The organism is Variovorax sp. P1_H2, assembly GCF_056405295.1.
Genome location: NZ_JBFUCJ010000015.1, coordinates 1 through 57,671, shown reverse-complemented (window position 1 = coordinate 57,671; position 57,671 = coordinate 1). Strand labels below are relative to the sequence as shown.

Below are 57,671 nucleotides of genomic sequence, written 5' to 3'. Positions count from 1 at the left end.
TGAAGCGCTGCTTGCGCATTACCTTTCCCCGTCTCAAGAGCCCGGAATTCCCGAAGTCCTGACGCCGCGGGAAAAGGAAATCATCCAGCTGATCGCGGAAGGCCACAGCAGTCGGACCGCCGGGGAGATGCTGCACATCAGCGCCAAGACGGTGGAGGCGCACCGGTCCGCCGCCATGAGCAAGTTGCGAATCACTTCCACCGCCTCGCTGGTGCGCTATGCGATCCGCAACAAGTTAATCGAGCCCTGAATTCCCTGAAACCACATCGCGCCGGTCCGGTGCTGCACCACCACTTGCCGTTGTCGGGACGAAAGGGCCAGAACTATTGACGCCGCGAGAGAGTACCTACCTTGCTGAGACAGGAGGGGTGACGAGCACTGGGAAAGGGTCTATTTCCGGGCGGAAATCTACCTATCCGATCCCAATGGCGTTGACGCTGAAAAACCTTCACGCGAGACTCGCCGCATCGTTCAGAGAGAAATCAATAAGACAGTGATGACCTCGCGAGACACCGGCTACAAGAACCGGGTCCCCGGGCGCACCGAACAAGGGAGTTCGCACATGAAGTTTTCGATCGACCGTGGCGTATTGGCTCATATCGCTCTCGGTGCGACGCTTGGCTTGACGCTTCCAACGGGTGCTGCCGCGCAAGCCAGCCCATCGGCCCTCACGCCTGAAGAGACCTTTGCCCTCGCCAAGGATGCCTGCCTCTATGCCTACCCGCTTGTCAGCATGGATGTCACGATGCGTCAGGCCCTCAATGTGCCGGATGCGGCGCCGGTCACCCTGCGGGCGCCGGTGAACCAGTTCGCCCACGCGCGGGCCTATCCAAAGGCCGAGGAAAAGGATGTCGTCCGATAAACTTCGACACGCTCTACTCCATGGCGTGGCTGGATCTCGCGCGCGAGCCGGTCATGCTCACGGTGCCGGATACGCAGGATCGCTACTACCTGCTGCCGATGCTCGATATGTGGTCGGACGTCTTCGCCGTCGTCGGCAGTCGCACCACCGGGAACAAGGCCGGCACCTATGCGCTCGTCGCTCCGGGATGGACCGGCAAGCTGCCGACAGGGGCAGTGAAGATCGTGGCGCCCACCCCGAGCATGTGGATCATCGGCCGCACCAAGACAAACGGGCCCGCGGACTATGCGAACGTCCACAAGATCCAGGATGGCTACAAGCCCGTGAATGGGTGGAACATGCAGATCGACAACATGGGCACCTACGGCACGTCCTACTTGAAGCGAACCTTGATTGCGACTGGCGGCCTCGGCGCCAACCCGCGGCTACGATCTGGACCGTCTCGCCAGCGTGGACCTGGCCCTCTCGTACTGGATGGGTCCGGCCATCGCCCATACGCTGGTGTCGTTCGGCTTCGACGACGGACGCGGCGGCACCGACTACCTGGCCTTCTCGCTCGAGATCCGCAAGGAGCGGCACGAGCAGTTTTCGGCCATCGCAGGTTTCTTCAAGCGCTTCGAGCTCGGACTCGTGGCCGCCGATGAGCGCGACATCATGCGCGTGCGCACCAACGTGCGCGGGGAGGATGTGTACCTGTACCGCCTCGCGATGACACCGCAGGCCCGGCGCGCGCTATTCCTCGCCTACCTCGACAGCGCCGGGCAACTGTCGGTGCACCCGCGCTTCTACGACACCCTGACGGCCAACTGCACGACCCTCGTGTTCGAGATGGCGCAGCGCATCGTGGGAGGACTGCCACTGGACTGGCGCCTGCTGGCTTCGGGCTACCTGCCCGAATACCTGCAGCACATCGGGGGATTCGCCGCCGACGGCGATCTTGCGGTGCTGCGTGCCGCCGGCCGCATCACCGCGCGGGCCGAGGCGTCCGACGCCGATCCGCAGTTCTCGCGGGCCATCCGGCGCGGCATTCCAGGAATCAAAGGAGCGACTCAGTGAATGCATGGTCCCTGATAGGAGTTCGGCCCGGTGCGCTGACCAGGGCGCACCGGGGCCGCCGCTTCGCGGCCTTCGCGATGCTGTTGGCCTCGGCCTGCCTGCTTTGCGGCTGCGCCGTCGTGAGCGTTTCTTCGGTGTCGCCATCGGGCTACCTGGCCGAGCGCCGCAGCGACGCGCTCACCACCGGTCGCCTCAGCCTCTCCGCCCGGGAGGTGCTGCGCATCGTGGGCATCACCGACTGCCGCGACGAACCTGAAGCCTGCCGGAAGCTGCTTGCGCAGGCGCCGGGCATCACCGAAGAGCAGCGTCTCTCGACCCTGTCGGAACTCTGGCTGGAGGCCGCGCTGGCGGCCGGCAGCGCGTCCGCACAGCAGCAGTTGCTCCCGGCGGCCGCGCCGGATGCGGAACTGGACGCCTGGATCGAGACCGCGCGCCACGCCTGGGCCTACCTTTTCTTCACCGACCGCCGACCGGGCGACCGCGCCTTCGAGGAACGCCAGACACAGGTGCGCGACTACTACAACTATGCGGTCCAGCAGGCGATGGATCGCCTGTTCCGCAACTACGCGAGCGGACGCACCGGCACGCGCACCTGGTGGAACGACGTGATCGGCTGGCGGCTGTCCCTCAGGTTCGAGACCTCGGAGCCCGGGCGCGAGACGCGCCAGCCCGAGGAACTCGTGGCGGCCACCTCGTTGCGTTTCACGGGCCTGCGCAACACCTACCAGCGTGACGGCTTTGGCGCCGCCCTGGTGGCCGTTCTGCCTGAGCCTGACGCCCCCGCGAAGCCGGCGCCCTTCGTGGAGAACCGGTATCCCGCRATCACCGCGCTGATTCGCTTCGAGGGGAAGAGCCTGCAGGAGGTGATGAACACGCGCAAGGTCGAATTGGCGTTGTACGACCCGTACGAGAGAGCGCAGGCCTCGCTTGCCGGCCAGACCGTGCCGTTGACCGCGAACTTCACCGCCGGCTACGGGCTGTGGCTCGCCCGCTCCGGATTCTCGACCCAGGCCCTGAGCAGCCTGTTCGGACTGAGCGACGGCATCGTGCGCCCACGCATCCAGCTGATGCAGCCCTACGACCCGAAGCGCCACATCGTGGTGATGCTCCACGGGCTGGCGAGCAGCCCCGAGGCCTGGGTCAACGTGGCCAACGAGGTGATGGGCGACGACACGCTGCGGCGCAACTACCAGATCTGGCAGGTGTACTACCCGACCAATGCGCCGCTGGCGCTGAACCTGCACAACATCCGGCAGGCCATCGATGCAACGCTGGCGTACTACGACCCGCAAGGGACGGCCCTGGCTTCGAAGGACATCGTACTGGTCGGCCACAGCATGGGCGGCGTGCTGGCGCGATTGCTGGTGTCCGACTCGGGCGACAAGATGTGGGAGACACTTCCGCCCGATGTCCGCAGTCGCCGTGCATACGACAAGGCATTTCGCAGAGAGATGGACGACTACCTGGAGTTCCACCCGCAGCCGAAGGTCAGCCGCGCGATCTTTATCGCGGCGCCCCACCGAGGGACGTCCTTTGCCGAGAACCGGCTGGCACGCTACGCCGCCAACCTCGTGACGCTGCCGGTGGCCATGCTGGACGAGGTCGCAGACCTGACCCGCATGGCCGCCCGGCTGCGGCCGCCCGAGAGTGGAAAGCCGCCGCTGCGCATCCCCAACAGCATCGACAACCTCAGTGATCGCAATCCCTTCGTTCGGCTGTCTTCCACGCTGCCCGTCGATCCGGCGGTGCAGTACCACTCGATCATCGGACGCGAGAGTGCCGAGGGCGGTCTGCTCGACTCCACCGATGGCGTGGTGCCCTACACCAGCTCGCACCTCGTCGGCGCACAGTCGGAGCGGGTCATCGTTTCCTGGCACAGCGTGCAGGAGAACCCGCAGGCCATTCTCGAGATACGCCGGATCCTGCACGAGCACCTGGACAAATTCTCCACCGGGACGAGGCCATGGCATGATGGCCCCTCGTCGATGACGTTCACATCGTCGAATTCACCATGAATGCACGAGCGCAGGCCACGCAGCCACCTCGGCGATAGGGATCGCGTTAGGCATGTGCAGGTTGATGTTGCTTCGGATCTGACTCGGCTTGTCAAAGCCATCGACCGGTTGAATCCGCAGCCCAAAGCGGGCCTACATCGGACACAGAAGCTGCCCGGAACCGGCCGTTGGATCCGCAGCAGCTTTGCACCGCGCAACTTTGAAAAGGCGAGACGTGCAACTCTGAACACGGCGCTCGTAAGCCGTTTACATGAACGTCCCCCGTTTGTGACCTGCCCCCTCCTGCCGTGCCATTCATAACGAGGAAGTCCGGGGTTGCAAGAGCTTTACCCCGAAGGCCGTGTTCAGCGCGTGGATGTCCAGGTGGGCTTCTGCCAACAGCTTCTTGAGCTTGTTGTTCTCCGCCTCGAGTTCACGCAGTCGCCTGGCATCGGGCACATCCATCCCGCCGTACCTGGCGCGCCATTTGTAGAAGGTCGCATCGCTGAAGCCGCCTTTGCGGCACAGATCCTTGATCGGCAAGCCGGACTCGGCCTGCTTGATGAAACCGATGATCTGCTCCTCGGTGTATCTGCTCTTTCTCATGTCCGTCATTCTCCAAGTTGACGGACTTCGCTGCCACTACGCTGGTACGGCTGGGAGGGGGCAGGTCACCTGGCGCCGAACCCTACGTGACCTTCCAGCATCCAGGGCTGAAGTTCATGTACCTGCTTTCGGAGAGCGTGCTGTACCGCTACGGGAGCAAGTCGATCTGGATGGGCGTGGGCGACACGTTGCTGTTCGACGCATCGGCGCTGCATGGGATCGAGAACATGGGCGAGGAGGCCGTGTCGTACCTGTCGGTGGTGTTCACGTTTCGCAGGTAGAAGTGCGCACGGACGCGGCCCGGCCGTCCTCCTACGCCATAATCTTCTGGGGCGTCACTGAACGCCTGTGCATGGGTCACCGCTACCTGACAGGTTGGTGGTCCCTGTCCGGTCCTGGAGAAATCTCTGATGAATAGATCTCTGGTTGCTCTCGCCGCCTCGGCCTCCTTGGCGGGCGGCGGTGTCGCTTCTGCCCAATCGTCCGTGACATTGTTCGGCATCCTCGACGCTTCGGTCAGCGCTTACAGGAACCAGGCGCAGACCCCGTTGGGCAACACGGTCAGCACGAGCCAGACCATGCTGACCAATTCCGCCTACAACTCCAGCCGCCTGGGCTTTCGGGGCACCGAAGATCTCGGCGGCGGCCTGGCTGCCGGCTTCTGGCTCGAAGCGGGCATCAACAACGACGACGGCAGCGGAAGCGCAAGCGGGGGTGGGCTGCAATTCAATCGTCGATCGACTGTCAGCCTTTCCGACGACAGCTTCGGCGAAGTGCGCATCGGTCGAGACCACACCCCGACCTATTGGAACGACATCCTCTTCGATCCGTTCGGTGCCAACGGGGTGGGCGCGAATCTGATCGGTACCGCCAGTGGCCTGGGGTCGCCGGGTAGCTACAAGAGCGGCTTCACCGCGAACGACAACTACTCTCGTGCCAGCAACTCCATCGGGTATTTCCTGCCTCTGAATTTGGGTGGCCTTTACGGTCAGTTCATGTATGCGTTCAACGAGGCCGTCAGCTACGATCCGGGCGGCCTGACGCCCCCGGGCGCCGCTGCGATCGTTGTCGACCCGCCGCTTGCCGTTGCCGGCAACAACGCCCGTGCGGGCCGCTATATCGGCGGCCGCGTCGGCTACAACAACGGTCCGTTGGATGTCGCGGTGGCCTATGGCGAAAGCACCATCGCGTCGAACTACTATCAGGGCACGACGACGACCGTCAACATCTGGAATCTCGGCGCTTCGTACGACTTCGGCGTGGCAAAGCTGTTTGGCGAGTACTCGAACAACAAGCAGGCGACCGCCTATGCGACCAACACGCTCAACCCTTTCGGATTGACCATGCCGGGCTTCAACGGCGCCCTGATCGGATTGACGGTGGCGGCCGGTCCCGGCCTGATCCGCGCTTCCTACTCCGAGGTCAGGTACAACAACGTGAACAACCTCAACTTCACCAATCCGAATCCGAATCCGAAGGCTGACAAGTTCGCCATTGGCTACGTGTACAACCTGGCCAAGCGCACCGCCCTCTATGCGACCGTCRCCTACTTGAATGACAAGTACGGCGCAGGCTTGACGGTGGGCGGCCCGAGCTTCTATTCCGGCGCGATCCCTACGGGCGGTGGCCTCTTTGCCGTGCCCGCGCCGAACAAGTCGGTCGGCTACGATGTCGGTCTGCGCCACTCGTTCTGAAGATCAGCATCCAGTCGAATCCGGCGCGGGCCATGTCCTGCCTGACCTGCGGACTCGGCATCGTGACCGGTCGCGCTCAGTGCAAGGAGTCAACATGCTTGTTCGCATTCGTTCCGTTGGAGTCATCTTCGCGTCCTGCGCCATCGCCAGTGCTTGCACCAGTTCGCCGCCTCCAGCGACGATCGGCGGCTACAAGCCTCCGGCGATCTTCGCTGGCTTTCTGTCGCCCCAAGTGTCTCGCACCAGCTGCATCGATTCGGTCGCGCGCGAATTCAAGGTGCCAAAGGAAAATGTGACACCGACCAGCGACGCTCAGTCCATGCAGGATGGTGTCTACGTCGTCACCCTCAGCATCGGAACCGGTCAGCCGGCCATCAACTGCACTGTCAACGAGAACGGCGTTGTCTCTGGCGTCGTGCGAGCGCGCTGATCGCGGCCTGTCGCAGGCGCTGCTATCGGATCCAGCAGCCTTCGTCGGCGGCGCACGGGGCCCACACCAAAAGCGCTCGGGAGCATCTCTTTAGGCTGTCGCGAGAACGGCGAGGTGGCGGGGCATGGTTCAAGGGGCGCGGGGCGCTGCTTCCTTGGCCGCGGCTGGATCGGCGACGACTGTCGCGCCAACGTCCTTCAGCAGCCGCTGAAACTCGGGCGAAGCCAGGATGATCTTCCCTGCCGCGGCGCGCAGCCGATCCACCGCCTCGTCCGGCAGGACGAACGACGTCGGCTGCTGGTTCAGGTAATCGAATTCCGCCTTGTCCTTCAGCGCGGGAAACGACACATCGATGGCATAGATCTCCGCGTCCGGGACCCGCACCTCGGTGCAGATGGGGGAGCCTTTATCCGCCGAACAGCCGGCGAGCTTTCGGACCCGCCGCGCGGTTTCCCAGCGCGCCGAAATATCTTTCAAGAGCTCGACCGCCTCGTAGGAATAATGATCGATCGGAACACCGCTGGCTTTCAGCAGGACCTGCACACTGCCGGGCGGCCGCGCCGATTCATCCCAGTTGGTGGGGGGCGACGACAGCGAATTGACAACCAGGACGATGATCCTGCGCGCATGGTCGAGCGGAGTGGGAAGGCCCTTGTCGTGCAAGGCTTCGAGGAATTCCAGCGCGTCGAGCACGCCGCGCATCCCCAGGTTGTCGGACACGCCGCCGTCCACGAGATGGATATACGGCCGATGCACGCTGTCGGTGTACGGTTCGGTTTCCTTCAACTCGCGAATCGCACGCATTGCGGGCCGAGGCGGATTCGYGGACTGGGTAAAYGCCTTGGCCCAGGCCGGCATCTGGTGGTTGCAGGTTCCGCCGTAGTTGTTGATGGTCACCGGGGAGAGCACCACGGGGACAGCAGACGATGCCGCGGCGGCGCGGGACAGTGGCACGGCATCGAGATCCGAGCACAGCACGTTCCATACGGCCTGATTGAAGGGCATCCGCGTGCCGGTCGAGATGTCGGTGGCCGACACGATGATGAACGGGCCGTCGCCGCGGTCGAGATCGCCGAAGGTCGCCCCGTTGAACAGGATCTCGTCGTAGTACGCGGCCGCCAATTCCGAACGGCCCCACMCCGTCGACCACAGGTTTCCCCAGTTGATCGGATTGAGCGCGCGCGCGACGAGTTCGCCCTGCACGTTGCGCTTGAGAAAGCGTTGTTCGTAGTCGGTGAACAGCCTGTCGCCGTAGAGCCCATAGGCCAACGCCGTGAAGCTGCCGCCCGACACGCCGGTAATGACATCGACGGCGTCGATCAGGCGAGCCTTGCGGCCGTCCGGTGCGCTGACTTCGGTGCGCCGGAGGAATTCCAGTACACCATACGAGAACGCGGCTGCGCGCGTGCCGCCGCCCGAGAAGGCAAGAACGACCAGGTTTTCCTGGCTCTTGAAGTGCTTCTGGCGCGTTTGAAACGTATACCCCGCATTCGCATCGGACTGCGTGATCGGCGGGTTGATCGGGCGGCTGGCGCAGCCCGCGAGGGCCACGGCCGCCACGGATGCCACGAAGCAGGCCGTCAGCAAATCAGCGCGCATGGTGATTCCTTTTGCAACTCAGGCTCGAGACTACGCCCATCAAGGCGAACGCAGCGCTCGATCACGTTTTTGTCATTGTGTTGCCCTGGGCACMGGCATCTTCGCCAAGGGGAGGTGCAATGCCTGCTGCGGCAAAAGACATGACGATGCCAGCCATGCCGAGCTTGCGCAACACGGCAACGCGCAGCGCGGTTTGTGCCTGCACCCCGAGGTCGATGGTCTTCACCCAGGCGAGCAGCTTGAAGTCGAGCGATTTGTCGTTGAAGCCCTGGAACAGGGCCACGGGCGCCGGATCGGTCAATATGTCCGGCACTTCTCTCGCCGCCTCCACCAGCAAGCGCATCACCTGCTCCGGCTCGGAACCGTAGGGAACGCCGACATCGATGTCGTATCGCCGGCGTCGATCGGAGCGAGTCCAGTTGATCACCTCCTTCGAGGCCAGGTCGGAATTCGGCACGATGACCTCGGCCCCATGCGTGGTTCGCACGCTGGAAGATCGGATGCCTATGCGCTTGATCTCGCCAAGCACAGAGCCGATCTCGACCAGGTCGCCGACACTGACGGGCCGCTCGACGATCAGAATCAGGCCGGACACGAAATTGTTGACGACGTTCTGCAGCCCGAAGCCGATGCCCACGCCGAGCGCCCCCGCAAGCAGCGTGACCTTCGCCATGTCGGTGCCGAGCGCCGCCAGCGTGAGTATCACGCCGGCGACGAGGATGAACCAGCGTGTGAACGTGGCGATCGCATAACCGGTACCCGGCCTTAGTTGCAGCCTGGGAAAGATCTCTCGATCGAGCACGAACTCGATCACCACGCTCAGGACGACCGTCGCCAGGGCAACGGCGAGCGCCTCCGCACCTGCCCTTGCGGAGATGGTCACGACGCCCACTTTCAACGTCGAACCCATCAGTGAATCGATGGCAGAGAGCATGACGGGCATCAGGTTGAGGATCGCTATCGTGACCAGTGCGACACCGCCGACGGTCAGCGAAGTCAGAACCAGTCGCACCGCCCGCAGCAGCGCCGGATCTGCATTGCGCGCGCTTCGCAGCCAGCGCAGCGGCGGCGTGGCGAGAAGTGCGAGCACTGCGCCATACAGGGTCAGGGCGGTTGTTCCAAACACCAGGCTGCATCCGAGGATGCTCCCGGTGCCCGAGCGCAAGGATCGGGCCGGCCCGGAAAAGCCGAAGATGACATGCCACGCAGTCACCGCCGAAACGGCGATGACGATCAGCGCGATGACGCRCAGGCTCTCCGGACTCCAACTCGGCAATGCCTGCTGCAGCCGACCGCGCCGCCAGTCCAGAGCCACCGGCACGCCGACGCTGAGGGCCTGCAGCAAGAGCACCACACGATCGGCGATCACGCTCGACTCGATCGAACTGCGCAAGGCGAGCAACACCGTCGCGAATGCCACCCCATACAGCGACAACGGAATCGCTGCGGCGAAAGTGCGCCTTGCGATCATCGCGGCAGGAATCGGAACGATCACGAGCAGCGCCTCGTAGAAGACGATCGGGGGGTCGGGCGCCAGCCACCAGATCGACATCAGCGCGATCAGCAGGGAGGCGGCCACGGGCTGGCCATGAGCGCGTTGCGCGGGCGCGGCGTCCGGCGGCGCTTTCCTGGTGAAGAGCCAGCAAGTGAACGCGAAGATGCCCAGGAACCACCCGGCAAGACGTGCACCGTTTCGGACCAGATACGCACGCAGCAGACGTTCCCCAGCGCGCAACTCCGAAGCGACCAGATGGAATTGGGCGGGCGCGCCACCGAGTTGCCAAAGCGAGGATTCCTCCAGCTCCATCCTCAGAAGGCGGACACGGTCCAGCTGTGCATTGACGAGTGCGCCGGCGTCATGGATGCGCAGTTGCAGGGTCAAGGCGCGGGCGAGATCCAGCAAGGCGCCGTCTCGCACCTTGCGCAGGTGGTCAGCGGTTGTTCGTAGCTTCGCCTCGATCTCGTGCGCTCGCTCGATGACGGGCTCGGGCACGCGCCGTTCGCGCAGGAACACAATACGCTCGCTCCACTCGCGGGCCAGCGTTTCGAGTTCGGAGCCGTCGCTCTCGAGTCGTCTGACGATGGCTGTGAGTTCGTCGACGACGGCCGAAGCATCGCTCTTCAGCTCCCGCAGGCGGTGCTCAAGCCCCCGCAATTCGATGAGTTCGCCGTGGGTGATCTTGTCCGGCGCGAGGCGGTCGATTTCGGCCTCGAGCGCCGCCGCTCGTCGGGCCAGCTCGCGCCACGGCTCGGACTGCTCGACCCGGGCGAGCGCCGCCCGCTGCAGCCTTTCGCTTTCGCCGATCTGAGTGAAGGTGTCGGCGATCGTCAGCGCCGCCGGCGGAGTCGAGGGCACCTCCGCGGCGACGACGGATTCAGGCGTGGCGGCAAACCAGGCCGCGAGCAGCAACGTGAGCGCGAGCATCGGAGTCCGCGTGTGGGCCAAGATCAAGGCCCGCTCGCCCATCATCTCCATCAGATCACGAAAGCTCAGCTTGTAGCGCAGGTAACAGCGAACGCATCGAACGAGGATCTCTCGCTCGAAATGCCGGCCCTCGAACAGATCGTCCATGCTTCAAGCCTTCTTCGCCATAGCCCTGCCTTCAGGAATTCGCCTCTTTTTACGTCCTGGATACGTGAATCGCGTTCGCGGGTCTGCAAAAGCGGCGACCTACCACTGGTACGCAACGCCGAATATGGGGCCGCTCATGGTAATGGTTTGAATGGGGATGCCGGACTTGAACTGGTAGTCCAGGTAGCGATAGGTGGCGAACACCGAACCCCAGTCGAACCTGTAGCCCACGCGAACGGTCCCTGAGCAATCGGGAAGTGGCGACCATGTCTAGGGCTTCTCGAGCATCACCGCGAATCTCCGCTGTATTGCTCATCGCAAGCCGACCCCGCGGCCACCGGCGCCCGCACCGTGGAAGCCGGCGCCCACGCCGCCGCCCCGGCCGATCCAGTCGATGAACAGTGCGGTGGCGCCACCGGTGGTGGGCACCTTGCCCTCAATAAGCTTGTAGCGGTACACGAGGTCCTTGCCTTCGATCACCGGCTGACTGATCTCGACCACGGTCAGCGTGTTGTCGCGCTGCCCCGGCTCGTACACCGACAGCGTGGCGTTGGGCGGGTCCTTGCTGAAGTTGTTCGGGCCCGCGGCGGCGGTCCATTCCTCCAGATACGCGGGCATCGTCACATGCCCGGCGACGCGCACCGGCCGGTCTGAAAAGTAGATCGTCTGCGGCGACACGTTGACCAGCCGCAGCGTCTTGTCGTCGGCCTTCAGGCTCTCCGCGCTTTGCACGAACATCAGCTGGGCCTTGTCGTCCGCGGCGCCCGCGGCACTTGGCATGGCGGTCAGCGGGATCGCCGCAGCGGTCAGCGCGGCGGTAGTCAGGAACTTGCGTCTTGGAGTCATAGGTCATCCTCGCGGTTGTGAATAGGAAGGTTCGAGCGTCCAGTTCAAAGTCTGTTGCATGTCGAGCATCCGGCTCCCGAAGAGCAGGTCCGTCCTGTTCTCGGAGGTCGACGCCAAGTTGTAGAGGCCGGCCAGCGTCCAGACCGTCGACTTCACATCGAGACCGAGATTGGCAGGCGCGTCGACCGGCTGGTGGTCCACGGTGAATCGACGAATGCCGTCCTTCGACCCCCCGAGATCGGCATAGACGAGGTCGCTCCACACGCCCCATTTGCCATTGCGGGCCTCGATCTGGCCCATGAAGGTCATCTTCAGTGCGCCGACAACGTCCTGCGCGCTGACGTCGATGCTGGGTCCGCCGTTGCCGGACGGGAAGGACGTTTTGCCGCCGATGGCCGGCAACCAGCCGTAGATGGACGCCTCCCATTCCCATTTGTCGTTCGCAGCCTGGGCCCGTGCCGCAGAGGGCGCGAGCCCAGCGGCGAGTCCCAGAACGAAAATGAAGCTGCCAGCACCTGTGGTGATCCAATGTCGCATGTTTGATTCTCGGTTTCAGATCTTCGAAGGACTTCCGATCTCGATCTACTTGGGGAACATGAACTGGACTTGCGCACGAATCTGCCAGTTCGGTCCGTTGTCGGGTTTCACGACGTTGTAGTAGGCCGAGAGCTGGGCGTTTACCGGCAGTTTTCCCAAATGGAATATCTTGCCGATACCGCCGCCCACCGGTACGGTCCACCGCTGGCTGCTATCGGCCTTCCAGTTGACCGTCAGGATCGGCGCGCTCGTGATGTAGAAGCCGCCAGGGAAGTTGTAATTGATGAAGGGCTGGAGCAGGCCGTTGTTGTATGAGCCGCCCTGTCCGCTGCTGCCGAGCGACCAGACGTTGTTGACCAAGGCGCCATACACCCAGGGACTGCCATGGTCGAGGTGCAGGACGACGAAGGTCGGCCCCAGCCCCCAGTTCTTGTTGCCAAGCTCCGAATTGCTGTTGGTTGGCAACTGCGTGATGAGGCCTGCACCCCAGATCCATTTTCCCGGATTGGCCGGTGACAAGAAGGCATTGAACTGGATGTCACCCACGCCATTGACGCGATCGCCCAATGGACCCAGCGCCGGCATCGAGATCACCGGCAGGATCGTGCGCGTGATGACGTTCCAGTCGCTGTTCACCGAAATCGGGATCACCGGCTGGATGTTGAGGACGTTCTGTGTCCCCTTCTCCGGCCCGTAGTTCAGATTGGTGTTGTTCTGGAACGGCACGCTGATCAGGTTGCCGACCGGGTTCTGTGCCAGCTTGGCCAGTTCCTCCGCGCTCAACTCCGCGTGGGCGGGTACCGCGAGCGGAATCGCAGCGACCAAGATGGCCGTGGAGGCCAGCCCTCGAGTTGCAAATCGGATATTCACGGGTCGACCCTTTTCTCGTCAGACTTGATCGAAACCGGCACGCTCGCTCGCCGCCCTTCAACCGCGCCATGAAGGCGCTGCAGCTGCTTCACGCGCGGACACGCGAAGCTTCGCGAGATCACCCCGCTACGGCTTGTAGTTGCTGTAGGGCCCGCCCACCCGGTCATACGTGTTGCCGAAGTCATCTTGCGTGATGTGCGCGATGCCGTCCTTGTCCGGCGTGAGGATCAGATCCTGATCGAGCATCGGCGCTCGGAACTTCCAGCCCGGGGGAAGTTTCAGGCGGCTGCCGAGGGTCCCAAGCTCGTCGAACTTCTGATCGGGATGGGTGATGAGGCTGAAGGACTTCATGGCCCATGAGTTGCCATCCGGGTCATCGAGGATGAACACCTGCTTGCCTTTGTCGAAGCCGAGCTTGGTGTGGCGCCCGACGGTGATGTTCTTGTAGTCGGCCGCACCAGGTTCCGTGCTGATGCCCTTCATATCCAACCAATTCACCCACCGTGCTTTCATGCCGCCAAAGTCCAGCTCCTTGCCCATCTCGACCTCGATCCAGTCCAGCGCCCAGAGGCGGGGGCCGTTCTTGTACGAGGCAAGCACACCGTATTGCTCCTTCACCGACTTGACATCGATCTTGTCCAGCAATTCGGCGGGACAGGAATCCCCCGTCGTCGCGCCGCCGTTGAGACCCCAGGTGTTGTAGACGTTCGCCTTGAGGTCCTTGGTGATCGCGTTCCCGCCGATGAGGAACATCTCGGTGTAGCGGTGACCACGGACCTCCTTGAAGGTGAACGGCTTGGCGTCATCGCCGTCATTCGGCAGGGTCACGACCAGCTTGGGATACAAGACGATGGCGGCGACGACGACGATGGCGCCGACGATGCCGACCGCCCACTTGAAGTTCTTGCTCATTTCTGTGGTTCTCCTGGCGTCAAAATGCCATTGCGGCAAAACTTGATCTGGCGGTCACCTTCGTTCTCCATCGACTTTTGCTTGTCGGCCCAAGGCCCGACGTCGTTGCGACGCCGATTCAGCCTACGGCACGAAGTTGCACGTGTCGTCGTAGCCGCATGCCTGATAGGTGTTCCAGAACTCGTCCTGCGTCACGTACCCGTAGTAGGGCGGCTTCTTGGGCGCGATGATCAGCTCCTGGTCGAGCACCTTGACGCGGAACTTCCAGCCCGGCGGCAGTTGCTTGAACTGGCTGCCCAGGTCCTTGAGGTTGTCCGCTGTCTCGGCCTTGTTGAAGTGGTTGGACCAGGACTGCATGACATACACCTTGCCGTCAGGCATGTCGAGCAGATAGACCGTCATCCCCCTGTTGAACTTGAAGGCGCGGTGCGCAACGATGCCTGGCGTACCTGGGATGTGCTGCAGGTAGTGCCCCCCGCCAACGGCTTTGGCCGCAACTTCCGCACCAACGACGCCGAGCCACAGTCCCGTGACGCCTTGAAAGTCGCGGACATCGCCGGCGCTGTAGGCCCAGATCTCGTTGAAGGTCCAGTGGCGTCTCGGGTTTAGCCAGACTTTCTGCGCGCCCGTTGCCTGTTTGATCTTCTCGCCCTGGTCCGCGAATATCGCGTCGATCTTGTCCTGCGGGCAATCCCCGACGCTCGTCGAATTCCAGATGTTGAGCACCGCGTTCGAGGCGGCGGTGCCGGTGATCAGCCCGATCTCGCAGAACGGGTAGTTGTTCATGTTGGCAACGTGCATCACCTTGCCTGGCACAGCGTACTGTCTTTCGGACGCCGCAATGTTCTGGTCGAGGCTGGCGCAGCCGCTGACGAAAGCAGCAGCCGATACGGCAGCCAGCACGGCAATCTTCCAGACTGTGATTGCGAAATGCTTCATTCGACTCTCCTGGGATGGTTGACGCTCGAGCAGCTTCGGGCATGGGCTTGGTGGCTGTGCGTGCTCTAGCTTCCCTGCACCTGCTTCACCGGCGGCGGCGTCCACGTGCCGTCGAGGATCGACGGCGCATCCTTCCTCGGCGCGTAGATGCGCATCACCAATTGGAACTTGCCCTTGGGCGCTGGCAACCAGTTCGCCTCCTTGTCCTTGCCCGGCGACTCGGCCTGCAGGTACATGTCGACCGAACCGTCGGCGTTGGCGACAAGCTTGTCGCGTTGTGCCAGGTCGTAGCGCTGGATCGCGTTCGGCACGAAGAAGAAATCCGCGTCGTAGATCGTGAGCGACCAGAAGGCATCTGCGGGTGGCAGCTTGCCTTTCTCGAAGCGGACCACGTAGTTGTGCTTTGCGCCGTCATAGGCGTCGCCCTTGGCATCCTTCTGCGAGAGTGGATAGACGGCGTCCTGCGGGCGGTTCCAGCCCGGTCCGAGCAGGTTGGCCATGCCGCGCAGCCGGTAGTCGGTCCCGAAGTTTCCGACGCCCTTGGTGAAGTACAACCAGCCGTTGGTCGTCTTCTGCCTCTTCAGCATCAGCCCCATGTCCACCAGCGCGAGCTTGGGGACGATCCTGATCGCCTCGCGATCGAGCTTGCTGAGCTTGCCGGGGTCGAAGTCCTGACCGGGAACGAGGCCGATGCGGGCCATCTTCGCGACCATCGGCGCGTCCTGCGCCGTCGGCGGGTTGGTCTTCATCAGCTGGGCCAGGCGGCGGAAGTAGGCTTCGGCATCGAGCGCGTTGACCTGCTTGCGCACCGCGGCCTTCATGTCGAAGGCGGGGTCGACCATGCCTTGCGGCGGCGTGTACGGCTTGCCCCAGGCGGACAGCGGAAAGACAGCGAACTTGTCCTGCAGCGCATGCACGGCCGCGTAGTCCTCAGGCGTGCCGCTGGTGTAGATGCGCCCGAGGATCCACACCATGCCGGTCGGCGACTTCACCTGCGTCACGCCATCCGGCAGCGTGCCGCTCCAGCCCGGCCCGGTGATGGCATAGACCTGGGCCTTGCTGCCGGTGGTGGTGCTGGCTGCGACCTCGATGACTTCGGACCAGCCGCTCAGCATCGGCATCATGTAGTAGCGGTCGCCCATCTCCGGGATGCTGAAAACCCACGGCTCCTTTGACACATCGAGCCATGTTTCCGTGTACAACGTGTCGGCGTTGGGCGCGGCGCAGCAGTGGTTGTCCACTGCGGGATAGGAACGCATCCGGATCATCTGCCCCATCGGCGCATGCTCGGCATCCGCCTCGGCGACGTTGGTCTGCTGTTTGCGCGCCATGTCGAAGGTGACCAGCGGGTAGCCGTAGATGTAGGCCTCGGTGGCGATGCCGACCGCCTTCACCGGACGCGGCGATGAAGTCTCGGCGTGGGTCGCAATCGGCAAGGCGGCGATGATGCCGAGACCCAGGGCCGCAGCGGCGCACCGGAACGATTTCATGGCTTGCATCCGATTGGTAAGTGACCGCCGCCTCGGCGTCCTCAGTTCGTCAAGCCGCTGAGGATCTTCTGCTTCGCCGCCTCGTAGTCGCTCTGGCTGATGAGCTTCTGGGCGTAGAGCGATTGCAGCTCGGCGAGCTTTTGCTGCGGCGTCTTGGTGCTCGCTGCGGCGGCTGCCTGATTTGCCGCCGCAGCCGCCCGAGCCGCAGCGGCTTCCGAAGCGGCGGCGGCCGACTGCGCGGACGCTGCTGCCGCAGCGTCCCTGGAAGCATTGGCGCTCGCGGCCGCCCCGGCCTCGGCACCGACAACGATCTCGGTGCGCACGGCGGCGCGGCGCCAGACACCAAGAATGGCCCAGGCGGGGTCGACGCTCGCCATCAACGTCAGCAGGGCCAGCCCGCTCAGCACGGTGTTGCGAAGGACACGCTTCTGCACTTGGTAATGAGTCATGTTGGTACTCCAGTTCCGGTCCGAATCACTGCTTGGCTCTCGTGTAACGGAGTTCCATCATTTTGAACATTGCGGTGCCATTGCCTTGGCCCCAGAGCTCGGACATGTGGTCGCCGTTCTCGGCGATCGAAAGGCGCAGCTCCAGCGGCGTGGGCTTGCCGGTCACCGGATTGGCGACGACCGCCTTCATCGTTGCGGATCTGGTCGCTCCGTTGAAGCCGCCGCGGTACAGCGTCATCGCCGTACTCCCGCCGTCCATCCAGGCGATCTGGTACACCTTTCCGACGTTGTCGTAGGCGGTGTAGCCAATACCGTCGAAGGGTTCGCCCATCACGTTGGCCGACAACATCGACTGGATGTAGCGGTGGCCGAGGACCCAGACATTGACGCACGAGCCGTTCGATTCGATCGGCGCCTGATTCGGAGCCAGCCAGGTCCGGATCTTGACGTCGAACGTCCCGATCATGGGCTCGAGCCTTGCCTGGCCCGGGCCCGGCGTGATGGCGCTCTCCAGGGCCTTGGCCAACGCCGCATCGTTCGCCTTCACTCGCGTAGCGGTGTTGCCGGCGCTCTGGGCAAGTACGGGACCTGCGAGGCAAAGAGTTGCCACCAGCAGGCCAGTCAATCGATAGAGCTTCATTTGCATTCCTTCCACTTGGGTGGTTGACGTTTCTTCATGAGCCGTGACATTCGGGTTGTTGGGTTGTGTCACGAAGGCTGGCTCATGCGAATGCGCGGCCAAGCGCCTCGAGCAAGTCTTTATTGCTGAACGGCTTGTGGAGCACCGCGACGGGGGCAAGTTGGGCGAGTTGGTCTTCCAGCCCTTCGCGCTCGGACGCGGTCATGAAGACAGTGGGGCGGTCCCGGCCCGACGTGACCAGAGCCCGCTTGAACTCGATGCCTCCAACGCCCGGCATGTCGACGTCCAGCAACAGGCAGGCTCCACCCTCGATCGCGCCTGACGCCAGCACTGCCTCTACGCTGGCGAAAGACGCCACTTCGAAGCCGGCGCGTTGAATCGTCCGTACAAGTGCGCGCCGCAACGAGTCGTCGCTGTCAACCAGCAGGACGCGAAGCGAAGACTTCTTGTGGGGGTTCATGCAGACAACTATCCGCCGTTCCCATGCACCGCGTAATACGACCTTGGTATTACGGCCACGATCTTGTTCATCAGGCCCGCCACCACGACGTCCAGGACCTCTCGCTCACGGAGGACTTGAACTGCATGGGGTGGTCTCGTTGGCGCTGGCTGTCAGAAGGTGACCTTCGTCGAGAACTGCGGGCGGTAGTCGTCCGCTGCCAGCCCGGCCTTGTTCTCGAGCCGGCCCCAGATGAATTCGCTGCCGATCAGCACGTTCTGCTGCAGCGCGTAGAGCAGGTTGACCGATGAATAGCTGCCCTTCTGGAAGGCCGTGGTGAGCTGGCCGCCGGTGTTGTTCTGGCGGTGCTCGCTGTAGCCGATGGAGCTGCTCCACTTGTCGCTCCAGTAGTGGTTATAGAAGACCAGCCAGCCCACCGAGGTCACGGTCTCGGCCCGCAGGTTGGGGCCCGGCGCCAGGTCGACGCCGCCGTCGTTCATGTAGCTGGCGATCGCCTTGCCGCCGACCAGCTGCCAGCTGAGCCGGTCCTTGCCGAAGGCGTTGAGGGCGCCGCTGAGGTTCAGGCCGTAGCCGGTGCGCGTGCCCGAGGGGTCGCCGTCCGGGGCGGCCGGGTTCTGGAAGCCGACCTGGCGCACGATGGTGGCGGAGCGGACGTGACCCCAGTCGCGGTCGAGCCGGACCGACGCCACGGCATCCGGCGCGAGGTTCCAGCCCGTGATGTTGGCGCCGAGCGTGGGATCGATCTGGTTGATGCGACCGGTGTCGATCGTCGAGTTGGGGGCCTCCAGGGAGAACGCCATGCGCGGGCCGTCCTTGTCGTAGGGCGAGATCCGCAGCTGTGGGTTGCGCACGAAGACCATGCCGCTTGGCCCCGTGTGGTCGATGATGTTCGGGAACACATCGATGTCCATGAAGTTCGAGTAGGTCTGGCCGGCGCCGTACATGCCCAGCTCGGCCCAGACGTTGTGCCAGTGGATCTGGGTCGAGCCGTTGCTACCGAAGAGGTTGAAGCTCAGGTCGGTCTTGATCTCGCCGTACGAGGTGGGGATGAAGGACTTGAAGCCGAGGCCCGACTGCCGCACGCTGAGGATGGTGGCGCCATCCTTGCCGCAGCCCGGGGAGCCGGGGCAGATGATCGGGATCTGCGACGGCCGCATCGTGGCGTTCCAGTCGGGGTTCATGCGCTTGAAGTCGTAGATGGCGTCGAGCATCGCCTGGCCGTAGAGCTTGACCCGGGCCTTGTCCGCGTTGTCCTCGGCGCGCGTGCCCACCGACACCACCTGCGCCCAGGCGGCGAGGCCGGATGGCGCACCGGCCGCAGGTGGCCCCGCGGACGCGCTGGCGGGGGCAGCGGCAGGGGGCGCCATCTGCTCCAGGACCGTCACACGACTCTGAAGATCCTGAATCGTCCTTAACGCATGCTCCAGCTGGGCCTTGAGTTCCTCGTTGGTCTGCGCCTGTGCGGCACCGCTCAGCGCGAGGGCCACTGCGGCGGCGGCGACGACGGCCGTGGGCTGTTCGATGTCGTCTCTCCAGGTTGATCTTGCTATCTCGCAAGTTCGCTGACTGGTTCGGACGTTCGATTGGGCGCAGACACTTCATGCGAGGCGACGCGCTCTGCCATGCGCGTCAGATCGGCAATCGAGCGCGCGTGCATCTTCTTCATCATGCGTCCGCGATGAATCTTCACCGTGGGTTCGGCGATGCCCAGCCGATCGGCCACGATCTTGTTCATCAGGCCGGCCACCACGAGCTCCATGACTTCTCTCTCACGCAGCGTCAATGACGCGTGACGGACGAGGATCTCGGCATCCTGGGTGCGATTCTGGTCGCGATCATGGCTGCGCGCGAGCGCATCGGCAACGGCGGCCAGTAGTTCAAGCCTGGCGAACGGCTTGGGCAGGAAGGCCACGGCCCCGGCCTTCATCGCATGCACCGTCATCGGAATGTCGGCGTGTCCGCTGATGAAGACGATGGGCCACTCGAGCCCGGCGCGCGAGAGCGTGGCCTGCAGTTCCAGACCGCTCATGCCTGGCATGCGAACGTCGCTCACGACGCACGCGACACCTGCGCGCGGCCTGCGGTCGAGGAAGGCGTGCGCGTTCGCGAACGCTTGCACGTCGTAGCCCGCACCCTCCAATTGACGCTCGATCGCTCGTCGCATCGCCTCGTCGTCGTCGATGACGAAGACGGTGCCAGTCGCCCTCGCCGGCGGCTTCACCATCGGCAAGGGCGTGATCACCAGGGGTTGCGGCGAGGGCAGCTCGATGCGGAACGTCGAACCCTGTACCGGGTCGGACCGCACGCAAAGTGTTCCGCCATGACTGGCCACGATGGTCTGGCTGATCGAGAGGCCGAGACCCATGCCGCCTGGCTTGGTCGTGAAGAAGGGCTGGAAGAGCCGGGCCATCGTCGGCTCGTCGATCCCGGGGCCGCAGTCGGTCACTTCGACGCTGACGCCAGTCTCCGATGGCCGGGCGCACACCGCCACCTTGCGCGCACCGGGATCACGAGCCGACACGGCGTCGAAGGCATTCAGCAGCAAATTGAGAAGCACCTGTTGCAATTGCACCCGATCGCCCACGATGCTCAGGGGCGCGGCCGGAATGTCAAGCGTGACCTCGATGCCCCTGTCCACCGCTTCGGCCTTGGTGAAGGTCAGCGCTTCAGCAAGCAGCGCGCCTGGATCGAGCTCGATTCGCTCTGCCTCGCCATGGCGCAGAAAGCGTCGCAACCTCTGGATCACTTCGCCGGCGCGTCGACTGTCAGCGACGATGTCGGCTACGGTCGCGCGCAACTCGTCGAGGTGAGGCACCCTGGGCTTGAGCAAGTCCAACGCCGTCTCCGCATTGGCCCGGCTCGCCGCGAGCGGCTGCGTGAGCTCGTGCACCAGCGATGCCGCGAACACACCCATCGATCCGACGCGCGCTGCATGGGCTGCCTGCGCCTGCGCCTCCTGTTCGTGCCGCTCCGCTGACTGGCGTGCCAGAAAACTGGCAAATGCTTCCCCGAGCAGTTGGGCCCGCGGCGCAATGACCTGCGGCCAGGCGGGGTCTTCGCGGACCGTGGCGATCGAGAGGGCCCCCGCGACTTTGCCCGACACCAACAGCGGCACGACCATGGCGGCGCCGATGCCCCAGGCTTGCAGTGCGTCGAGGTCTGCGGCGGCCTCTGGAGGAAGTTCGGCATGTCGGTTGAAGCGCACCACCGAACCACGTTCAAGTTGCGCCGTGATCCAGGGCAGGCTTCGCGAACGAGGTGGTTCTGGCAGCTGGAGCAGCCCATTGACCAACCCACGGTGCGTCTTGCTGAACGTGGCGTTGCCCTCGACGCGCTGCCAGAGCGTGGCACGATCGGCGCCGAACGCCTGTGCCACAGAGCGCAATCCGGCCTCGAGGACGTTGTCCTGCTCGGCGCGCGGCGCCGCAAGAAGTCTGGTCAGGATGTCGGACGCGATGCGCTCGAATCCGATGGCGGCGTCGAGCTCTTCTAGCGCTCGCTTGTGTGCAAGGGCACTGCCGAAGATGGTCGTCATCACCTCCATACGCTCAACCAGATCAGGCGGCCAGGCGCGCTCCACTCGCTCGCAATCGAGGGCGATGCAGCCCTCGATCGCATTCCCGACTTTCAACGGCATCGCCAGGCACGCCTTCACGCCGTACTTCTCCCACGTTGCCTTGTCGGTGGACGATTCCTTCGGCAGTTCGTCGAGGCTGCCGAAAGCGATGGTTCGGCCCGCCATGAGACGCGGGAGCGCCCAAGGGAAGACTTTCGCAAGTTTGCCAGGAGAGCCCTCGAGCCGACCGGGCGATGCGCCCGAATGAGTGACGCGGGGGGCGCCATGGCCGTCTGCAAAGCGGATCAATGACGTACGGTCGACGTCAAGCACCTCGGAGATGCGCCGCAACGACTCGGTGATCGCGCCGTCGACCTGGTCGGCGGGCAGATTGACGAACCAAGCCGACAAGTCTGCCAGCAGGCGATCGAACGCCACGCTCGTCTGCGCGAATGCGGCTGCGGAACATCCTTCGTCCCCACCGAGCCATTGGCAGCCTTGTTGGGAGACTCCGCGGCGATTGACCCGGCGATTGACCATGTCATTGTTCCTTCGCTCTGCTGCGGCGCTCCGCGGAGCGCGACAACCCAAGAAGAGCATTGCGGGATTGCAGGGAACAGAGCGCGCGCCGTGACGGACCGCCCGCGCGACTGCAACTCCATGGCAGCAAGGATTCCGTGCGCCACGGTATCGCTGTTCGGTGTGGACCCTGTTGATCTGCATCAATCGCGACGTGCATGGCTGTCTTGGTCCTTCCTGGATTTTTTTGACCTGTGTCAATGCGGCGGGTGCAAGCGCGAAGGAAGCTTCGTCACCCACGTTCCTCCACCAAACCGGGGCCGCGATCCATGACACATCAACTGATCGTCCTGCCGGACGACACCGCCGCACCCATACTCGATGCGATCAACCAGGCGAAGGTCTCGTTGAACATCCGGATGTTCCTGTTCACCGACGAGACCCTGCTCGCGGCGGTCATCGCCGCAAAGCAACGCGGCGTGAAGGTTCGCGTGATGCTCAACCCCGCGCGCCGCAGTGGCGAGAGCGAGAACGAGGCATCGCGCAAGACACTGACCGACGCCGGCGTCGAGGTCCGCGACAGCAACCCGAAGTTCGAGTTGACGCACCAGAAGTCGATGGTGGTGGATGGCCGGGTCGGACTCGTCGAGTCGTTGAACTGGGAGCCGAAGGACCTGACCCAGACGCGCGACTACGCGGTGATCACCACCCATGAACTCGAGACGCGGGAGATGGTCGCTTGCTTCGATGCCGACTGGGCTCACGAGGAATTCACGCCGCACCCCGAGTCACAGCTGATCTGGTGTCCGGACAACGGCCGCCAGCGGATCGCCGCGTTCATCGATTCGGCGAAGCATTCGCTCTGGGTGCAGAACGAGCGCTACCAGGACCAGGTGATCATCGAACGGCTGGTGCGCGCAGTCACGCGCGGCGTCAAGGTACACATCTTGACGAAGCCGCCGCATACGCTGAAGGTCGAGAAACTGGTTGAAGGCGTCGGCGGCCTGCGCATATTGCAGGACGTCGGCGCCAAGGTGCACACGATCAAGCACCTGAAATTGCACGCGAAGATGATGCTCGCCGACGGCGAGCGCGCCATCGTGGGGTCGATCAACCTCGCGCCCGGCAGCCTCGACAGCCGGCGCGAACTGGCGATCGAGACCGACCATGCCGGTACGGTGCAGCGCCTGAAGGCAACGGCGCAGCGCGATTGGGAGGCGTCGCACCCGGTCGACCTGAGCGACGCGGGCCTGCTCGCCGATCTCAAGAAGCGCGAACTCGATCCAGGCGATCTGGTCCTTGACGGCAGCGCGGACAAGGGCGGGAAGCACAAAGGCTAGGACCGGCGCCAGGATCTGACGGGGACGCAAGCGCGGTTCTCGAACGCGCGCCAGTAGCGACTATCCAACGCCCTTAAGTGGCGAGAGGAGCGATCATGCCCCGGAGAATGAGCCGCGGACGCTGAAGCCAAGCGCCTCATGCGCTTCGCTCAATTTGGAAGGAGGCGCAAATGACAGGAGGAAGAGCCATCTGGATGCGACAGCGGAAGTACGCCGTGCTGCTGGCGCTCCTGCTCGTCGCGCTGGCGATTGAAACGTTCAGTGCTCGGGGCGCCGAACGAATCCTTTCCGACATCTTCGCTACGGTGTTGTCCGTCGCGACCTGGTTCGTCGTGTTCGAGCGCCCGCGCGAGCGGACCGCAATGGCCGCGGTCCTTGTCGCGGCCATCGCAATCGGTTGGGGGCGTCGCTTCGCTGCGGGGAGCCTCGATCACGCAATATCGATCGCGGACCAGACGGTGCAGTTATTGCTCCTCTGGAGCGCGGTTTACGTGATCCTGCGCGACCTGTTCCGCACACAAGCAGTTGGCGCCGAGAGCGTGCTCGGCGCGGTCTGCGGCTACCTCATCGCTGGTGAAGCGTGGGGGCGCATCAATGCGATCACGTACCTGCTGGTGCCGACGGCCTACAGCATCAATCCGGAGATCACCACGCTTCTCCCCGATTGGCATGGCCGGGTGACACTGTTCACGTATTACGCCTTCGCTCAGGTATTGACGATGGGTTACTCGGACGTAACGCCGATACGGCCGCCCGCGACGACGTGGAGCCTGTTCGCCGCGTTGTTCGGCGTGTTCTATACGGCCGTTGTAGTGTCACAGTTCGTCGCTCTGGCGCAAAGTGGAAAGGGCCAGCCGCCGGACGGCAATTAACGCCTTCGTTCTGGTGAGTTGATCGGGGCCCAAAGCAGTCTTATCCCCCAACCAGTTTCGCCTCAATGTGCAGGAAATGCCATTGCGGCGACCATCAGCGCGATGCCGCGCTGGTTGATGCCGAGCTTGGGCATCGCCCGCGCACACGATGGTGCGGATCACGATGTTGAGCATGGCGGCGCCGTTCAGCGAGAGGTGGCCGATGGAGCCGGAGTAGGTGCCTCGCGCCGTGGGTTCGAGCCGATCGAGGATCGAAATCCCTTCTCGCCTCGTTTCGATCCCCTATGCACGATCGATAATCGACACACGATCCGCGACAATGCTCGTTTTGCCCCTGACCATCGTGAAAACCAAGCATCTTTCCACCCTCTCCGTCGTCTTCGCAATCGCCGCGGGGGCCCTTGGACCGTACTCGGCGTCCTACGCGGCCGCAAACCATGCCGCCAAGCCCGCAGCCCACAAGAAACCCGCGGCTGCCGCGCCTGCCTCGGTGCCAGTCGCAGCGCAGGCCGCTGTTGCCGGCGGCCTGCCGGTGCTGCCCGCCAAGGCATGGCTGCTGATGGACTTCGACTCCGGCGAGGTGCTCGCCTCGGCCAACCCCGACGAACCGCTGCCGCCGGCGTCGCTGACCAAGATGATGACCAGCTTCCTGGTCGAACAGGCACTTCGATCGGGCAAGCTCAAGAAGGACGACCTTGTTTCGGTCAGTCAGAACGCCTGGTGCCGAGGCTCGAGCACCGAGTCATGCATGTACCTGCCGCTCAACAGCCAGGCCACGGTGATCGACATCCTGCGCGGCATCATCATCCAGTCGGGCAACGACGCCTCCAAGGCGATCGCCGAGCATATGGCCGGCTCCGAAGAGGGCTTCGCCAAGCTCATGAATGCCGAAGCCCAGCGCCTCGGGATGACGCACACGCATTTCGTGAACGCGACGGGCCTGCCCGACCCCGAGCACAAGGCCTCCGCGCGCGACCTCGCGATCCTGGCGCGTGCGATCATCCGCGACAGCGCCGACTTCTACCCGATCTACGCGGAGCGCGAGTTCAAGTACAACAACATCAAGCAGGGAAACCGCAATGCCCTGCTCTACACCGATCCCACGGTGGACGGACTGAAGACCGGCCACACCCAGGATGCGGGCTACTGCCTCGTCACTTCGTCCAAGCGCAACGGGATGCGCCTCATCACGGTGATTCTCAACACCAACAGCGCACAGGCGCGTGCCGACGAGACGCGCACGCTGCTCGGGTGGGGCTTCAGCAACTTCGAGAAGGCCACCCCCATTCAGCCGAACACGGTCGTGACGAAGGCCAAGGTCAGCTTCGGCAAGGTCGACACTGTCGACGCGGCTCTGGGGTCGCCCTGGACGGTGACGGTGCCGCGCGGCCAGCAAGTGAGCACCAATGTGCAGATCAAGCCGGACCTGCAGGCGCCGGTGGCCAAGGGTGCGGTGATCGGCAAGGTGATCGCGGAATCCAACGGCAAGCCGGTGGGAGAAACCCCGCTGGTCGCGCAGGCTGATGTGGAGCGCTCGGGCCTGTTGCTGCGTTCGTGGCAGCACGTGACCAAGTTGTTTGGCAAGTGAACGACCGCCTGCGCGGTGCGTCGTGATCTCGTGTGCCGCGGGCGGCCAGCTTGAAGAAGAAGCCTGGAAGGTCTTCCACGGCGCCGCCTGAGCGACCCCTCTAAGTGACTTCGAATCCGTCAGACCCCGGAGGCGGCCATCGCGAACCGTTGTGCGTACTCTTTGGGTGTCACTCCAAGGCGCCGGACAAACGCCCTCCTCAAGACGTCCACGCTCTGATAGCCATATCGGCGCGCAATCGATTCCAGTGACCGCCCTCCAAGCTCCAGCGCTTGGCAAACTGCTTCGAGCCGCACCTCTTCAACGTACTTCGCAGGCGTGGTCCTCATCTCACGTTGGAACATCCGCACCAACGTTCTGACACTGGTGCTTGCGACCTCAGCAAGCATCTCGACCGTTATCTCCTTGCCCAGGTGTTCGTTCACCCAAAGACGCAGGCCATCGAGGTCAGGGCTCAGCCCTTTCTGGGCCTGGAGTGAGACGCTGAACTGAGCTTGTCCTCCCGGTCGTCGAAGAAACAAGACCAAGCCCTTTGCGAGCTCCAACGCAACAGAGTTGCCCAGGTCTTCACCAACCAGTGCGAGGGCGAGGTCGATTCCAGCCGAGATTCCCGCGGACGTATAGAGGTTTCCGTCCTTCACCCAAATCGGATTCGGGTCGACCTGGACTGCAGGGTAGCGCTCGGCAAGCTGATTTGCCATGGCCCAATGGGTTGTCGCTCGGCGGCCATCGAGCAGCCCGGCCTCTGCCAACGCAAACGCGCCAACACATATCGAGCAAACCCGCCTGATGGTTTTGGCTCGGACTCGTAGCCAATCGATAGCAGTGCGGTCAAAGTGCTCCAGCGAGCCCGTGCCAGTGGCCACGATGAGCGTGTCGATAGGCCTTTTTGCGCGGCGCTCGTCGGCCAAGCTCCGGTGCCCCCTGAGACCGATACCCGTCTCGCTTTCCAGGTACACGTCTGTGCCCGCACTCACCAGCTCGAGCGCGTAGGGCGCGGTTTCTCCTGTGTGCAGCTTGTTGGCCAAGGCAAACACCTCTGCCGGCCCTATGACATCCAGAGCGTCCACCGGTGGCAGGCCCAGGATGACCACCCGCTTTTGAGCGGGCCCGATAGGGGGGCTTCCAAGCTTCGTTCGCTTGTTCATCAGGCCTCCGGCGGCGAAAAACCAAGACTTCATTCTGGCACAAATCGTCTGAAAAATGTCTTTTGCGCCACCCCTGCGGTTTTTAGACTTGAGCCCAAGTCAACCAAATCCGAGGCATTTCAAAATGAGCTCACTTGTCACTGTCAGAGGAATCACAACTCCGGACACACAGCTTGCTCGCAAGGCCGTCTCGCTGGTCCATCGAGTGCACTCCGAGACGATGAAGAACCACTTGCACCGGACCTGGTGCTTCTCTGAGTTCCTTGGCAGAAAGCGTGGCCTGAAGTACGACCGAGAAGCCGTCTACCTCGCCTCCCTTCTTCACGACCTGGGGCTCACCGACGAGTACGCAGCGGACAGCCGATTCGAGGTCGACGGCGCGGATGCCGCCAGCCGATTCTTGATTGCAGAGGGCTACCCGGAGGCAAAGGCCCAGCTGGTCTGGGATGCCATCGCCCTGCACGCCAGTGCCGGCATCGCCGACCGTAGAGAGCCGGAAGTTGCCCTGGTGCACATGGGCGCGCACGTGGATGTCATGGGCCTTCGGATAGACGAAATCACCCCCGGGCTCATCGACGACACGCTTGCCCTGTACCCACGCCTCGGCTTCAAGGCAGCGTTTCAAGAGGCTCTCGCAGCGGTCGCGCGCAAGAAGCCGCATACCACGGTCGGCACCGGCCTGGCAGACATCGGGCGCCGTCATGTTCATGGCTTAGAGGTCCCCAACGTTTGCGACTTGCTCGACCACGCTCCGTTCGAGAGCTGAACCGCAAACAGGAAAAGTGGCCTTGTGCCTCCACTGAACGGGCACAGCTTTGTCGATTACGAGCATATGCCCGTAGCGGCTGAAAGGAACCAAATCATGACTCAAGCAGACATCCTCGTGAGTGGCGCAACGGGCCGTACAGGCGGCGCAGCGATAGACACATTGTTGAAGATGGACAGGCGTGTGCGGGCCTATGTGCGTGCCGATGGCGACGCTGCCCAGGCCCTGCGAGAGAGGGGCGTCGAGATTGCCGTGGGCGACTTCACTGACCTCGATGCCATTCGCTCCGCGATGGAAGGGATTCGTTCCGCCTATTTCCTGCATCCCATCAGCCCGGGCATCGTCCACGCAAGCGCATTCTTTGCGCAGGCCGCGAAGGAGGCGGGTGTCGCGGCCATCGTCAACATGTCGCAGATTTCGGCTCGGCGGGACTCGAAGAGCCATGCCGCGCAGGACCACTGGGTTGCAGAACGTGTTTTCGACTGGTCAGGCGTGGCGACGACCCACCTGCGTCCCACCTTCTTTGCCGACTGGCTCGTCTATCCCTTGGCGCGAAGATCAAATATGCCCCGCTCTCCATCGAAGCGTTTCGGCATGAGATGCAGCACACCTACAAGTTCAACCCTTTCCTCGTCCAACACCTGGTCGAGGTGGCCCAGGACTATCAGAACGGAGTGTTCGCGGGGACAAACGATGCCGTCGAGCAGGTGACGGGTGAGCCGGCGCTATCCGTTGCGGACTTCATCGCGAAGAACCGGGACGCGTTTGTCTAAAGGGCTGAGTCCAGCTCGGAATCCAGGAGCTTGGCATGCCCATGGTCGATGCGCCCACACGGGTCGAGGATTGCAGCTGCTTTGCCATCAAGAGGGCCGCCCGGCAGGCGGCAAGGCTGTACGACGCGCATCTGCAGCCGACCGGTCTACGGATATCGCAGTTTCTGATTCTGGCTTTGCTCGACGAGGTCAAGAGTGCGCCCATGAACACGCTTGCTGAGCGCCTCGACACCGAACGGACGGCCATGGGAAAGATGGCCTCCGTTCTGGAGCGAGATGGCCTGGTTCGGATTGGCCCCGCACCCACTGATGGCCGCATGCGCCTCGTGGAGCTCACGCAGGCGGGGGAACGACTCCTTCGCCAAGCCTTTCCACTCTGGCTGCAGGCGCAACGCCGGATGGAAGCATTGAATGGAACGCAGAGAGTGGTCGCGCTCAGGATGGAGTTGGCTGGACTGGATATGCGCAACACATCCGCTGCGTGAGCAATCAGGGGGGCGCCGTCCTCAGGCCACGGCGTCCAGTTCAAACGGCGGGCTGCACGTCCACCACGACCTTGCCGCGCGCCTTGCCGCTTGCAACCGCCTCATGGGCCAGGGTGGCTTGCTCGAGACCGTAGACCGTCGGGTCGACCACGGGCCGGAGCTTGCCTTGGTCCGCCAGGGCTGCGGCTTCACGCAGGATGTGGCCGTGGTTCTCACGCCCTTCGCCGGTCAGCATGGGCAAAAGAGTGAACACGCCGGAGTAAGTCGCTGCGCGGAACGAGAGCGGCGCCAGGCTGTGCGTGCCCCAGCCCAGGATGCTGACGACATGGCCGCCGTAGCGCCGAGCGGCGGTGAACGAGGCGTCGAGCGTGGCGCCGCCCACGGTGTCGTAGACCACATCGAAGCCCTTGCCATCGGTATGACGCTCGACGTACTGCGCCACGGTCATCGCCTGGTAGTCGATGGGCGTCGCGCCATGGCCCTGGATCATCTCGAATTGCGCGGCCGTGCCGGTGGCGTAGACCTCGGCGCCGCGAGCCTTTGCCAGCTGCACGGCGATATGGCCGACACCGCCGGCGCCGCCGTGAATGAGCACCTTCTGGCCGGGGCCGACCCGCGCCCGGTCGACCAGGCCTTCCCAGGCGGTGATGACGGCCAGCGGCAGCGCGGCGGCTTCCCGCAGCGTCAGGCTGGCAGGCTTGGGCGCGATCAGCCGTGCGTCCACGGCCGCGTACTCGGCCAGGGTTCCCTGCAGGCCACCAATGCCGCCAGCCATGCCGAACACTTCCTGGCCGACGGTGAAGCCGTCCACCCCCTGGCCGACGGCGACGACGATGCCGGCCAGGTCGATGCCCAGCACGGCAGGCAATGCCTGGCCGGCATGTGCCGCTGTGCCGGCGCGGACCTTGGTGTCCAGCGGGTTCACGCCGCTGTGGGTGATCTTGACCAGCACCTGGCCGCGGCCCACTTCGGGTCGGGCGAGCTGGCGAAGTTGAAAGGGCTCTCCCGCGGCGGGGGCGATGAGCGCGTTCATGTTCGTGGATGAGGGCAGTGCGACAGACATTGGGGAACTCCGGTTTGCGTGGATGAAGGATCCAATGGTCGGGGCAACAAAGATGAATGACAATCCACATGTTTGCATCTTCTGCATGCAAAAATGTTTGGCATGGAATGGCGCCTTGAAGCGGGAGCGTTCAGATGGAATGGAGTGATCTCAGGCTGTTCCTCGCGATAGCGAGAGCAGGGTCTCTGGGCGCCGCCGCGAGGCAAGTGGGGCTTACGCAACCCACCATGGGGCGTCGCTTGAAGGCACTCGAGGCCGATGTCGGTCAGGCCCTTTTCCTGCGCAGCAGTGCCGGCTTTGTCCTGACGGAGGAAGGAAGCGCCGTGCTGGCCCACGCGGAGCGCATGGAGGAGGAAGCCCTGGCGTTGCGCCGGAAGCTTGACGGCAAGGGGCAGTTGCTCGAGGGGCTCTTGCGAATCTCCTCGTCCGACTGGTTCGGCACCCATGTCCTGGCGCCGGTGGTGGCCAGGTTCTCGCTGAAGCACGCCGGCGTCAGCATCGAGCTGATCACCGATGCGAGGCTCTACGACCTCTCCCGCGGTGAAGCGGACCTGGTGTTCCGGATCCAGCCTTTTCACGAGCCCGAGATCGTGCAACGCCGGCTCATGCAGCTCGAATACGGCCTCTACGCGGCCCAGGGAAGCTCTCGGCCCGACGCGGCGAGCGACGGGCGCGGCTTCGCACTGATTACCTTGGACTCTGCCTATCGAGAGTTCCCGGACGCGCAGTGGCTTCGCCAGAGGCTGCCGCGCGCCCGGATCGCATTGGGCAGCAACAACCGCAGCGTTCAGGCGCGTCTGTGTGCCGAAGGGGCGGGGCTCGCGGTGTTGCCACGCCTGCTCGGCGATTCCTATCCAGGTCTGGAACGGGTTGACCTCGGAGAGTCGGCCCCGGCGCGAACCGTGTGGATGGGCTATCACCGCAACCTCCGTCGACAGGCGCGGCTGAAAGCCCTGCGCGAGGCGGTGATGGGGGAATTGGGGGACCCGAACGGCGGGTGAGATGACTGCCTTGGCGCGTGGGCGTCAGCTCGAGGTCAGGATGAGGCCGCACTCGATGTAACAATAACGTGTTACTAATTGCAGCTGCGGGGACGCATGCCGAAACTTATCTTGATGAAGGGTCCTGCCATGACCAAGCAGATTTCCTTGCTCGCGAAGGAAACCACCATTGGCCGAGCTTCAACCAGCGACGTCGTGCTCGACTCGATGCTGGTGAGCCGGCGCCACGCTGTCGTGACCCTCGACGGCCCGTTCGCGACCATCAGCGATCTGGGCAGCCGCAACGGCGTCTTCGTCAACGGCATCCGGGTGCGGTCTCAGGTCCTGGTCGGCGGCGACGAGGTGTCGATCGGCACGTTCAAGATCCGTTTCCTCTCGGGCGACCATGACATGTCGGGGGTCGACGCGCTGCGTCTCATGACGACCCCGGAACTGCTGGCGGATCTGGACCGCACCCGCGACACGACTCACGCCCGGGTTTGACCCGGTCGGGTGCACCGCGCTGTCAACGCGCCTGCCCGATCCAGTTCTCAACCGCCAGACCCTCCACGCGGCGGAACGCACGTTCGTTGTGGGTGACCAGCACCCAGCCTTCGGCACGGGCGTGGGCCGCGATCCAGAGATCGTTGTTGCCGATGGGCGTCCCTGCGCGCTCCAGAACGCTGCGAATCTCGCCGTAGCAGACATCGGCCCGGTGTGCGACGCGTGGATCGTGTTCGGCACCAGGCCGGTCGACGAGGGCCGGACCAGCCCGGCTTCGGGCTTGTACGGGGTGGTTGGGCGCTAGCTAACGCACCGTCGACATTACCGTCGCCCGGCACCTCGGCTGCTCCTGCGGGGGCAGGAAGTTGCAGTTGTCCAGCGCGCGCTGCTGCATGTCGCTCAACCTCGGCGGGTTGCGCCGCGGCGGAGGCGGCTGGTGCCAGTGGTGCGGCGGTGGCTGGTGCCACTGCTGGTTGGGTGGCCTGCGCATCCAGCGTTGACCGTGGCCGCGCTGCCAACCCCTGTCCCACATGCAGCGATCGAAATTGACACGACCTCGACTGCAGAATTGGAGATCGCGATCGAACTGGGGGCTGTTGTGCCACTGGGCCATCGCGGGCTCGGTGCCGATCAGCGCCGCGGCCGCCACGAACAGTGCCGAGATCTGCTTTTTCATGGGCGAATTGTCGTCGCCTTCGATCCCTTTTGTCCTGAACTTGACGCGCTCACCCGAGCGCCGATGCGCTGAGATCCATGCGATACCCATAGACTCGCGCGTCGATCAGTTCACCGTACTTCTGCGCTGGCACTTCCAGGTGGGCCACGACGCGCTGGGCGGCCGCCTCGCTGGTGCATTCGATGATGACGTAGCAGTCTTCACCGAGGGCGGTTCAATCCCCAAGCGTGGGGAGGATGAGGGTTGACCGCGCCGGGGCTGGGCATCACCATTGCCATTGGCGGCCCCCGGCTGGAAACCGCGTCCTGGTTCTTGCCGGTGCAGAACACGACTGAACCGTTCGCCGGAGGGACCATGCAAGAGTTGCTGGAACGGCAGGAGCATCGGACCTGCACATCCTCGTCCGCCGTGGCTCGCGACCTCAGCCTTGATCAGCGTCTGGTTCAATCCAGTCGACGCGCGAATCGCCAGGTCTTCGATGCCAGGACGCTGCGCCTGCATGGCATCAAGGCATGGTTCGCGGGTATCGCCGCCAATCCGCCGCCATGGGTCTTCGCCTTCCTGCGAACGGTCTTCCCGTCGCTGAGGCTCCCCGGCTGGCGCTACGTCGGCAGCTTTCCGGTGCCCAAGCTGGAGTTGTGGGTGCTTCTCACGCGTGATGAAGACGTCCGCGAGGTTCTGGGCCGCGATGACATCTTTACGGTTCCGTGGGGGAAGGATGTGCGGCTGCTCAACGACGGCGGTGAGCCTGGAACACCCTTCATCCTGGGGCTCGATACGCGAGACCCCGACGAAGAGAAGTTGTATTGGCATGGCCTCAAGCAGGTGATGCAGGCCTTCCGGCGTGATGACGTGGCGAACGTGGTGCGCCCCATGGCTGCGCAACGCGCATCGCAGATCGTTCAGTGCGCTGGCCATGGCCCTTTCGACGTCATCCAGGGGCTGTTCGTCGAAGTCTTCATCGATACCTGCGAGCGGTATTTCGGGGTTCCTGTCCCTCAGGGTTCACATGCGAAATTCTTCCAATGGACGGTGGCCGTGAGCGGCCTGCTGTTCGGGCCGCCCTACGAGCGGGACCACGCGTGGCAGACGGCCGACGCTGGCGCCGACCGTGTCGCGGAACTGGTGGACATCGCGATCRCAGGAGCCATCGAGCAGGTCAACAACGGAACGTCCGAAGACGTCGTGCTCCACAGGCTCGCAAGACGGCATGTCGATGACCCCGAGGCGATGGACTGGCTGACGATGCGCGCGATCATGGTCGGCATGATCATGGGGTCGGTGCCGACGAATGCGGTGTCCGCCGGGCACATTCTGGAAATCCTGTTTTCGCGCCCCGAGGCCATGGAGGCCGCACGCGCGGCTGCCCACGGCGGCGACGATGCCCAGCTGTCGCGCTGCCTCTTCGAGGCGATGCGCTTCAAGCCGCTGAACCCAGGTCCGTGGCGCCGCTGCCAGAAGGACTACGTCGTGGCGCGCGGCACGCCTCGCCAGACACGAATCCGCGCGGGCACCGTGGTTCTGGCAAGCACGCAATCGGCCATGCTTGATCCGCGCAATGTCGACCGGCCGGGTCGCTTCGACGGCACACGCGATCCCGCCGGCTCCCTGCTGTTTGGGTACGGCCTGCACTGGTGCGTCGGGAAGGCGATCGCCGACGCCCAGATCACACAGGCATTCAAGGCCCTCTTGCGGCAGGAAGGGCGCCTGAGTCGAGCCCCCGGGGCGGCCGGCYGGACGAAGTTGCTCGGCCTCTTTCCCGAACAGCTGTTCGTACAGTTCAGCTAGATCCTCTTCGTGCGGGAGCAAAGGCCATGGATCAAGGGTTTGTGACAGTCTTGATGCCGTTCGACGCTGCTCGGGCCGGAGCCGTCGAGGCAGAGATCGATCGGCGACTCGGCAATCCGATGCACGACGCCGTTGCCCGGCCGCTGGATGCGCACGCCGTGGTGCATTTCATGAGTCTTCTTGTTGTTCCCGCGGAGCCTGGTGGACCTGCGAACCTGTTGCTCGAGGCTTCGGTGGATGGCACGGCCGAGGCCGGTATCGACGCCATTGCCGAAGACCTCGAGGTGCCGCTCGGTGCGGTGCTGCAGGCAGCCGGTATCCAGGGCCCCGGCTCACTTCGAGACAAGCTCCTGGGGCACAGGCTCGTCCTCGGTCAGGCGTGGTGGGAAACACTGGGGCTGCCGTTCGCGGGCACCCCGGGCGCGCCATGCAAGCGGATCCGCCAAGAGGCTGAACTCGCGCGTCGACTGCAAGCCATCCTTCAGGATCTGCCGGACGATCTTCCTCCGTTCGAAAGGTTGCAGGCTGCCCGCGATGTGCTCTGGCTGGATGGAAGCTTCAAGTGGGCATTCGCGCCTGAGGCGGCCCCATGCCTGAAGGCCGCGCCGGACAGCGGGCTGACGCCGTTGGTGCGCGGATTCTTCGGGGACGCCATTCCGGTTCGCTCGTTCGACGCGTTGGCGGCGATGCGCACCACCGCGTGCATTGCATTGGAGTTCTTGGCAACGATCGGATGGCCGTTGCTGCTCGTGTTCTTGCTTCTTGTCTTTGGGGCGGCGCAGTTTGTCTCCGTGGTCGACGCGTTTCTGCTTGTGGGTGCGCTGTTCCTTGTGTTGTCGATCCTGGTGCTGTTGAGGCTGCGGCGTCTCGAAACCAGGAACACGCCCGTGGACGAGGAGCCGGCGTCAGGTGCTGTTCAATCCGTGATGCAGCACGAAGGCCATGCGGCTCAGAACCTGCTCTTCTCGGTGTCCAGGCTTCAACCGGGACTTCTGCGCCGCTTCACCTTGCGCCTTTCTTTTTTCTCAGTGGGTCTGGTGAAGTACTTTTGCCGCCCCGGATTTCTGGGTGCGAACCGGGTGATCCATTTTGCGCGTTGGCTGGTGGTGCCGGGCACGAATCAGATGTTGTTCCTCTCCAACTACGACGGTAGCTGGCAGGGCTACGTGGGCGATTTCGTCATCAATACCGCAGGGGCAAAGGGCGTGACCTCCATCTGGAGCAACTGTCTGGGTTTTCCCCGCACCCGAAATCTCTCCGGCGACGGCGCCGCAGACCGCGATCGCCTGGTGCGCTGGGCGAGGCGGCAGCAGCGCCCCGTGCATGGCTGGTACACGGCCTATCCCGGCATCACCACGGATCGCGTCCGCACCAACGCCGCGATTCGCCAGGGACTGGCCAACGCGACGAGCGCGCAGGATGCCCGCGACTGGCTCGCCTGCTTCGGATCGGCGCAGGAGCCCAACGCTTCGCTGGCGTTTCATGACATTCCGGCCCTTGCGTTCGGATCCTTGCCGAGGCTGCGGTATGCGTGCCTTCTCGCCTACTCGTTCACCGAATCGCCGGACGATGTTCGCTCGTGGCTCCGTCGGATCGAGCCCATGGCGAGCTATGGCGAAGATCCCGGGCGCGACCGAGCGGTGGCGCTGGCCCTTTCGGCGAGCGGAGTCCTCAGGACCGGCGTGCCGAAGGCCGAGGACATGGCCACGTTCCCGGTCGCTTTCCAGCAAGGCATGGACGACATCGAACGCGCCCGAGCCAACGGCGACGTTGGGGCGCAAGCGCCGCAGCGCTGGCTCTGGGGTGGCGGCCAAGAGCGCATCGATGCCATCGTCATGTTGCACGCCTGCGCGCCTGCAATCCTGGCTGAACTGCTCGATCGGATTCGATCGGCGTCGCAGGCGAGCGGACAGACCGAAGTCTTGTGCCGGCAATTGGAGGACATGCCGGAAAAAGGACCGTCGCGCGAGGCCTTCGGCTTTGTCGATGGAATCTCGCAACCCGCATTGAGCGGCACTCGGCGCGCGAAGGGGCTGCGCTCGAATGACGTCGTGGCACCCGGCGAGTTCGTCCTCGGCTATCCGGATCAGCGAGGCGAACTTCCCGCTTCGCCAACCCTGCGCGCATCGTGCGACCCCCATCATCTTCTCGACGATGCGGGCCTTCCGGCAGATCGACAGCGTCCGAACTTCGACGGCGGCCCCAACGTCACTTGTCGCGATCTGGGGCGCAATGGCACCTACCTGGTCGTGCGTGAGCTGGATCAGCACGTCGAGTCCTTCCATCGTTGGCTGGCCGCAGCCTCCACCGGGATCCGTGGCCCCGACGTACCGGCGCCAGGGAGGCGACGCGTCGAATGGCTGGCTGCCAAGTTGGTGGGGCGCTGGCGCGACGGCAGTTCTCTGGTTCGTCATCCGGACGAGCCGGCGACCGGATGGGGCGGCATGGCGCGGGGCGATAGCAGCAACACTTTTTCCTATGCGCGGGAAGATGCGTCCGGAGCGCGCTGCCCGCTTGGAGCCCACATCCGGCGCGCCAATCCGCGCGACGCGCTCGCGCCAGGGTCGGCGGAGGGTTTCGCCGCCGTGCAGACGCACCGGCTGCTGCGCGTCGGGCGCTCCTATCGCAATGACGACGGCACCCGAGGATTGATGTTCATGTGCATCAACGCGAGCATCGAGCGGCAGTTCGAGTTTGTCCAACAGCGATGGCTTCTCAATTCTTCCTTCAGCGGCCTGGAGGATGAGACGGACGCGCTACTCGGATGCAAAGACGAAGGTCGGAATTTCAGCATCCCGGGTTGTCCGGGTCGTCAGGCCGCGGGCCTGTCGAACTTCGTCACGATGCGCGGTGGGGGCTACTTCTTCCTGCCCGGACGTGCGGCGCTTCGGGCGCTGGCCATTGGAACAATCGAGCGGTCTACGGCGCCCCAGGCGCGCCCAGCTTCGCATCGACCTGAAGGCTGATCCCGTTCATTGCGCTGCGAGACAGCACCCATCCGGACGGATAGAGGCCGTCCGCCACCAGATCGAAGCGGTGAGCGGGCCGGTCGAGCACCCAATTCGCAAACGGTCCGCACGGCGATGTCGACGGCCGAGGGCGAATTCCGAGGCGATCCCAGAGCTGGCTGGCCTCGGCAGCGAGTTGCGCATCGGCGGCGTGCATGTGCGCCTCCCGCGTTTCAAGGAGCGTCATTGGCGAGGACAGCAGCGCCGGCACGAGCCGAAGCGGCGCTCGCTCGCGTGGCCGGGCGGGATCACGGTGCGCCGAGTCATTGCACGTCCCGTCGGGATCGAGCGCCGCTTCCTTCTCGAATCGATCTTCGTTGCGGATGGCGATGACGACTGGACGAAGCCGTGCGCGCAGCCGCTCCAGGCGTTGCGCTGCCTCGGTGTCGCCTTTGGGCGTGAGCGCCTCGCACTGGCCAAAGAGACAGTGGTTGACCATGCGCAAGACGTCGGAGCTGGTCGAGGTGGCGCTGTCGTCGAAATAGCCGCCATCCTGCAGGTGCGCTCGAAGCGCATGTGGCCGGCCCTTTTCGCCGGGGGTATCGGCGCATTGTTTTCCGTAGAGCGCGCCCACCGGGTTTGTGTAGGGAAAGCGGGAGCTGTTGTGTGCGGCGGTGCTCAGCCGAACGTCCGATCCGAGCATGCCCAACACGTCGCAAGCCCCTGGGAAAACCCGCCAGTCAATGGACAGGTCGCTCTGGATCCATCTTTCGCCGGTTTCCACGCGCGTGACGGCGAAGAGGACATGGGGTCGACGCGCCCCGGTGCCCGATGCGGCGAGGCCGGTCGCCATGAATGGAACAGCCCCTTCAATGCTTCCCTCGAACCAGTAGGATCGGCCCAGCAAGCCGCAACCGGGGCTGTCGCAGAACAGTGACGTCGGCAAGGCGCCGGCAAGCGCATCCTCGAACAGAAGTCCACCCAGCAGCTGCGTCCACAAGTCGGCCCCGCCCATGCGGTCCACGCATTTCCGAAGTCGCGAGGCATCACCGCCGGCCTCGCGATCGCACGCGCGGAAGGTGGCGACGCCGAGGGCGCCGCCCGAGACTGCGGAAATGGCGAAGGTGCGGCGATCGAAGTCAGGATCGATGCCTTTCAGCCGTGCCAGGACTGACGCGGTCCAGTACGCAGACCTGATGCCACCGCCTTCGGCCGAGATGATGTAGACGGGGAGGGCGTTCTCGGCGGCTTGGGGTTCCTGCTTTGCCAGCGCTCCGAGCCATTGTGCAACCGCCGCTTCCAGATCGGGGCGCTGCGGCAGCCCGAGCGGATGCGGCGGCCTGTCGTGCAGCTTGAGGATCGCGAGGATCGCAAGCGCCACCGGCACGCCGATCGCCAACCAGCCTTTCGATGGGACATCGCGACGGTAGAGCCAACAGGCCAAGACCACGCAGGGCAGCCCGAGGGCCACCGACCAGAGGAACCTGGCGAGATCCGCCGGCTCCGAGGCCTGGTCCGTGCGGATGCTGTGGACCTCGCTCCATCCGAAGACGGCAAACAGGGCGTAAGCGCCGAGGGCTGCGATCAGATACGGAACAGCGTTGCGGCGCGACAGATAGGCGACCCAGCCGAAGATCCCGGCCCATGCCGCCAATCCGCTCGTGATGACCGCCAGCGCGAGCGGCGGCGTCCAGGTCTCGAGGCTGGTGAGCCGCACGAGCATGAAGAGCAGCGGTGGCGCCCAAGCGACCCAGAAAGGACGCAGCCCCATGTCGGCCCGCGCATCGCTGGCGCTCTCCTTCGCCTCGTAGTAGCCGACGGCGTTCTCGTGGCTTCTCAGCGTGACAACCGCGAGGAAAAGCAAAGCGAGCATGCCGATCCCCACAAGCAGGCCGGCGAGCCATGGCGCCCCCGGGGATCCGTGCGGCTGATCGCGCAGGCTCCAGGCGATCACCAGGCTGACGGCCCCGAAGGGTGCAAGGCCCAGGAGCCGGGCCCACCATTTGGCGAACGCAATCGATGCGGCGCTCGGCGTGCTCTCTCGGCCCGGCGTGGCGAGGCGCAAAAGGAGGCGGGGCCATAGCCACGAGGCGTAGGCGAGAAGCCACACCGAAGCGGCCGTCAACAGGAGTCCAGCGAGCATCTCCGGGTGCACGCCGGGATCTGTCGGGTCGGGGACCTGGCGTACCAGGCCGTCGCGGGTCTGATCCATGAGGAGAACGAGCGCGCCGTAGGCGAGCAGCACGGCAACCGCGTACTTGGTCCGCCACAGGATGTCGGCGATGTCGGCGCGCATGCGCGATCGCGCGTTGGCAGCTTGCAGCGCGTTGGGCGTATCGAGCGCGAAATACCAATGAGCAAACCACAGCGACGTGTACAGGGCGGCGGCCGCCCACAGCCCGAACTTCGCCAGTTGTGCGAAATGTGCGGCAGGCGCGAACCATGGCGTGTCGGTGTGCGAGATCGCGAGCAGGGTGAGCAGATTGGCCACCAGTGTGAAGGCGGCGCCAGCGAAGACCAGCGCACAGAACCACAAGAGCGTGGGAAGCGCGCCGGGCCCGGAGGCGGTGCCTCTGTCCCGCGCGAGCAGTTGGCGCAGCCGCACGCCGAAGGCGAGCAGCGCGAGCGTCAGGGCCGGTGCCAGCACGAGCGTCTCGAGGATCAGGAAGAGGCGCGCGCGGTGCGCGAGACCACCCGCCTTCCAGAAATCCAGGAACACTTTGCGCTGCTCGGCATCTGGCGCCAGTTCGAAGCCGTAGACCGACCCGATACCGCGAGRCGTTGGGTCGACGGCGCTCATGGCCACCAGCGCTGTGATCGCAATCGCCGTTGAGATTCCCAGGATGCGGCCGATCGCGCGGGCGTTGAGTGTCTGCCTGGCGAGCCCGTTCGCCAGCGCGCACAAGACGGACAGTGGTGAGCTCACCATGGAAGGACCTCCTCACGTATCGCCACGGCCACGCTACCAGCGACCGGCCAACAGTCAACCGCAATGTTGATGAGGATCGCGGCGGTACTTCAGGTTCTTCGCAACAGCAGGGTCCGGGCGCGCGCGAGGTCAGGGGTGTTGGCGTAGGCCTCCGAGGCGTCGAATGCGGCCGCGAGGACTTTCATGGAAGCGTTGTTCGAGCCGACCGCCGAATCATCGAGCTCCACGAGATCGCAGGCGGTTCGCAGTTCCCAAAGTCGTGCTTTCTGGTGTCGGGCAATCTCCAGGGCCTTGGCGAATTCGCGTCGCGCGCCCTCCTTGTCGCCAGCGGCCTTCAACAGGGCACCGTGCACACGGTGTGTTTCCGCTTCGTCCCAACGCTGATTCGTCGCTTCCAGCACGGAGAGTGACTCCGTGATCAGTTGCAGTGCCAGATCGATCCTTCCCGCCCACCCGTGCGCTTCGGCGGCGTGTCTCAGGAAGCCGGAGAGATAGAGCCGTGCGTCTGTTGCCCGGTAGGCCAGGATGCCTCGCTCGAGCAGCGCGTGCGATTCGTCGAAACGCCCGATTGCAGCGAGGCACCAGCCCCTTAGCACCGTCTCGACGGCGTCGTAGTAGGAGATGCCGTTGTCCTCCAGCAGTGCCCGCAGATCGTCCAGCCTCTCCAGGGCCGCCTCGGGCCTGTCGATCGTGAGGGTCACGAACGAGGCGCCCGTCAGGGCATGTGCCAGGGTGTAGGCGTGGTGCATTTCACGTGCCTCGTTGATGGCGCGCTCGCTGTTTTGGCGGGCATCCGTGATGCGACCCAGGCACATCTGCGACCAGGACAAATAGGTCAGCATGATGACCTTCGGATCGTCCACCGTCAGGGCCCAATACGTGGCCTGCTGTGCAGGATCGTAGAGGGAGAGACCTTCCTCCAATTGGCGCACGGCTTCGAAGAACTCGCCACGCGGATGGCTCGTGATGCCGCTGAAGCGATGGCCCATGAGCAGGTGCATGCGGTCGCCGCTGTTCTGGCCCTGCGTCAGCAGGGCATCGGCCTGGCTTTGAGCGGAGGCCAGTTCGCCGCGCAGGAGGGCGTGTGTCCACAGGCCGTGCAGGACAGCCAGCAGCTGCGGTGGATTTCCGAGCCGGTCGCACAAGACCCGAGCGCGTGTGAAGGTCTCCCCGGTGCTCGCGATCGCATAGCCCTGCGTTGCAATCAGCGCCTTGCCAAGGGCGATGGTCAGATCGAGTTCCAGCTTGGCTCGCCAAGCCTCGTCCGTCTCCGCCGGCAAGACCTTGATGCCACTGCGCAGGTGAACCAGCGCCTCGTGCATGGCGGAGCGCCGCAGCGCCGCGACGCCGGCCATGAGCCAGTACTGGGCGGCTTCACGGGCCAGTCCGCCTTCGGCGCAGTGCCAGGCCAGGACTTCCGGTTGCACGTTGCGGATCTCGGGGAAGTGCGATTCGATCGCCGAGACGATGCGCAGCTGAATGGCCTGACGGCGTTCGCGGACCATGATCCGGTACGCCGCGTCTCGAATCAGTGCGTGCCGGAAGGCGTATTCCGAGTCCTTTCCGCTCAGCCGCTGAAAGATGCCCGCTGCGACGAGCGTGTCCAATGATGGCTTCAGCGCGTCGGATCGATTGAATGCGAGAGCCAGCAGTTCGACGTTGAAGGTGCGTCCGATCGCCGCCGCGATCTCCGCGACTTCGCGCGACTCGCCGAGACGATCCAGCCGCGAGAGCAATGAAGCCTGCAGCGAGATCGGCAGCGACTCCGCTGTCGCCTGGTTGGCCGAGGGCTGCCACTGACGGTTCTCGATGACCGCTTTGGTCACTTCCTCGATGTACAGCGGTATGCCGTCCGTGCGGGCCACGATGTCGTTGACCGTCTGACCGGAGAGGGCGATGTCAGCCGCAATCATCCTGACGAGTTGACCGCCCACGTGGGGATCGAGTGGCGTGAGCGACATCTCTACCAGGTGCTTGCTCCTGACCCATGCGGGACTGAACTCCGGTCGCGCAAGAACCAGCATGAGAACGGGGAGACGATGTACGCGCGCCACGGCCAGGCCAAGAAGTTCGAGCGTCGATTCATCGCTCCATTGCGCGTCCTCGAAGATCACGAGCGTTGGCTCTTTGGCGGCGAGGCGCTCGAGTTGCGAGAGCAGCGCCTCCATCGTGCGACGGCGCTTGACCTGCGGCGTGAGTGTCGGCGCAGACGCGCGCGCAGCCGGAGTGACGTTGACCAGTTCGGCCAACAGATCCCTGTCTTCTTCCGACACCTCTCCGATCGCCGCGGACAGCTTGTCCAACTTGACCTCATTCGGGTCCTCTCGTGCGAACCCGGCCGCCCATTCAAGCTGCTGGACGCAGGGGTGCAGGGTCGAGCCCAGGCGGTACTGTGAACAGAAGTAGCGCAGGGTGGTGCGTGCGGCGGTCGCTTCGAGGATGGCTGCGGCCATGCGCGATTTGCCGACACCCGGCTCGCCGCGGATCAGGATGCTGCGGCCCCATCCTTCGCACGCCTGGCGCCAGTGGCCAAGAATGGCATCGCGCAGATCGTCGCGGCCGAGCATCGGCAACAGGCGGTTCTCGTGCTGAGCTTCGTAGCGACTGGCCGCCGGTCGCGCACCCGTGACGGCCCAGCCATGAATGGGCTTCTCGAAGCCCTTGAGGGTGAGGCTGCCGAGGTCCCGCCACGAGAACAGGTCACCGACACGCTGGCGCGTGGCCATGTCCACGAGGATTGCGTCAGGTTCCGCGGCTGCCTGAAGCCTGGCGGCGAGATGGGGAGCCTCTCCGGCGACGTCCAGCACGTCGCTTGTCATTTCTTCATGCAGGTTGCCGATCACGACCAGACCTGTCGCGATGCCGATGCGCGATTGCAGGGGGCGGCCTCGAGGATCTTTCAAGGCCCGGACTTGCCTCGACGCTTCGAGCGCGGCATTGATCGCGCGCTCGGCGTCGTCTTCATGGGCCTCCGGATACCCGAAGTACACCAATGCCGCATCCCCGATGAAGCGTGCGACGTGGCCGCCGACCGCTCTCATTGCGACCGTCACAGCACTATGGAACGTTGACAGCAGCGTGCGGGAGTCTTCTGGATCTGCGCCCGCGACCATCGCGGTGGAGTTGACCAAGTCGCAGAACAGGACGGTGAGGGGGCGGCATTCCAGCTGAGCCGGACTGGCCAGGCGCGCGCCGCATCCGGAACAGAACCTGGCACCCGGACTGAAAGGGGTGTTGCAGCGGGCGCATACGAACTGAGCGGTTGACCGCCGGCCGGCATCCAACGGTGAGCTTTCTTCGCTCATGATCGCCCGCCTTTCTCTTCTTCGAAGTTCGGCTCGGCTGGGTGACCCAGCCAGGGTCACTCGCCGGCAGAACCGGCGCGCACGATCGTATCGACGCGCCTTGCACGATACCACCGGCATGGCAAATTCGCCACGCTCCCCGTGGGAGCGAGGACATCAAAAGTCGAGCGTACTTGATCGGGCCTTGCTAGCATTCGTCATGGACTGCGTGCGAACTCCGGATGTTGTCTCCGCGGTATTGGCGGCAAGTGGACCCGCTGCGGCCTTGGCGTACCTCAACGAAGGCGTCCCGCACCGGTTCACCGCGGTCTATCGATTCGGCGGGCCGCTTCTTCACAACGTACTGCTTCACGACAAGGCCGGCCGGATGCGGCCTGACTTCCTGTCCGTGGTTCCGTTCAGTCGCAGCTTCTGCCAGTTCGTGGTGAAGGGGGGATCGTTCCGTACGGACAACTCCGTTGCCGACCCTCGCCTCGTCGGGCATGCTTTGCGGGGAATCGTTATCTCGTATCACAGTGTGCCCGTGCTCGACGACACTTCGGGAGAACTCTGGGGCACGCTTTCTCATTTCGACATGCGAAGCTTGCCGCTCCCAGACCCGGAGTTCGAGCTTCTGCAGAGCGCGGCCACCTTCCTGCCCCGGTATCTGGCGATGCTCTGAGACCACCCGCACCGCCGGCGCGGGCATGGCCACGCAAGGATCGCCCGGGCACGCGGGGCATCGAAAGCGCCCGCCGGGCGATCGGGTGGCCCGGCGCCGTCACCAGTGCGATAGCGCCTCGATCAGCCTTGCCTTGACGCTGGCGTCAGCAAAGCTCGCATCGATCGAATTGCGTGCCAGCGATCGAAGGTCGTCATCCGACCAGCCGAACGCCTTGCTGCACATGGCGTACTCGCTCACCAAGCTGGCCCCCAGCAAGACCGGATCGTCGGTGTTGATCGACACAGCGACGCCGGCACGGCGCAGGCGATCGATAGGATGGTCCTCGATGCGAGGGTAGACGCCCAAGGTCAGATTGGAAGTCGGGCAGATGCCCAGGGGTATCTGCCGATCGACCAACAGTCCAACCAGCGCCGGATCCTCGATCGCTCGCACGCCGTGATCGATGCGGTCGGCACCGAGCAGTTCGATGGCATCCCGAACGCCCTCAGGGCCACTGGACTCGCCAGCGTGCACGGTGCGGCGCAGCCCCGCCGCACCTGCCCGCCGGAACGCCTCTGCGAAACGCGGGCCGGTGCGGCCCGCGGCAGCCTCGTTGCCATCGATGGAGAGTGCCACGACCCGCGGGTGTCGCAGAGCCACCAGCGTGTCGACCAGTTCGGCCGCGGCGTCCGACGATTGCGTGCGCAGAAGGCTGACGCACAGGCCCACCGGAGGAAGTCCGTCTTGCTCTGCGGCTGTGAAGCCGGCATCGATCGAGTCGATCATGTCGGGCAGACGGCCATGCCACGCCTTCCAATGGGTGGGATTGACGATCACGTCTGCGTAGCCTGCACCGCCGTCGGCGAGCCGCCGGCTGAAGCCGTAGCTCAGCTCGGCGAGGCGTTCGCGGGTCGACGCGAGGCCGCAAGCCCAGTCGAGGAACTGCAGGAAGTCTGCCAGGCCTTCGAATTCGAACAGGCGATCGCGAGGCCTGGGCATCGGCACGCCCGCCTGCGATGCCCATTGCTCGAGACAGCTCGTTTCGAAGCAGCCTTCGAGATGTGCATGGACCTCTGCCTTCGGCAAGGCCCTGAGTCTGTCGATGGGAGGAGTCTGCGAGTTGGGCATGGAAGGTCTCGGTTGTGCATGCGCCGTGAGGCGCCAGCCGCCAGTTTCGCGCGTCGGCAGCCCAAGGTCATACGCTCGCGTGCATATCCCCTATTCGCCGGCCCGAGGTGTCGCCCCCAAAGAGTTCAATGCGGGTGGGGGTGCTGGTGGTGGATATCCGGGAAGTGCGCGTGGCTATGGGCCAGGGGCTCGTGCCGGTGCCAATGCGTGTGCCTGGACGTGGCGGGCGAGCCGTCGGCATGCACGTGCTGGTGATGCGCGTCGTGGTCATGCGCGTGGCTGTGCTCCAGCGCCTCGTGCACATGCCGGTGGCTGTGGCGCTCGGTCAGGTGCAGCCAGACACCGACGGCCATCAAGATGCCAGCCAGGACAAGTTGGAGTGTCAGGGGCTCGCGAAGCAGGCCGATGGCCAGCACGGCGCCGAAAAACGGCGCGACCGAGAAGTAGGCGCCGGTGCGCGCTGTTCCCAGGTGGCGCAGTGCGATGACGAACAGGACCAGGCTCGTCCCGTAGCTCAGCAGGCCCAGGAGAGCGGCTCCGGCGACGACCGTTGCCGGCGGCCACGCCGCGCCCGTGGCGACCGCCAAGGCGAGATTCGTTGCGCCGGCGACCAGGCCCTTGACCATCGCAATGAACGACGCGTCGGCCACCGACACCTTGCGCGTCAGGTTGTTGTCGACCGCCCAGGCCAGGCATGCACCCAGGACCGCCAACGAGGGCCACAGGGCGCCGACGCCTGCCTTGCCTGGCCAGCTGAGAATGGCCGCGCCCGCCACGATGGCGATCATTCCCAGCGCGATACGCCGGTCGAAGTTCTCCTTGAACACGAACCAGGCAAGCAGTGCGGTGAACACGCCTTCGGCGTTCAGGAGCAATGAAGCGTCGGCTGCAGCCATGCCGGCCAGCCCCGTCATCAGCAGAAGAGGGCCGAGCATGCCGCCCGAAACGACGGCGCCCGCCAGCCACCCGAGTTCGCTCCGATGGAGCCGAACCGCCGGCGCGCGCGAAAGAAGGCGCCAAAGCCACAGACCCGTGCCGGACCCCAGGTAGAGCAAGCCCGCCAGCAGCCAAGGGCTCGCGTGTGCCAGCAGCAGTTTGGCGACTGGCGTACCGGCGCCGAAGAGCGCCGCCGCGCCGAGGGCGGCCAGCACGCCGTGGTGGCTGAGCGCGTTCATGCTGTCCCGCCGTCGGTTGTCCTGGTGACGATGTGCGTCGTCGCCGCGATCGACGCATGGAGGAGCTGCTTTGACATGGGAATATTCCTTGAACCTGGAGTGTCCTGCATCGGAGGGGCGTCCGCATGCCGAACCCTCGGGCCGATTCCTCGAGCGGCAGGCCGCGTGCGCGCTTGCAGCGCGACCAGGCGCTCCTCGGCCGGGGCGCGAATGCCGCTATGCTGTCTTCCACGTCAGACATCGAGGGAGACGAATCCGTGTTGCCAGCCGAACTTGAGCGATACCTCCACCTGCACATTCCGCTGTCGAAGGCGATGCAGACGTCGGTCGTGGCTGTCGATGCGCAGGCCGTGGTCCTCAAGGCGCCGCTCGAGCCGAACATCAATCACCAGGAAACGGTATTCGGCGGCAGTGCCTCCGCGCTGGCCATCCTTGCGGCCTGGTCGCTGCTGCACACGCGCTTGCTGGGGGTGGGCATCGCCAGCCGGTTGGTCATTCAACGCAACACGATGGAATATGAACTCCCCATCGACGGCGAATTCACTGCCCGGTCGTCGATCGAGGACCCCGAGGCGTGGCATCAGTTCGTCCGCATGCTGACGCGCAAGGGCAAAGCAAGAATCTCGGTCGGTTCGGTGCTCGAATATGCAGGCCAACGCGTGGGTTGGTTCACGGGCGAGTTCGTCGCGTTGGGTATTCGGGGCGCATAGGATGAAACACCCCCGAAGCGCCTGCGGCGCCCCGAGTCGCTGCCAGAGGCAGCGGCTCTTCGGATCCGTCCAAGCCTGCGCAGGCAGGCTTGGAGCCGCGGATCTCAGCCCCTCGAGGGGGCGATACCAGCGGCCCGGCAAAGCCGGTTCCGCGGTATCCCTGGTATCGGACTGCGCCGGTTTCATGCGTCGTGGGTCGCGCCAGGCGCCTCGAGCCAGGAGGAGGGTGCTGGCGTTCAGCGGACGGATTCGATGTACGTCACCGTCGCTTCGCCCTTCTTGATTTCAGCGTTGAATCGCACCTTGTCGCCTGGCTGGAGTCTGTCCAGCATCCGCTTGTCGGCCACGGCGAAGCCCATGGTCATCGGGGGCATGCCGAGGTTGGGCAGGTCGCCGTGATGGATGACGACCTCGTCGTGTTCCTTGTCGACCCTCTCCACTTCGCCTTCGGTGAGGGCCATCGCGGGAAGCGTGCCGACGCTCCAGGTTTTGCCCGGGGCAGCCGCCGAGCTGGTGGTCGGCTGCGCTTGTGCACCAGCCCACGAGACCAGCGAGAGAGCAACGAGGATGCGTATGCGCTTCATCGTGGTTTCCATTGATGCCAGCAACGCTGGATAGCTTGCGAAACCCGAATTGTCTTTCATTGTCTTCGACGAGCGTTCGGGTCAGCGTGCAGCCTCGATGGGTGCCTTGATTTCTTGCCGCGTCCCGCGTGTGGCGGCGCGATGTCGGTGCACCAGGTACCAGGCGGCCGGAATCACGAGCATGCTCAACAGGGGGGCCGTCACCATGCCGCCCACCATCGGTGCCGCGATTCGAGTCATTATTTCCGAGCCGGTTCCGCTGCCCCACATGATGGGCAGCAGGCCTGCCATGACCACAGCCACTGTCATTGCCTTGGGGCGAACGCGCTGAACCGCGCCCTCGCGGATGGCGGCAAGCAGGGTCTCGTCGTTCATCGGAGCCCCCGCCGCGATGCGTCGCGAAAGCGCGTTCTTCAGGTAGATGAGCATGACGACACCGAACTCCGCAGCCAATCCAGCCAGCGCGATGAAGCCAACTGCCGTGGCCACGGAGATGGAGTGACCCAGCGCCCAAACCAGCCAGAACCCGCCGACGAGCGAGAAGGGCACCGCGGCCATGACGAGCGCAGCATCACCGGCCGACCTGAACAGCACATAGAGCAGCACGAAGACAACCGCCAAGGTGGCGGGCACGACGAGCTTGAGCCGCTGCGTGGCTCGCTCGAGATACTCGAACTGGCCGGACCACGACACGGCGTATCCAGCGGGCATCGTCACAGACTTCGTGACCACAGCCTGCATGTCATTGACAACCGACTTGAGGTCCCGGCCTCGCACGTCCACATAGACCCAACCGGACAGACGAGCGTTCTCGCTGCGCAGCATCGGCGGACCCTCCTCGATGCTGACCTTCGCTACATCCTGCAGGAGCAGCTGGATCCCTCTGTCGGTCACGAAGGGCAGCTCCCGCAGCCGTTGCAACGAGTCTCGAATCTCCCGGGGGTAGCGGACGTTGATGGGATAGCGCTCGCGGCCGTGAATGACCTCGCCGACGTTGTCGCCGCCGATGGCCGTCGAGACGATGGATTGCACGTCGGCCACCGACAGGCCATAGCGGGCCGCGGCCAGCCGGTCTACGTCGACATCGATGTACCGACCGCCGGTCAGACGCTCTGCCAACGCCGACGACACACCTGGAACGCCCCTGACTGCCGCTTCGATCTGGGTCGTCAGCTTGTCGAGAACGGCGAGGTCGGAGCCAGCCACCTTGATGCCGACCGGGCTCTTGATGCCGGTCGCCAGCATGTCGATGCGGTTGCGGATGGGCGGAACCCAGACGTTGGTCAGGCCCGGCACCTTCACGACGCGGTCCAGCTCTTCAACGAGCTTGCCGGGGGTCATGCCGGTGCGCCACTGCGCGCGTGGCTTGAACTGGATGGTCGTTTCGAACATCTCGAGCGGCGCCGGGTCGGTCGCCGTGTCGGCGCGGCCGGCCTTCCCGAACACCCGTTCCACTTCGGGCACCGTCTTGATGAGCCGGTCCGTCTGCTGAAGAAGCTCGGACGCCTTGGAAACCGAAAGGCCGGGGAACGCCGACGGCATGTAGAGCAGGTCGCCCTCGTCCAGTGGGGGCATGAACTCGCCGCCCAGGTGCATCACCGGGACGACGGTGACGCCCAGGAGCACCGCTGCGACCGCCAGCGTGGCCTTGGGAAAGCGAAGGACCGCCTCCAGTGCGGGGCGATACGCCGCCATGAGGAAGCGGTTCACGGGGTTGGCCGCTTCGTGGGGGATGCGTCCGCGGATGAGGTAGCCCATCAGCACCGGCACCAGCGTGACGGACAGGCCCGCCGCTGCGGCCATCGCATAGGTCTTCGTGAACGCCAATGGCGAGAAGAGCCGGCCCTCCTGGGCTTCCAAGGCGAACACCGGGACGAAGGAGAGCGCGATGATGAGCAACGAGAAGAACAGGGCGGGCCCGACCTCCACCGACGCAGTGCCGACCAACTCCCATCGTTCGGAGGGTGTCGGGCTCCTGGCGTGCTTCGTCTCGAAGGCCTCCAGATGCTTGTGGACGTTCTCGACCATGACGATGGCACCGTCCACCATGGCGCCGATGCTGATGGCGATGCCGCCGAGCGACATGATGTTGGCGTTGACGCCTTGCCATTGCATGACGATGAAACCCGCGAGCACGCCAATGGGAAGCGCGACCACCGCCACGAGGGCAGAGCGCACGTGAAACAGGAAGATGGCGCATACGACCGCCACGACCGCGAACTCTTCCAGCAGCTTGAAGCGCAGGTTCTCGACGGCTCGGTCGATCAGCAGGGAGCGGTCGTACGTTGGAACGACCTCGACGCCGGCTGGAAGGCTCGACTTGAGTGTCTCGAGCTTTGATTTGATGGCCTCGATGGTCGTGCGTGCGTTCTTGCCCGAGCGCATGACGACGACGCCGCCCGTGACTTCCCCCTGGCCGTCGAGCTCCGCGATGCCGCGGCGCATCTCCGGGCCGGTCTGGACGGTGGCTACATCGCGCAAAAGCACCGGCGTACTGCCCGAGACCGCAAGCGGAATCGTGCGGAAGTCATCCAGCGACTTGAGATAGCCGCGCGAACGCACCATGTACTCGGCCTCCGCGAGCTCCAAGACCGAGCCGCCTGATGCCTGGTTGGCTTTCTGCAGGGCTGCCACGACAGTCGCCTGGGTGATGCCCAGCGCCCGCATGCGGTCGGGGTCGAGCACGACCTGGTATTGACGCACCATGCCGCCGATGCTCGCGACCTCGGCCACCTCGGGAACGGTCTTCAGCTCGAACTTCAGGAACCAATCGTTCAGCGCTCGCAGTTGGCTGATGTCATGCTTGCCGGTGCGGTCCAGCAGCGCATATTCGTAAACCCACCCGACACCCGTCGCATCGGGCCCCAGCGATGCGTTCGCGCCAGCGGGCAGCCTGCTCTGTACCTGGTTGAGGTACTCCACGACGCGCGAGCGCGCCCAGTACGGGTCGGTCCTGTCGTCGAACAGCACATAGACGAACGAGTCCCCGAAGAACGAGTAGCCGCGGACCGTCTTGGCGCCCGGCACGCTGAGCATCGTGGTCGTCAGCGGGTACGTCACCAGGTCCTCGACCACCTGCGGCGCCTTGCCGGGGAAGGGCGTCCGGATGATGACCTGCACATCCGAAAGGTCTGGCAGGGCGTCCACCGGAATGCGGGTCGCCGACCAGATGCCGGCAACAACCAGAAACAGCRTGGCGACGAGCACAAGAAGTCGATTGCCAATCGACCATCGGATGAGTGCGGCAATCATTGCTTCGTGCCCGGTTGTACACGCTGAACGGAGAGGAGCTCGTAGCCCATGGGCCCGCCCTCCCTGAACTCGAATCGGACGGTGTCGCCTGGCTTCACATCCGCGAACGCGTTGGGGTCCGGCTTCGAGAAGCCCATCGTCATGGACGGCCACTTGAGCGATGCCACGGGACCATGAGAGATGGTGATGCCCTCCGCCTCGACGTTCTCCACCTTGCCTTCGCCCACATGGGTGGCCGCTGCCTTCCCTGCCGGCGATGAAGCGGCGGGCACGGGCGGTGCGGCCGTCGCCGTCATGCTTCCCAGCACCGACCGCAGCCGCGCCTCCGAGTCGATGAGGAACTGTCCGCTGGCGACCACCTGGTCGCCTTCCTTCAGGCCCTGGACGACCTCGAGGTCGTCGCCCATGTCCATGCCGAGCGATATGTCACGCGGTTCGAATGCGCCGGCGCTGTTGCGGACGATGACGACTGCTCGTTTGCCCGTGCGGATGACCGCCTCGGCCGGGACGACCAGCCGGGTGCTCGTCGGCCCTGCCACCTGCAGACGTAGCAGCATTCCGGGCGTGAGCCTTCCTTCCTTGTTGTCGACCTCGAAACGCGCCTTCAGCGTGCGTGTGTTCGCGCTGACCTCGGGAAGTATTTCCTTGAGCTCGCCCTCGAAGGTCTGGGAGGCGTCGGCTTGCAGCGCCGCCTTGACCTTTCGGCCGCGGGTCAAGCGCGCCGCCTGAGCTTCCGGCACTTCGGCCACGGCCCATACCTTTTCAAGCCCGGCGATGCGGAACAGCGTCATGCCCGGGGTGATGGCAACGCCTTCGCGGACGCCGAGTTCAGCCACCACCCCGCTGGCCGGTGCGCTCAGGGTGAATCGCGCCTGGGCCGTCCCCGTCTCCTCGCTCCGGCGGACGAGGTCGTCCGGAATCGACATGGCACGCATCCGCTGGCGTGCTGCAGCGACGAGGTCGGGCGCGACCCCCGCGCGCTTGAGCGCAAGCAACTCGTTCTGCGGACCGAGCCATTCCGGCGMGAAGATGGTCGCCAATGTCTGACCCTTGCGCACTCGCTCCATCGGAGCACGCACCGCCAGGCGCTCGACGTACCCCGCGACTCGCGTCTGAACCGCGACGGTCAGCCGCTCGTCAAACTGGACCGTGCCGACGGCGTCGAACGAGGCCGAGGTCTCGGCGCGCCGAACTGTGGCGGAGCGGATGCCCAAGTTCTGTTGCACCGTGGGACTTACTTTGACGCCAGATGGGCTTCGGTCACTGTCGGCGTAGACCGGCACCAGCTGCATGTCCATGAACGGCGATTTGCCCGGCTTGTCGAAGCGTGGGCCTGGGACCATCGGGTCGTGCCAGTAGAGGACCTTGCGCCCGTCAGGTGACGACGTGCCACCGCCGGCGCCGGCTTGCATGGTCATGCCGTCATTGCTGGTGGGGCGTCGTCCCAGAAGGAAGCTTCCGCCGGCGAGGACCGCGCTGCCGACAACGAGAAGCGCGGCGAGGTGAGTGCGTTTCATAGGCCGGCTCCTTGCGCGAGAGGCTTGAATGCAAGCTGTGCTTGGGTTTTGGCGAGGTCGCGTTGAAGCGTGAGGAGCTTCCGCTGCGCTTCCACTTCTGCGTGCCGTGCCTCGAACAGCGTCAGGAGCGTGCCCTGGTTCGACCGATAGGCGGCGGTGGCGACGACTGTTCGCTGCTCGGCAGGCGCCACGACGCCGGACCTGTACCGCTCGACGCGTTCGCGCAAGCGCTGGGCGTCGCTGGCGAGCGCTCGATATTCGGCGGTCGCCGCGCGCTTGGCTTCTGCAAGCTCTGCCTCGGCCTTGTCGGCCAAGGCGAGCTTCGCTGCGGTTTCGCGGTCTTGGCGTTCGGACGGGGCCACCTGGAGCGGAATGCTCACGCCGAAAGTCGCCATGTCCGCATAGCCTGTGCGTTGCCCGTAGGAGAGCTCCCATGTCCAGTTCGGCGTGCGCTCCGAGGCCGCGACTGCGACAGCTCGCGAGGCCACTTCGATGTCAGACTGCTTCGCGAGAACGGCGGGATGCGCTGCGACGTATGCCAGCTCCGTCGGCACGGGGACTGCGGTGACGGGTGTCAACGCGTCGGCGGTGGTGCCGATCCAACGCCGGAGCGTCAACTGGGCGGCACTTTGCAGCTGACGAACTTCGGCCGACTCGTCCTCCGCCAGACCACGCGCGCCGGTCAGAGCGAGCGCTTCTTGGCTGCTGCCCGTTGACGATGCCAGGCGGGCACGCGCCGCTTCGAATTCTTCATGGGCGTGGTGCTCCGTGAGCGTCGCCAGCTTCAGCGCTTCGGTTGCGTAGTAGGCGTCGAGGTAGGCAAGCGCCGTGTTCAGCCGGGTTTCGGCGACGGCGCTGCGTGCCTGGACTCCCTCGCGCGCAACCACGGCTTCGGCCGAAGCCTGGCGGGCGRCTCGCTTGTCACTCGACAGCCATTCCTGGCTGACGCCAATGCGCTTCATGGTCATCGGGTCGCGCGTGGTGCTGAAGCGGTCGGACCCAGTCACCGGCAGGTTCTCGATGCCGGCGCGCAGCATCGGGTCCGGAAGCTGGCCCGCGGCGCGGGCCGCCTCGGAAGCGCTCGTCACGCCCGCACGCGCGGCGCGAGCGGATTCGGAGCGTTGGACGGCCAGGTCGAGAGCCGCCCCGAGGGTCAGTGGGGCGGCTTCTGCGAGGTGAGGAAGCAGCGTGGCGGCCAATGCCGCGACGCGCAGAAATAGGGATGGCATGAAAACTCCGAAGGCAAATGGGGCATCGGCTGGCGAGCGGACGAGCCGCACCAGCGCCATTCAGTCGACGGAGATTTCAGACTCGGAGTCTGCCGGTAGCGAGAAAAACGGGGTCGGGTGGAGGTCGGAGCTCCGGGCGCGAAGCGACCGGAGACGCTGTTGCTCGCTGTGTCTCCTGCACAGGCGGAACGACCAGCACTTGGATGACGGCCGGGAGCGAAGGGCTTGCCACCTTGACTGGCTCGTACGAGAGCGACATGGCGGCCGAGTACTGGTGGCAAAGCACTGGCTGCGCCGAATCCATCCCCTCGCAGGGTTCCCCTGAAGCCATCATCTCTGCCATGGCGTCCGCGTCTGTCGCGCCAGGACAGACATAGCTCGCCAGCGCCAGCTGCGAGAACAGCAGCGACAGGACCACGGCGAACGTGGTCATGCAGCGGTGGAAGGGGCGGCGGAACATGCTTTCGAGAGTTTAGCCGCGCTATCCCTTCGAAGCCGTTCGAAACCCCGCAAAGACGTCTGCTCGTTGCGGCATGAAAAAGTTGCGGTAGCGCAGGTCGTGCATCCGCTCGTGCGTCGCGAAAGCACCGCCGCGCAACTCGCGGTGGTTGCCGAACCAAGGTTGGGAGTAGTCCTTGTACGGACCGGCCTCGAAGGCTGGATACGGTTCGAAAGCGTCGCAGGTCCATTCCCAGACGCTGGCGCCCCAATGGAACGCCGTGCCGAGCACCGCCGCGGCATKCTCCCACTCCGCTGCGCGCGGCAGTCTCCGGCCCGCCCACGCGCAATAGGCTTCGGCTTCGAAGGCATTGACGTGGATGACCGGCAGGTCCGGGTCCAGGGGGAGCCAGCGGTCGAACCAGCGCACTTGCCACTCTTTGCCTGCGGCCGTCTCGTGCAGCCGCCAACGTTCAGGGTGTCCCCGGGCGATCGTGGACCGCCATCTGCCCGCCTCACCCGGCCAGTACATGGGTTCGTGGTATCCGCCCGCCTCGACGAAGCATAGGAACTCGCCTGCCGTCACCGGCCGCGCGTCGATATCCAGCGAGCCAAGCAGCACGGTACGGCCCGGTCCTTCGTTGTCGAACGCAAAGCCGCGCCGGTCTGCGGGCCACCCGATGCGAACGCTTCCGCCCGGGAATCCGATCCGGCTGCCATCCGGCATCGGTGCCGGCAAGGTGCCTGCAGGTGCGGAATAGGAGAGCGCCGAGCGCATCCAGACGAGGGCCTCGCCGTGCATGTCCTCATGGAACAGGGCCAGGCGATGGAAATACAGCGCGTCATCGCTGTCGCCGTCCGGCAAAGCCTGAACGCAAGCCTCGAGCTGAGCGGCCAGCATGTCGGCCACCTCGTGCCGCGAAGGCAACGGCGCTTTCCAGCGCAGGGCGTGCGCGAGCCGGGCGGAGTCGAAGAGGGCGTCGGGCCCGGCGATTGCAGCCGGCAACGCCGCCCGGACCAACCCATCATCGCCGACGTGGTGAGGGCCTCGAAGAATCCAAAACTCGCCGAACCAGGCCAAGTGGGCCAACTCCCAGGCGATAGGGTTGACGCCGTCCCGATGGGGAAACTGCCACTGCGCATCGGACAGGTCGTCGACGAGCGAGAGCGTGCGGCGGCGACTGTCCCGCATGGCTTCGGCCAGCGCCTCGCCGCCCAATCGGCGAGCATCCTTCGCTTCCATTGCGGGTCGTGGCACCATGTCCGGCATGAACGAGCCTCCTGTTGTCATCGTGTCGCCCGCGCTCGAATCAAGCAACAACGGAAACTGGCATACGGCCGCGCGATGGCAGGCGTTCCTGTCGGCACGGGCGCCGACCACCATCCTGCAGCAGTGGGACGGTGAGGACGCGATGGCCATGGTGGCCCTGCACGCGCGTCGCTCTGCCGACTCCATTGCTCGATTCCGCAAAGCGCATCCGACCCGCCCCCTGGCGCTCGTGCTGACCGGCACGGACCTTTACGGAAACCTGGCCTCGGATGCAGCAGCGCAGCATTCGCTGCAGTGTGCCAGTCACATCGTGGTTCTGCAGCAAGAGGCTATCTACATGCTGTCGGCGGCCAACCAGGCCAGGGCGCGTGTCATTGTCCAATCTGCGCCTCGCGTGTCGTGCGTCGAGCCGGCTGCATACCCTTGCGACTTCGTTGCCGTGGGGCACTTGCGAAGCGAAAAGGACCCGCTGACCCTGATGCTGGCGGCGCGACACCTCCGGGGCACGGGCATTCGAATCGTTCACATTGGCAACGCACTGGACGCGGCGCTGGGTGTGGAGGCGCAACAGACGATGGAGGACTGCCCGGACTACCGTTGGCTTGGCGGCCTGCCGCAACCCGTGGCGCGGCAATGGATGGCGAGCGCACGGGCGCTGGTGCACATGAGCCGGCTCGAGGGCGGCGCCAACGTGGTCATCGAGGCGGTGCGGGCGCAGGTCCCGGTGCTGGCGAGCCGAATCGACGGCAACGTCGGCTTGCTGGGTCGGGACTACGACGGCTATTTCGAGGTGGGCAATGCTTCTGCCCTGGCGGCGCTGATGCGGCGCGCGCACGAGGATCCCTCATTCGTGTCGCGTCTGCAGGGGCAGTGTGCCGGGCGCGAATCCCTTTTCGACACCGCGGCTGAGGCAACGGCTGTGAAGCGCCTGCTCGGCGACATGCTCGGCGATCAGGCGGGACGCCGCACATAGCGGTCACCGCCAGGTGCGCGTCCCGGTCCGAGGCCATGTTCGCGGCTGGGTTCCGCCGGACCGGTGCCGCCTCGTCATCGGATCGAAAAGAGCCCTCTGCGCTCCGGTTCGCGCATCTTCCGGGCGAGTGCGGCATGCCGCGCCCGAATCACGGAATCAAGTGCGTCGGCGATGGCCTCTGCGTTCGGTTGGCCGCGCAGCGCGCGCAGACGGAACTCCAGGGCAATTTCGCGCAGCTGGGCGATGCCCAGGGGCACCGGAGCTGGATAGAAATCAGCCGTCATCCGGAGATCAATACGCGAATCAGAATCGGCACGGCCACGATCAGGGCGCCGAGCACGATGTTGCGTCGCCAACCGGCGGCATGCTGCGCTCGCTGGCGTTCCCGATGCGCCTGGGCCAGGGCCATTCGCTCCGTCGGGTCGACGTCGTTGTTCCACCATCCGCGGGTTGTGTTGCTTTCCATCATGTAACCAATTATGTCTACAAGAAAGCAATCGATCCAGAGCATAGTGATGAAAAAGTTCACATATCTTTGGAATCATCACGCCTATTTCTCAGTCGTGGCACTTTCAATGGCGCCTCAAGAATGCGTACTTAGGTGTGCATTTTTTCCTTGGATTCCGGAGGGATACTAGACACAATTACTTACATGAAACATCACTCGACCGACGCCCAGAGCTTCAGCAGCTTCGCGTCATTGAACCGCGCGGATATGACCCACGAGCCCAAGGACCGCCCCCCTCCCAGGGAACGAATGACCAAGTTCGTGATAGCCGGCTTGATCGCCGTCGTCGCGATCTGTGTGTTTTTCGGAGTTCGGTGGTAGCCCGATCGCGGCGGAACCTTTCGCCTGGCCTCGCCGCTCCAGCGAATGCGGGTCAGCACACCGTCGGGAAGCCCAGCGCTCGATCGAATGCGCGCCCCGACGGGGGCGCCAGCCGGCGGCGAAGCCGGGAAAGGGACGCTACCAGGTTCCGACGACCAGGCTGATCGCCAGGACCGCGATGAGGCCGGCTATCACGAACCCGGCCATTCGTTCCCTCGCCAGGGACAGCTCTTTGCGCTGGTGCGTCTGATCGGCGCGATTCAAGGACGCGAAGCTGCTGACGCTTTGGATGTCGGTCGATGGACTTGGCATGCAAGAGATTGTGTCGATCATGGCCGCTGCGTCCAAGGAACAATTACACGCTTAAGTACGCACTTTCGAGATCGCCGTTGTCTTGCCAGCTCAGGCCGGCATTCGAAAGAACGTCCTACATCCCCACGCGAGCGCGTCACGCCGCAAATCGCAGGAAGAACGCCCTTTGGATCTGCAGATATTTCAGATCAGACTGCGCGTGGGATCTCGAGGTTGTCGATCAGACGCGTGCTTCCCAGCCGCGCAGCCGCCAGCGCGACCAGCGGCTCTCCGTCGGCCGGTGCCTGCAGGTCGGCGCGGCGGCGCAGCGTCATGTAGTCAGGCTGCCAGCCGCGCTCGCCGAGCGCCCGCATTGCGCGTGCCTCGATGGCGCCGAAGTCGCGCTCGCCCGCCCGCACCGCCTCCGCCCTCCGCC

Annotated in this window: 49 protein-coding genes and 5 pseudogenes (1 of these 54 running past the window's edge); 21 read left to right on the top strand and 33 right to left on the bottom strand. The window is 64.7% G+C overall.

The features are described 5' to 3' along the window. From AC1D2E_RS08125 to AC1D2E_RS08105, 5 genes and pseudogenes are all read left to right on the top strand, one after another. On the top strand, nt 1–250 hold the end of the coding sequence (locus tag AC1D2E_RS08125) for a response regulator (protein WP_478196918.1). 440 nt of this gene lie to the left of the window's left edge; only the last 250 of its 690 coding nucleotides appear in the window; its start codon lies off the left edge, out of view; it ends in the stop codon at nt 248–250. A 312-nt stretch (nt 251–562) separates the two neighbouring features. Next, the gene (locus tag AC1D2E_RS08120) at nt 563–862 is read left to right on the top strand and encodes a hypothetical protein (RefSeq protein ID WP_478196917.1); all 300 of its coding nucleotides are present in this window, start codon (nt 563–565) and stop codon (nt 860–862) included. Between the two features lie 20 nt (nt 863–882). Beyond that, nucleotides 883–1,122 (top strand): annotated as a pseudogene (locus AC1D2E_RS08115) (DUF1254 domain-containing protein); the annotation flags it as partial. A 133-nt stretch (nt 1,123–1,255) separates the two neighbouring features. Further along, nucleotides 1,256–1,918, top strand: a complete 663-nt coding sequence (locus tag AC1D2E_RS08110; protein WP_478196916.1) for an Lnb N-terminal periplasmic domain-containing protein — start codon at nt 1,256–1,258, stop codon at nt 1,916–1,918. Beyond that, entirely contained in the window at nt 1,915–3,933 is a 2,019-nt protein-coding gene (locus tag AC1D2E_RS08105; protein ID WP_478196915.1) for an esterase/lipase family protein, read from the top strand. The genes AC1D2E_RS08110 and AC1D2E_RS08105 overlap by 4 nt, the downstream gene beginning before the upstream one ends. 309 nt (nt 3,934–4,242) lie before the next feature. On the opposite strand, the pseudogene AC1D2E_RS08100 reads toward AC1D2E_RS08105, so the two are convergent. Further along, nucleotides 4,243–4,518, bottom strand: a pseudogene (locus tag AC1D2E_RS08100) (transposase); the annotation flags it as partial. A gap of 68 nt (nt 4,519–4,586) precedes the next feature. Between AC1D2E_RS08100 and AC1D2E_RS08095 the strand changes: the two are divergent. From AC1D2E_RS08095 to AC1D2E_RS08085, 3 genes and pseudogenes are all read left to right on the top strand, one after another. Next, nucleotides 4,587–4,799: pseudogene (locus AC1D2E_RS08095) on the top strand (cupin domain-containing protein); the annotation flags it as partial. Nucleotides 4,800–4,928: 129 nt separating this feature from the next. Then, nucleotides 4,929–6,212, top strand: a complete 1,284-nt coding sequence (locus tag AC1D2E_RS08090) for a porin (RefSeq protein ID WP_478196914.1) — start codon at nt 4,929–4,931, stop codon at nt 6,210–6,212. Nucleotides 6,213–6,306: 94 nt separating this feature from the next. Beyond that, nucleotides 6,307–6,642, top strand: a complete 336-nt coding sequence (locus tag AC1D2E_RS08085; RefSeq protein ID WP_478196913.1) for a hypothetical protein — start codon at nt 6,307–6,309, stop codon at nt 6,640–6,642. A gap of 129 nt (nt 6,643–6,771) precedes the next feature. On the opposite strand, the gene AC1D2E_RS08080 is transcribed toward AC1D2E_RS08085, so the two are convergent. From AC1D2E_RS08080 to AC1D2E_RS08015, 14 genes and pseudogenes are all read right to left on the bottom strand, one after another. Next, entirely contained in the window at nt 6,772–8,241 is a 1,470-nt protein-coding gene (locus AC1D2E_RS08080; protein ID WP_478196912.1) for a patatin-like phospholipase family protein, read from the bottom strand. Between the two features lie 61 nt (nt 8,242–8,302). Then, complete coding sequence (locus tag AC1D2E_RS08075) at nt 8,303–8,914, bottom strand: mechanosensitive ion channel family protein (RefSeq protein WP_478196935.1); 612 nt, start codon at nt 8,912–8,914, stop codon at nt 8,303–8,305. 1,764 nt (nt 8,915–10,678) lie between these two features. Further along, a pseudogene (locus AC1D2E_RS08070) lies at nt 10,679–10,813 on the bottom strand (IS6 family transposase); the annotation flags it as partial. 312 nt (nt 10,814–11,125) lie between these two features. Further along, complete coding sequence (locus AC1D2E_RS08065; protein WP_478196911.1) at nt 11,126–11,659, bottom strand: hypothetical protein; 534 nt, start codon at nt 11,657–11,659, stop codon at nt 11,126–11,128. Between the two features lie 3 nt (nt 11,660–11,662). Beyond that, nucleotides 11,663–12,196, bottom strand: coding sequence for a hypothetical protein (locus tag AC1D2E_RS08060; RefSeq protein WP_478196910.1), 534 nt, complete (start codon nt 12,194–12,196; stop codon nt 11,663–11,665). Between the two features lie 45 nt (nt 12,197–12,241). After that, nucleotides 12,242–13,066, bottom strand: coding sequence for a transporter (locus tag AC1D2E_RS08055; protein ID WP_478196909.1), 825 nt, complete (start codon nt 13,064–13,066; stop codon nt 12,242–12,244). Between the two features lie 126 nt (nt 13,067–13,192). Further along, entirely contained in the window at nt 13,193–13,978 is a 786-nt protein-coding gene (locus tag AC1D2E_RS08050; protein ID WP_478196908.1) for a hypothetical protein, read from the bottom strand. Between the two features lie 123 nt (nt 13,979–14,101). Beyond that, nucleotides 14,102–14,917, bottom strand: a complete 816-nt coding sequence (locus tag AC1D2E_RS08045; RefSeq protein WP_478196907.1) for a hypothetical protein — start codon at nt 14,915–14,917, stop codon at nt 14,102–14,104. A gap of 65 nt (nt 14,918–14,982) precedes the next feature. Then, a complete protein-coding gene (locus tag AC1D2E_RS08040) occupies nt 14,983–16,407 on the bottom strand; it encodes a DUF1254 domain-containing protein (RefSeq protein WP_478196906.1) in 1,425 nt (474 codons plus the stop codon). Between the two features lie 41 nt (nt 16,408–16,448). Next, nucleotides 16,449–16,856 (bottom strand): SHOCT domain-containing protein, encoded by a 408-nt coding sequence (locus AC1D2E_RS08035; RefSeq protein WP_478196905.1) that lies wholly within the window; start codon nt 16,854–16,856, stop codon nt 16,449–16,451. Nucleotides 16,857–16,881: 25 nt separating this feature from the next. Next, nucleotides 16,882–17,568, bottom strand: a complete 687-nt coding sequence (locus AC1D2E_RS08030) for a DUF1579 family protein (protein WP_478196904.1) — start codon at nt 17,566–17,568, stop codon at nt 16,882–16,884. Between the two features lie 10 nt (nt 17,569–17,578). Further along, nucleotides 17,579–17,956, bottom strand: a complete 378-nt coding sequence (locus AC1D2E_RS08025) for a response regulator transcription factor (RefSeq protein ID WP_478196903.1) — start codon at nt 17,954–17,956, stop codon at nt 17,579–17,581. A gap of 152 nt (nt 17,957–18,108) precedes the next feature. Beyond that, the gene (locus AC1D2E_RS08020) at nt 18,109–19,443 is read right to left on the bottom strand and encodes a DcaP family trimeric outer membrane transporter (protein ID WP_478196902.1); all 1,335 of its coding nucleotides are present in this window, start codon (nt 19,441–19,443) and stop codon (nt 18,109–18,111) included. A 59-nt stretch (nt 19,444–19,502) separates the two neighbouring features. After that, nucleotides 19,503–22,052 carry a response regulator gene (locus AC1D2E_RS08015; RefSeq protein ID WP_478196901.1) on the bottom strand — a complete coding sequence of 850 codons (2,550 nt, stop codon included), beginning with the start codon at nt 22,050–22,052 and terminating at the stop codon, nt 19,503–19,505. 308 nt (nt 22,053–22,360) lie between these two features. Here AC1D2E_RS08015 and AC1D2E_RS08010 point away from each other — a divergent pair, with 308 nt between their 5' ends. Both AC1D2E_RS08010 and AC1D2E_RS08005 read left to right on the top strand, forming a co-directional pair. Next, nucleotides 22,361–23,371 carry a phospholipase D-like domain-containing protein gene (locus AC1D2E_RS08010; protein WP_478196900.1) on the top strand — a complete coding sequence of 337 codons (1,011 nt, stop codon included), beginning with the start codon at nt 22,361–22,363 and terminating at the stop codon, nt 23,369–23,371. Nucleotides 23,372–23,586: 215 nt separating this feature from the next. After that, a complete protein-coding gene (locus tag AC1D2E_RS08005; protein ID WP_478196899.1) occupies nt 23,587–24,243 on the top strand; it encodes a hypothetical protein in 657 nt (218 codons plus the stop codon). Here the strand turns inward: AC1D2E_RS08005 and AC1D2E_RS08000 are convergent. Next, nucleotides 24,187–24,495 carry a chorismate-binding protein gene (locus AC1D2E_RS08000; RefSeq protein ID WP_478196934.1) on the bottom strand — a complete coding sequence of 103 codons (309 nt, stop codon included), beginning with the start codon at nt 24,493–24,495 and terminating at the stop codon, nt 24,187–24,189. The genes AC1D2E_RS08005 and AC1D2E_RS08000 overlap by 57 nt on opposite strands. 67 nt (nt 24,496–24,562) lie before the next feature. Between AC1D2E_RS08000 and AC1D2E_RS07995 the strand changes: the two genes are divergently transcribed. Then, nucleotides 24,563–25,831, top strand: a complete 1,269-nt coding sequence (locus AC1D2E_RS07995; RefSeq protein WP_478196898.1) for a D-alanyl-D-alanine carboxypeptidase family protein — start codon at nt 24,563–24,565, stop codon at nt 25,829–25,831. Nucleotides 25,832–25,950: 119 nt separating this feature from the next. Here the strand turns inward: AC1D2E_RS07995 and AC1D2E_RS07990 are convergent, their stop codons facing one another. Then, entirely contained in the window at nt 25,951–26,979 is a 1,029-nt protein-coding gene (locus tag AC1D2E_RS07990; protein ID WP_478196897.1) for a GlxA family transcriptional regulator, read from the bottom strand. Between the two features lie 124 nt (nt 26,980–27,103). Here AC1D2E_RS07990 and AC1D2E_RS07985 point away from each other — a divergent pair, with 124 nt between their 5' ends. The 3 genes and pseudogenes from AC1D2E_RS07985 to AC1D2E_RS07975 all read left to right on the top strand — a co-directional run bounded on the left by AC1D2E_RS07985 (nt 27,104) and on the right by AC1D2E_RS07975 (nt 29,003). Next, the gene (locus AC1D2E_RS07985; protein ID WP_478196896.1) at nt 27,104–27,745 is read left to right on the top strand and encodes an HD domain-containing protein; all 642 of its coding nucleotides are present in this window, start codon (nt 27,104–27,106) and stop codon (nt 27,743–27,745) included. Nucleotides 27,746–27,841: 96 nt separating this feature from the next. Then, nucleotides 27,842–28,518: pseudogene (locus AC1D2E_RS07980) on the top strand (NmrA family NAD(P)-binding protein). A 35-nt stretch (nt 28,519–28,553) separates the two neighbouring features. Beyond that, entirely contained in the window at nt 28,554–29,003 is a 450-nt protein-coding gene (locus tag AC1D2E_RS07975; RefSeq protein WP_478196895.1) for a MarR family winged helix-turn-helix transcriptional regulator, read from the top strand. A 40-nt stretch (nt 29,004–29,043) separates the two neighbouring features. On the opposite strand, the gene AC1D2E_RS07970 is transcribed toward AC1D2E_RS07975, so the two are convergent. Next, a complete protein-coding gene (locus AC1D2E_RS07970; RefSeq protein ID WP_478196894.1) occupies nt 29,044–30,066 on the bottom strand; it encodes a zinc-dependent alcohol dehydrogenase family protein in 1,023 nt (340 codons plus the stop codon). 134 nt (nt 30,067–30,200) lie between these two features. On the opposite strand from AC1D2E_RS07970, the gene AC1D2E_RS07965 reads away from it, so the two are divergent. Together AC1D2E_RS07965 and AC1D2E_RS07960 are read left to right on the top strand one after the other, a co-directional pair. Further along, a complete protein-coding gene (locus AC1D2E_RS07965; protein ID WP_478196893.1) occupies nt 30,201–31,067 on the top strand; it encodes a LysR family transcriptional regulator in 867 nt (288 codons plus the stop codon). A gap of 96 nt (nt 31,068–31,163) precedes the next feature. Further along, on the top strand, nt 31,164–31,550 hold the full coding sequence (locus tag AC1D2E_RS07960; RefSeq protein ID WP_478196933.1) for an FHA domain-containing protein: 387 nt from the start codon (nt 31,164–31,166) through the stop codon (nt 31,548–31,550). A gap of 22 nt (nt 31,551–31,572) precedes the next feature. On the opposite strand, the gene AC1D2E_RS07955 is transcribed toward AC1D2E_RS07960, so the two are convergent. Both AC1D2E_RS07955 and AC1D2E_RS07950 read right to left on the bottom strand, forming a co-directional pair. Beyond that, a complete protein-coding gene (locus AC1D2E_RS07955; RefSeq protein WP_478196932.1) occupies nt 31,573–31,725 on the bottom strand; it encodes a PIN domain-containing protein in 153 nt (50 codons plus the stop codon). A 129-nt stretch (nt 31,726–31,854) separates the two neighbouring features. Then, nucleotides 31,855–32,226, bottom strand: a complete 372-nt coding sequence (locus tag AC1D2E_RS07950; protein WP_478196892.1) for a hypothetical protein — start codon at nt 32,224–32,226, stop codon at nt 31,855–31,857. Between the two features lie 243 nt (nt 32,227–32,469). On the opposite strand from AC1D2E_RS07950, the gene AC1D2E_RS07945 reads away from it, so the two are divergent. Both AC1D2E_RS07945 and AC1D2E_RS07940 read left to right on the top strand, forming a co-directional pair. Further along, nucleotides 32,470–34,014, top strand: a complete 1,545-nt coding sequence (locus AC1D2E_RS07945; RefSeq protein ID WP_478196891.1) for a cytochrome P450 — start codon at nt 32,470–32,472, stop codon at nt 34,012–34,014. Between the two features lie 26 nt (nt 34,015–34,040). Then, nucleotides 34,041–36,980, top strand: a complete 2,940-nt coding sequence (locus AC1D2E_RS07940; protein WP_478196890.1) for a Dyp-type peroxidase — start codon at nt 34,041–34,043, stop codon at nt 36,978–36,980. Here the strand turns inward: AC1D2E_RS07940 and AC1D2E_RS07935 are convergent. Both AC1D2E_RS07935 and AC1D2E_RS07930 read right to left on the bottom strand, forming a co-directional pair. Further along, complete coding sequence (locus AC1D2E_RS07935) at nt 36,934–39,891, bottom strand: hypothetical protein (RefSeq protein WP_478196889.1); 2,958 nt, start codon at nt 39,889–39,891, stop codon at nt 36,934–36,936. The genes AC1D2E_RS07940 and AC1D2E_RS07935 overlap by 47 nt on opposite strands. A gap of 89 nt (nt 39,892–39,980) precedes the next feature. After that, nucleotides 39,981–43,196: an AAA family ATPase gene (locus tag AC1D2E_RS07930; RefSeq protein ID WP_478196888.1), complete on the bottom strand. Its 3,216-nt coding sequence runs from the start codon at nt 43,194–43,196 to the stop codon at nt 39,981–39,983. 265 nt (nt 43,197–43,461) lie between these two features. Between AC1D2E_RS07930 and AC1D2E_RS07925 the strand changes: the two genes are divergently transcribed. Beyond that, complete coding sequence (locus AC1D2E_RS07925; protein WP_478196887.1) at nt 43,462–43,857, top strand: guanylate cyclase; 396 nt, start codon at nt 43,462–43,464, stop codon at nt 43,855–43,857. Nucleotides 43,858–43,956: 99 nt separating this feature from the next. On the opposite strand, the gene add is transcribed toward AC1D2E_RS07925, so the two are convergent. Next, nucleotides 43,957–44,967: an adenosine deaminase gene (gene add / locus AC1D2E_RS07920; RefSeq protein ID WP_478196886.1), complete on the bottom strand. Its 1,011-nt coding sequence runs from the start codon at nt 44,965–44,967 to the stop codon at nt 43,957–43,959. Between the two features lie 125 nt (nt 44,968–45,092). Continuing rightward, the gene (locus AC1D2E_RS07915) at nt 45,093–46,142 is read right to left on the bottom strand and encodes a DMT family transporter (protein ID WP_478196885.1); all 1,050 of its coding nucleotides are present in this window, start codon (nt 46,140–46,142) and stop codon (nt 45,093–45,095) included. Between the two features lie 125 nt (nt 46,143–46,267). Here AC1D2E_RS07915 and AC1D2E_RS07910 point away from each other — a divergent pair, with 125 nt between their 5' ends. Continuing rightward, complete coding sequence (locus tag AC1D2E_RS07910) at nt 46,268–46,852, top strand: YiiD C-terminal domain-containing protein (protein WP_478196884.1); 585 nt, start codon at nt 46,268–46,270, stop codon at nt 46,850–46,852. A 236-nt stretch (nt 46,853–47,088) separates the two neighbouring features. On the opposite strand, the gene AC1D2E_RS07905 is transcribed toward AC1D2E_RS07910, so the two are convergent. From AC1D2E_RS07905 to senA, 5 genes are all read right to left on the bottom strand, one after another. After that, the gene (locus tag AC1D2E_RS07905; RefSeq protein WP_478196883.1) at nt 47,089–47,496 is read right to left on the bottom strand and encodes a copper-binding protein; all 408 of its coding nucleotides are present in this window, start codon (nt 47,494–47,496) and stop codon (nt 47,089–47,091) included. A 21-nt stretch (nt 47,497–47,517) separates the two neighbouring features. Further along, a complete protein-coding gene (locus AC1D2E_RS07900; RefSeq protein WP_478196882.1) occupies nt 47,518–50,688 on the bottom strand; it encodes an efflux RND transporter permease subunit in 3,171 nt (1,056 codons plus the stop codon). Continuing rightward, nucleotides 50,685–52,205 (bottom strand): efflux RND transporter periplasmic adaptor subunit, encoded by a 1,521-nt coding sequence (locus AC1D2E_RS07895; protein ID WP_478196881.1) that lies wholly within the window; start codon nt 52,203–52,205, stop codon nt 50,685–50,687. The genes AC1D2E_RS07900 and AC1D2E_RS07895 overlap by 4 nt, the downstream gene beginning before the upstream one ends. After that, the gene (locus AC1D2E_RS07890; RefSeq protein WP_478196880.1) at nt 52,202–53,434 is read right to left on the bottom strand and encodes a TolC family protein; all 1,233 of its coding nucleotides are present in this window, start codon (nt 53,432–53,434) and stop codon (nt 52,202–52,204) included. Before AC1D2E_RS07890 ends, AC1D2E_RS07895 begins: the two co-directional genes overlap by 4 nt. Nucleotides 53,435–53,915: 481 nt before the next feature. Beyond that, nucleotides 53,916–55,142, bottom strand: coding sequence for a selenoneine synthase SenA (gene senA / locus AC1D2E_RS07885; RefSeq protein WP_478196879.1), 1,227 nt, complete (start codon nt 55,140–55,142; stop codon nt 53,916–53,918). On the opposite strand from senA, the gene senB reads away from it, so the two are divergent. Beyond that, on the top strand, nt 55,132–56,115 hold the full coding sequence (senB, locus tag AC1D2E_RS07880) for a selenoneine biosynthesis selenosugar synthase SenB (protein WP_478196878.1): 984 nt from the start codon (nt 55,132–55,134) through the stop codon (nt 56,113–56,115). The two genes, senA and senB, sit on opposite strands and share 11 nt — an antisense overlap. Before the next feature lie 74 nt (nt 56,116–56,189). Here senB and AC1D2E_RS07875 read toward each other — a convergent pair whose 3' ends face one another. The 4 genes from AC1D2E_RS07875 to AC1D2E_RS07860 form a co-directional block, all read right to left on the bottom strand. Further along, entirely contained in the window at nt 56,190–56,399 is a 210-nt protein-coding gene (locus AC1D2E_RS07875) for a hypothetical protein (RefSeq protein ID WP_478172915.1), read from the bottom strand. Continuing rightward, a complete protein-coding gene (locus AC1D2E_RS07870) occupies nt 56,396–56,644 on the bottom strand; it encodes a hypothetical protein (RefSeq protein ID WP_478196877.1) in 249 nt (82 codons plus the stop codon). Before AC1D2E_RS07870 ends, AC1D2E_RS07875 begins: the two co-directional genes overlap by 4 nt. 438 nt (nt 56,645–57,082) lie before the next feature. Next, nucleotides 57,083–57,277 (bottom strand): hypothetical protein, encoded by a 195-nt coding sequence (locus AC1D2E_RS07865; protein WP_478196876.1) that lies wholly within the window; start codon nt 57,275–57,277, stop codon nt 57,083–57,085. A 167-nt stretch (nt 57,278–57,444) separates the two neighbouring features. Beyond that, a partial coding sequence (locus AC1D2E_RS07860; RefSeq protein ID WP_478196875.1) for a pantoate--beta-alanine ligase occupies nt 57,445–57,671 on the bottom strand: 227 nt, incomplete at its 5' end.

Excerpts from the sequence above, each read along its gene's own strand:
- AC1D2E_RS08010 (WP_478196900.1), top strand. The coding sequence starts at position 22,361 with ATGACACATCAACTGATCGTCCTGCCGGACGACACCGCCGCACCCATA.
- AC1D2E_RS08040 (WP_478196906.1), bottom strand. The coding sequence starts at position 16,407 with ATGAAATCGTTCCGGTGCGCCGCTGCGGCCCTGGGTCTCGGCATCATC.
- AC1D2E_RS07965 (WP_478196893.1), top strand. The coding sequence starts at position 30,201 with ATGGAATGGAGTGATCTCAGGCTGTTCCTCGCGATAGCGAGAGCAGGG.
- AC1D2E_RS08085 (WP_478196913.1), top strand. The coding sequence starts at position 6,307 with ATGCTTGTTCGCATTCGTTCCGTTGGAGTCATCTTCGCGTCCTGCGCC.
- AC1D2E_RS08060 (WP_478196910.1), bottom strand. The coding sequence starts at position 12,196 with ATGCGACATTGGATCACCACAGGTGCTGGCAGCTTCATTTTCGTTCTG.
- AC1D2E_RS07910 (WP_478196884.1), top strand. The coding sequence starts at position 46,268 with ATGCCGAACCCTCGGGCCGATTCCTCGAGCGGCAGGCCGCGTGCGCGC.
- add (WP_478196886.1), bottom strand. The coding sequence starts at position 44,967 with ATGCCCAACTCGCAGACTCCTCCCATCGACAGACTCAGGGCCTTGCCG.
- AC1D2E_RS07940 (WP_478196890.1), top strand. The coding sequence starts at position 34,041 with ATGGATCAAGGGTTTGTGACAGTCTTGATGCCGTTCGACGCTGCTCGG.
- AC1D2E_RS07915 (WP_478196885.1), bottom strand. The coding sequence starts at position 46,142 with ATGAACGCGCTCAGCCACCACGGCGTGCTGGCCGCCCTCGGCGCGGCG.
- AC1D2E_RS08050 (WP_478196908.1), bottom strand. The coding sequence starts at position 13,978 with ATGAGCAAGAACTTCAAGTGGGCGGTCGGCATCGTCGGCGCCATCGTC.
- AC1D2E_RS07930 (WP_478196888.1), bottom strand. The coding sequence starts at position 43,196 with ATGAGCGAAGAAAGCTCACCGTTGGATGCCGGCCGGCGGTCAACCGCT.
- AC1D2E_RS07995 (WP_478196898.1), top strand. The coding sequence starts at position 24,563 with ATGCTCGTTTTGCCCCTGACCATCGTGAAAACCAAGCATCTTTCCACC.
- AC1D2E_RS08120 (WP_478196917.1), top strand. The coding sequence starts at position 563 with ATGAAGTTTTCGATCGACCGTGGCGTATTGGCTCATATCGCTCTCGGT.
- AC1D2E_RS07865 (WP_478196876.1), bottom strand. The coding sequence starts at position 57,277 with ATGATCGACACAATCTCTTGCATGCCAAGTCCATCGACCGACATCCAA.
- senB (WP_478196878.1), top strand. The coding sequence starts at position 55,132 with ATGTCCGGCATGAACGAGCCTCCTGTTGTCATCGTGTCGCCCGCGCTC.
- AC1D2E_RS07970 (WP_478196894.1), bottom strand. The coding sequence starts at position 30,066 with ATGTCTGTCGCACTGCCCTCATCCACGAACATGAACGCGCTCATCGCC.
- AC1D2E_RS08035 (WP_478196905.1), bottom strand. The coding sequence starts at position 16,856 with ATGACTCATTACCAAGTGCAGAAGCGTGTCCTTCGCAACACCGTGCTG.
- AC1D2E_RS07975 (WP_478196895.1), top strand. The coding sequence starts at position 28,554 with ATGCCCATGGTCGATGCGCCCACACGGGTCGAGGATTGCAGCTGCTTT.
- AC1D2E_RS07990 (WP_478196897.1), bottom strand. The coding sequence starts at position 26,979 with ATGAACAAGCGAACGAAGCTTGGAAGCCCCCCTATCGGGCCCGCTCAA.
- AC1D2E_RS08025 (WP_478196903.1), bottom strand. The coding sequence starts at position 17,956 with ATGAACCCCCACAAGAAGTCTTCGCTTCGCGTCCTGCTGGTTGACAGC.
- AC1D2E_RS08045 (WP_478196907.1), bottom strand. The coding sequence starts at position 14,917 with ATGAAGCATTTCGCAATCACAGTCTGGAAGATTGCCGTGCTGGCTGCC.
- AC1D2E_RS08065 (WP_478196911.1), bottom strand. The coding sequence starts at position 11,659 with ATGACTCCAAGACGCAAGTTCCTGACTACCGCCGCGCTGACCGCTGCG.
- AC1D2E_RS07875 (WP_478172915.1), bottom strand. The coding sequence starts at position 56,399 with ATGACGGCTGATTTCTATCCAGCTCCGGTGCCCCTGGGCATCGCCCAG.
- AC1D2E_RS07905 (WP_478196883.1), bottom strand. The coding sequence starts at position 47,496 with ATGAAAGACAATTCGGGTTTCGCAAGCTATCCAGCGTTGCTGGCATCA.
- AC1D2E_RS07950 (WP_478196892.1), bottom strand. The coding sequence starts at position 32,226 with ATGAAAAAGCAGATCTCGGCACTGTTCGTGGCGGCCGCGGCGCTGATC.
- AC1D2E_RS07960 (WP_478196933.1), top strand. The coding sequence starts at position 31,164 with ATGCCGAAACTTATCTTGATGAAGGGTCCTGCCATGACCAAGCAGATT.
- AC1D2E_RS07985 (WP_478196896.1), top strand. The coding sequence starts at position 27,104 with ATGAGCTCACTTGTCACTGTCAGAGGAATCACAACTCCGGACACACAG.
- AC1D2E_RS08015 (WP_478196901.1), bottom strand. The coding sequence starts at position 22,052 with ATGGTCAATCGCCGGGTCAATCGCCGCGGAGTCTCCCAACAAGGCTGC.